Below are 57,671 nucleotides of genomic sequence, written 5' to 3' on the forward strand. Positions count from 1 at the left end.
ATTTGCAAACCATTGGCTCCATCAATTTTAGCTGCATCGTAAAGCTCTGTTGGGATTGTTTGAAGACCTGCAATGTACAAAATAAAGTGATATCCTGTCCACCTCCACATGATGATCAGAACGATCAATGGCTTTATCCAAAATTGAGAACGTATCCAATCATAATTAAAAGTTCCTTCTATAAATAAACTGATTACAGCGTTAACTAATCCAGAATTTGTTGAGAAAACAACACTAATCATAATAGCTGTTAGTGCTGGAGCTACCAACAAAGGGAATAGGAAAACTACTCGAAAGAATCCTTTTGCCCTATGGACGTAGTGGTTAACCATATAAGCCAATACGAAAGCAAGTCCCATTGTGAATATAGTTGAAAAAAACCAAATATGAACGGTATTATAGATAGACTTAATGAAGACCGGATCTTTGAATAGTTTGATATAGTTATTAACACCTACAAATTCCGGCATCCCCACTCCATTCCATTTCGTAAACCCTAGAAAAAATGAAGCAATAATTGGAAATGCACTAAACATCAAAAACAAAATCAAGAATGGAGCAATACTAATATAAAACATCTTATTTTTCTTCATTCTCTTTAATAAAGAATTTCTTTCGATATTTATTAGTCTATCACTATCTAATGAAGCTTCTTTTTTTGTTTCCATTTGCATAGATTTACCTCCCTAAAAGGGTAGCGAGTCGGAAAGTTAGTTCCGACTCTACATTAAGCTATTACTCAATTCGCGCATTAATTTCTTGTTTTGCTTGTTCTAACGCTTCCTCAATACTCATGCCACCCTCGGTAATGTTAGTTAATAGAGCACTTACACCATCACTAGCAATCGGGTCGTCTTTCGTTACATAAGGAGCGGACATATCTTCCGCAACATTTTTAAATACGTCGTTTGTTACCTGACCACCAAAGAATGGATTCTCATTGTTCATCCAATCTTTAGTTAACGCTTCTAAATATGTTGGATAAAGTTCATCTTTTTCGTACATACCTTTCAGATTATCCATATCCTGTGTGACAAATTTTACAAATTCCCAAGCTGCTTCTTTCTTCTTACTGTCCTTTACAATACCTATAAAGTCTCCACCTTGGTCATAAGCAGATTTCCCTTGATAGGCAGGCGCATAAGTAACCCCCCATTCACCATCTGCTCCATCTGTATTGTTTTTTAAATACTTACCGAACCAGTTTCCAAATAAGAATGTAGCAATATTACCTTGTTGTATTGCAGCATTCCATTCTGGTGAGTACTGTTCATATGGAGCAAACGCTTCCATTTCACCTAGATTTTGAACCGTATCATACACATACATAAAGTGCTCATCTTCTATTTGCAATTCACCACTTTCATTAAAATAAGATGTTCCCGCCTGTTGAACTACAGCATTTAAAACCTCACTAGGTACCCCCAACATCCATTGCTCACCAGGCACGGATAATTGCTCGGCTACCTTCATGTAATCATCCCACGTTTTTAATAACTCATGAACTTCTTCTGGCTCCGTTGGCAAACCAGCCTCTTCAAATATTGGCTTATTGTAGAACATTGCAGCAGGTCCTGAGTTTTTCGGAAGTGCAAAAATATAACCTTCATCACCTTTTACATAGTCCCAAAAATAATCGAGGTATTGATCAGCAAATTCATTGGCGTTATATGGTTCTTGACTTAAATCCTCAAATAATCCCATTTCCTTAAAATTGATCACATCATTAATTTCAACCATCGCAACATCTGGTCCTTCACCAGCAATTAAAGATGAGGATAACTTATCGGCATATTGACCAGTACCGAAGCCCTGAACCTTAACTTTGATATTAGGGTGTTCCTCTTCAAACAAAGGAATCGTTATGTCTTCAAATGTTTGGTCATTGTTCGGCCAAGTCCATACAGTAATTTCCTGAGTTTCTCCGTCACCACTTGATTTTTCTCCCTCACCTGAACAAGCTGATAAGACAAGGATGTTAAGAACTAGAATAAAAAAAATAAAAAAATGCCTTCTCATAAAATACCTCCTCTTTTTCTGCAATCCATTTTTATAACTCGAACCCACTATACTAATCCCACCTTCATAAAGTTACCGTTTTAATTATACCTCCTTTTATTTGTAATCGCTTTCTTTAACTATTAAGTATTATACTAAGTTTACTTTAATAAAGTCAACAAATTAATTATTATTTTCTGAATTTTTAAAATTTATCCCCATTAAACATTAACCCCTAAAAAACTTCCACTCTTTTGCTTCATAGTGTCGATAAAGTGCAGTTTTTTCTAATCTTAATAGACATTTGTTACTTGAAAGCATTCACATTATATATTAAACTAACTTTATTAAATGAATGAAGTGAAACTTAGAATATGATTACTGAATACCTAAGGAGTGAGCATCTGTGTACAAAGCTACTAAAAAGATTAGTAAAGATATAATGAAGCAATACAATCAAAAATTAGTATTAAGAATTCTTAAAGAGAATGGTGCAACTTCAAAGTCTGAACTCTCTAAATATACCGGTCTAACACTACCAGCAATTGCCGATATTATGGATGCTCTAGAAAAACTTAATCTTATTAAAAATTTAGGAGAATCTCGAACTCAAAGAGGAAGGTTCCCAACTCTATATGAGTTAGAAAGAAGTTCATTTAAAGTAATTGGTATCATCATAAGCTCTAGATCTATCAGAGTTGGCCTTTACAATATGTTAGGGGAAGTTCTCAGTTATGTAGAAAAAGAATTACCTTCTGATACATGTCCGGAAAACATTTTGGATCAAGTATCTAATTTAATTGACAACTTACTGCATGATTCCAAAACTAGTAAAAGCGATATTAACGGAATTGGTCTTGGTATGCATGGAATTGTGGATTATATTAATGGCATTTCCGTTTACCCACCACACCTTAATTGGGATAATGTTCCTGTCAAAGAATTACTTGAAAAGAAAATTGGACTTCCGGTGTTGATTGACAACGACTGTAATACATTAGCATTAGCAGAATATTGGTTTGGAACAGGAAGAAATTTAGATTCTTTTATAACCGTAAACGTAGACTATGGAATTGGCGCAGGCATCATGATTGATGGAAAATTATTTCACGGGAGAGACTTTGGCGCTGGACAAATCGGGCATACAATCGTTCATGATAATGGCCCTCAGTGTTCTTGCGGAAATTATGGTTGTTTAGAAGTAATGTCTAGTGAAGTTGCCATTGTTGAAAATGTAGTCCGTAAAATAAAGAAGGGTTTTCCAAGCTCTATCACTAATACAGTAACCAATCCTGATGAAATTTCTACTAAACATATTTACAACGGAGCAAAAGATAAGGATGATTTAGCGTTAGAAACATTAGAATCTGCCGCTAGATATTTAGGCATAGGTATTTCCACACTAGTAAATGTGATTAACCCTGATAAAGTTATTATTACTGGCGGCTTCATCACCGCTAAAAATGATGTGATGAATCCACTGCATGATTCTTTTAAAAGACATGCGCTTAAGACCAATGTAAACAACTTTGAAATTGTTCCGTCTGAATTAGGGGATAAAGCTGGTGTACTCGGGGCAGCTACACTTTGGATTAACGAGCTATTCATGGGAGAACTGTCTCTAGATAATTTACGTAACAAAGATAATAAGGCTACAGTATAACTTTTTTGAAGTTTTTGAGAATAGAACCGTATCATAATGGTACTGTATAATCAAAGAAGCTTTATCTTACTATCTCAACGGTTTAAAAAAGTGACAGTGTCCGTTATTACCATCACTTCCAAAACTTATATCTACATGTTATAATAAACATGAGTAATGCATATAATAAATAACCCACAGTGATAACTGTGGGTTATGGATAAGCGGTTCCCCCAGAGGGTTCGGCTATCAGTTTGCCAATAGACCTCACCTACTCACTTTGGACGGTTAATAGGGAGGTCTATTTTCGTTTGATCATCTAGACTTTTCAATAGAATGATATGGATCTCCCCATACCATCACTTCTTTTGATACATTTACCTCTTCACCGTTTAAGACAACGCTTACACTATAAGCCGAATGAATTATCTCTTTCCACCTACAATATTTTACTTAGAAATGATTGTGTTCTTGGATTTTGAGGATTATCGAATAGCTGTATTGGGTTGCCTTCTTCCATAATGACGCCTTCATCCATGAAAATGACTCTGTCACCCACTTCCTTTGCAAAACCCATTTCGTGTGTGACAACCACCATCGTCATGCCCTCTTTTGCCAAGCTTTTCATAACTTCCAGAACATCTCCGACCAGTTCCGGGTCAAGTGCTGAAGTCGGCTCATCAAACAGCATGACTGCCGGATTCATCGCAAGTGCTCTAGCTATGGCTACACGCTGCTTTTGTCCACCAGATAAACTTTCAGGGTATACATCTGCTTTATCAGATAGGCCAACCTTGTCTAATAACGGTAGTGCTTCTTTTTCTGCTTCTTCTTTTGTTAGTTCTTTTACTTTAATTGGACCTAATGTAATATTGTCCAACACCGTCATATGCGGAAACAGATTAAAATGCTGAAACACCATTCCTACTTTTGTTCGAAGCTTGTTTATATCTGTGGACGGGTCTGTAAGCTGCTCCCCGTCAATTTCAACGCTTCCTGAAGTAATCTCCTCTAACAAATTCAAACAGCGTAAAAAGGTACTTTTCCCTGATCCCGAAGGACCAATGACACACACCACTTCACTTTCTTTAACTTCTGCGTCAATTCCTTTCAACACCTCTAAACTGCCAAATGATTTACGCAAATCGTGTACGGTTATCATATTAGACATCAAGCTTCCTTTCTATTCTTCGTAAAATTAATGAAGTCGGAATCGTAATAGCAAGATAGAGCAAACAGACCATTAATAGAGTCTCAAAATAGGCAAAGGTCACATTATAGTATTGACGGCCCATATAGAGTAGCTCTCCGACTGCAATAACCGAAAATAGTGACGTATCTTTCAAACTGATAATAAACTGGTTACCGAGTGGTGGAATCATTCGTTTGATCGCTTGCGGCCAAATAATATATCGCATCGTTTGGTTTTGAGTCAGACCAATTGTCCGGCCCGCCTCATGTTGCCCCTTATCAATTGAATGAACCGCTCCCCTAACAATCTCAGCAATGTAAGCACCAGCATTAATTGTAATCGCAAGTATAGCCGCGATCACCTTATCAATATTAAAACCTAAGTATTGCTCCGATACGACCATATAGATAAATAATACTTGTGCAAGTATTGGTGTTCCACGTACAACCTCGACATAAACGGAACAAATACCATTAATCCATTTGTTTTTAGACAAACGTCCAAGACCGGCAAATGCCCCTAATACAAAACCTAAAATCAGCCCAATGATTGTAATAAAAAGTGTCATACCTAACCCCACCATTAGAGAAGGCAAACTTTGAATATAATGTGACTGCAAAATCGCATCCAGCATCTATTAAATCTCTCCTTTGTTCTATAAAAAAGCGCAACAAGCTATCACTTGTTACGCTTGGAATTTTTATTAATTCTTGGTTGCATGTTTTTATTCAGGTGCTTCACCAAACCACTTTTTATAAATTTCATCATACGTGCCATTATCTTTTATCGTTTGCAATGCTTCGTTCACATCATCGACGAGATCAGAATCTTTTGGGAAAGCAATACCATATGGTTGTCCTTCAAGTAATTTACCAACGGTTTTCAGTTTCCCTTCACCTTCTTGTTGGATAAAGTACTTCACATTCGGCAAATCATAGAGAACGGCATCTAATCGACCAGACTTTAACGCCATATATGCATCTACAATAGCCGGGAATGCCTCGATTTCAGCATCCGTATTATTTTGTAAGTATTCCTGACTCGTAGAACCTTGACGTGTACCAACTTTTTTACCAGCTAAATCATCAACCGATTGAATATCTGATTCTGTTGGTACCATAACGATCAAACCAGAGTTATAGTACTTGTCCGAGAAGTTAATCGTTTTTTTACGTTCTTCGGTAATAGAAATACCGGCAACAGCCATTGGATAACGAGCAGATTTAATACCAGCAAGTAATCCATCAAATTGCATCGTTTCAAATTCCACATTAAATCCTGCTTCTTCCGCAATCGCTTTAATGAGTTCGATGTCGAATCCTTCCATTTTCCCTGTCTCAGGATTCTTATATTCAAACGGCTGGAAGTTGGCGTCTGTTGCTACAGTATATGTTTCTCCGCCTGCACCACAGGCTGCCAATAAAAATACTGTTAGCATTACTGCTACAATATTATAGAATTTCTTTTTCATAATTTCCCTCCCTCAATATCATGTTATTCAATCCAATCCACAATATGCTGTTATAATTTGTAAAAACAAACAAGCTTTCTTGATGCGCCCCATCATTGAAAAATATTTGAAAATGGAGAGAGAAACATCTGTTGCCAAAATTGAATTGCCAAGCATTGAAGCAATCAAAAAATGTGTATGATCGGATTATGTAAATCAATGCTTCCTCATTCTTTAATAAAAGATGAAATTGATAAAGAAGAACTTAGGGAAATGAAAACTGATTTGGAGGAAAAGCCTATTGCTTTACACAGCTTTTCATAGGGACAAATGGGTTTCCGTTAACTTAGAAGCATTTTTAAATGTACTAAATAACCATAAAGGAGATTAACTAATATGTCGCAGCGTGCAGTGGGAATATTGGAATTCGATGAAGTATCTCCCAGTTGTTGGTTTTCCACCGATAATTCAAAGTAAGATTGGTTGGATATAATTGTTAAAGTGAGCTGCTACACAATTATCTGATTACCTGCATTACCACTACTTCCAAAACTAATATCTACATGTTATAATAAATATGAGTAATGCATATAATAATAAGCCACAGTGGTAGCTGTGGTTTATGGATAAGCGGTTCCCCCAGAGGGTTCGGCTAACCATTCAGGATAGACCTCACCTACTCACTTTGTCGGTTAATAGGGAGGTCTATTTTCTATTGATCAACGAAACGATCAAAGCGAGTAATGCAATCAAGAAGGTACTAAGAGAACGCAGGTTAAATTGGCAACGTCCTGTGGAAACGCCTGCATAACCTTAATCCTGAAATCCTCCATAAAACTTTCATTTTCCCCCTTTTAAAAAAGTATAAAGCTCCCTAGGAAAAGGTGTTTACTGTTACAAAAATTCCATAGTTACGGATGTTATTGAACTTTTCAGAGAGATTACTAATAAAAGATCGGTAAGAAGAATAATAGCTATAAATTAATTAAAATTCACCTCTCTAATAGAGAGGTGAATAAAAACTTTCACAACCAAAGTCTATCCATAAAGGTTATGGAACCAATATTGTTTTAATAGAATCATCCCCCTTTTCAGCTAATCTAAATGCCTCCATAAAATCTTCTAAACGGAATTCATGCGTTATGATTTCATCTACTTTTACCAAACCCTTTTCCAGCATTTTAATTGCTACTGGATATCCATCTTGACCGCTAATATGAGAACCAACAACGTTTAATTCTTTTCTATCTCCAATTATACTCCAATCTACACTCGTTTCATCTGAGAACACACTAAATTCAACAAACGTACCCCGTTTTCGAATCATTTTCAACCCTTGAATAACACCTGACGGATGTCCAGAATTATGAATATATACATCACATCCATATCCATCTGTTAATTTTTTAACTTCTGCTTCAACATCTTGTTCAGCTGGATTTAGTACAATATCAGCACCTAATTTCTTAGCTAGGTCTAATCTTTTTGGTTTAAGATCAATTCCAATTAATAATTTCGGACTTTTTAATTTTGCTAACTGCAGTTTCATCAACCCAATAGGGCCTAAACCTGCAACAACGACAACATCATCAAATTCAATATTTGCTCTTTCTATAGTGTGAACCGAACAGGACAAGGGTTCTATAGTAGCAGCGTGTTTTTCAGGAATTGTTTTAGGAACTTTATGGACAATTGAATTTGAATGATATTTCATATATTCTGCCATTCCACCATCGGCAACAATTCTTTGGTGACCGTAAATATTTTGATTTTCACACATCCAATACGTACCATCAATACAATATCGACATTCCCTACAAGGAACAATTTGCTCAGCTATTGCTAAATCACCAATTTCCAAATTGTGTCTTATCTTAGCCTTATCACCAATGGCTACTACTTCACCGATAAATTCATGTCCAGCATTTACTGGGGCATCATTCCAAGGAGGCAGTACTCCTCCTCCCCAAAACATCGCTGCTCCTTGATAGGATTTTATATCACTCGCACAGATACCACATGCCTTAATCCTCACAAGAACTTCATCCTCGTTAATCTCGGGTACATCAACTTGCTCATACCTATAATCCTCAGGTCCATGACAAACTACTGCATGCATTGTTTTAGGTAAATCTTTCAACTTTTCCATTTATAACTTTTCTCCTCTCATCACGATAATTTTTTTCTATATTTATCTATTCCAACTGCAATTAAAACAACTATCCCCATTAATAATTGCTGCCAAAACGACGAAACATTTAAAATAACTAAACCATTTTGCAGTGTAGCAATAAATACTGCACCAATTAATGTCCCAACAATACTTCCAACTCCACCTTTTGTCAGACTAGTTCCACCAATTACCGCTGCAGCAATAGCTGTTAATTCAAATGTCATTCCTGCTACAGGTTGTGCTGAATTTAAACGTGCCATCAATATCAAAGCACTAACAGCTGTCAAACATCCAGATATTGAAAATACTATCATTTTAACCGCTCTAACATTAATGCCTGATAGTCTAGCTGATTCACTATTATCACCTGTGGCATAAATCTTTCTTCCCATCCGAAGTTTTGTTAGAACAAAATAACACAATCCGTAAATAATGAGCATAATCCATACAATGTAAGGAATATAAAGAAATTTCCCATTGGCTAATACTCTAAAACCATCCGGCAATCCTACAACCGCTTGTCCTCCTGAATAAACATATGCACTTCCTCGATACAACCACATCGTTGCGAGGGTAACAATAAACGCAGGAAAACCTAAATAAGCAACAAAAACTCCGTTAAAAACTCCCATCAATATCCCCATTAATAACGCAACACCTACGCCTAACCAAACACTGCCAGTTGTAATCATAATTTCTCCACTGACTATAGAGGTTAATGCTAAAATGGAACCTACAGACAAGTCTATTTCACCTGAAATAATTACAAACGTCATTCCTGCAGCAATAATTGCGTTTGTTGCCGACTGTATAAGTATATTTTCTAAATTTCCAAGACTAAGAAATACAGGTGATAGGATTGAAAAAACTGTCATTAAAGCGAATAATCCCAAAAATATACCTAACTTTCCGAATAACAAATTCATTACTCGCTTATAATTTATCGATTTGTCTGCTGATACCACGTATTCTGTACTCATGTTTTAATCACTCCCTTTCGTTGTAATACAATTAAAGATCGTATCTTGATTCACATCCGAACCTTTTAATTCATGTGTAATCTCACCTTTGGCCATAATTAATACTCGATCGCTTACTGTAGCCAGTTCTTCTATTTCAGACGAAATGACTATTGCTGTATTTCCCTTTCTTGCAAAATCTCTGACTAATTGGTAAATTTCTGCTTTTGCACCTACATCAACACCTCTTGTAGGTTCATCAAATATCAAAAGTTTTGCGCCAACATGGAGCCATTTAGCGATTGCCACTTTTTGTTGGTTTCCACCACTTAAATTTTTTACTGCTGTTGATCCCGCTCCTTTTATGTTCATTTTCTGCTTGTAACTTTTAAAAGTTTCAATTATTTTCTTATCGCTAACAACAAGACCTTTACTTACCTTGGGCAAATCAGTTTGAATAATATTCTCTTGAACGGATAACCCTAAATTAAGTGCTTCCTCTTTCCTATTTTCACTTAAATAACCAATCCCATTACGAATCGCATCTTCTGGTGTTTTATTTTGGATAATTTCTCCATTCAAAGAGATTTCGCCTTTTTCCAATTTATCTGCCCCAAAAATTAATCTTGCAAGCTCTGTTCTTTGTGCTCCTACTAGCCCGCCTATGCCTAATATTTCGTTTTTTCTCACTGAAAAAGATATATCCTTAAGAAATTTTCTATCACTAATTCCTCTTACACCAAACATTATTTCATTAGAATTACTTATTTCATCTTCTGTTTTTACTCTATTTAACTTTCTCCCCGTCATAGATGTAATAATCTCGTCTTTTGAAGTTTTATCTATATCTAATTTATTCACTAGTTCGCCATCCCGCATAATGACAGCATTATCTGCAATCTCAAAGATTTCATCTAGTCGATGTGAAATATATATAATTGAGATATTTTGCTTTTTTAAATGCTTTATTACATCGAAGAGTCTTTTTGTTTCATCCGTTGCTAGAGATGTAGTCGGTTCATCCATGATGATCACTTTACAATCTTGAGCTAATGCTTTTGCAATTTCTACCATTTGTTGATTGGGAAGTGATAAATTAGAGACTTTTTCATCTACATCTACATCATAAACTTGTAGTTTTTCTAATTGATGTTTTGCTTCCTTTTTCATCTTTTTATAATCAATGATTTTAGGAAATTGTGTAATTAGAGGTTCATTCGTTAAGTAAATATTCTCTGCAACTGTAAGTTCTGAAAGCAAACTAAGCTCTTGATAAATAATACCTATTCCCAATGACTTCGCTTCTAAAGTACTGTAATTTTTCGGCAAATAATTGTCTTGAATGATGATGTCTCCGCTATCTCTAGTTTCCGCTCCACTTAATATCTTCATTAGCGTCGATTTCCCTGCACCGTTTGCTCCGAGCAGAGCAGTGACTGCCCCTTTAGAAATACTAAATGAAACACCATTTACAGCCTTTACTCCTGGATATTCTTTATATATGGAGTTGAATTCCAATAAAGTACCTGACAAGTTCACTCACTCCTTTCCACAATATAGAATTTATACACTATTGATAGATTAAAAGAAGAGAAGTAGAGATATTGGCTTTTAAAAGCCAACATCTCGTCATATAGCCACATTTAGTATCCTTTATCAGTTATACCGAATAACGGAAATCTCTCAGCTATATATTCATAGATTGTCTGATCTGTAAGTCCTTCAATATTCTCTTTTGTTACTAATGAAGTTGGATAAATAACTTCTCGATTAAATTCAAAATCAGGATTTGCCACTAAAGCTGCAGCCAATCTTACGCCCATTACCCCTTCATCAATGTTTGGTAATGCTACAAATGCGTCTAAATCATCTTCTAATACTAAATCCACAGCATCAATAATTCCGTCGTAACCAACTAAGATCAAATCTTCTGCCCTTTGCTCAGCTTCTGCAGCACTTGCCATTCCAACCGCCATTTGATCATTACTAGCAAATATAGCATCAATATCAGAATGCGCGGTTAACATGTTAGTAGTTGCATCAGCGGCTAAGTCTGATCTCCAATCACCACTTGCTTCTGCCACAACTTCAATACCTGGATATTCCTCCATGGCTTTCATGAAACCCTCTTTGCGATCTATTCCAGTTGATTGTGCTAATAAACCAGTGATTAAACCTACTTTCCCTTCACCATTCAACTGTTCTGCAATATATTTACCTGCTTTATATGCACCTTCTACGTCATCAGCTCCAACAAAAGCATCATACATGCTTGGATCACTAATTCTTGTGTCAAAGTTAACAATTTTAATTCCTTCATTTCTTGCCTTTTCTATCGCAGGAATAATACCATCTGAGCTTGTTGCAGATATAACAATGGCATCTGTTTGTTTTTCGATAGCTGATTCAACCATTGCTACTTGCTTGCCAAGGTCAACTTCCTCTTCTGGAAGAGATATTGTTAAGTTAACTCCAAGATTTTCTGCTTCTTGTTCTGCAAAGTCAGCAACTGAAACCCACCAAGGATTATTAAGTGTTTTTCCTATCCAAGCAATATCCATTGTTTCACCATCAATTTCTGTCATGTCAACGTTTTTATCTACATTTTCATTATTATTACAACCAACAAGTGTAATTAAAATAACCACCAAAAATAAATTGATGAAACTTTTTATTTTTAACATATAACTCTCCCTTTCTATTATTATTTAATATCTAAAAATTAGACCTCAGCTGTAGTTAACACTTTTTTTACATATTTCTCCCATTTTTGATAAAGTGTATCTCTCGTTTCTATATTCATCTTTGGAGCATATACTTGTTCATTATTATGAATTGATTTGATTTCATCTAGAGAATGCCAAAAACCAAAAGCTAATCCTGCTAAGTAAAAGGACCCCATTGCTGATAATTCCTTTATTTGCGGTACAACCACCTTACAGTTTAGGATATCTGCTTGAAACTGCATTAAAAACTTATTTTGAATGGCACCACCATCAACTTTTAGTTCCGAAAGAGCAACAGATGATTTATCCTCTATCACTTTAGATGCACTCTTCACTTGATAAGCAATACTTTCAAGTCCTGCGCGTATTATATGTGCTTTTTTTGTCGACCTAGTGACACCAAATATGGCTGCACGTGCGTTCGGATCCCAGTAAGGAATTCCTAGACCCACAAATGCAGGCACTAAATAAACCCCCTCATTGTCTGAAATTTCATTCAGTATTGCGTCACATTCACTGAAATTATGAAAAAGCTGAAGGTTATTCCTAATCCAATTCAACGTATCACCAGTGCTATGAATAATGCCTTCTACCCCGTAACAAACACTTTGGCCTCTCAACTTCCAAGCTATTGTATTGACTAAACCGCTTACATTTTCAGGTTTTTTTTCACCCGCATGCATCATAAGTGATGTCCCTGTACCAAATGTCGCTTTTACCTCTCCTTTTTCAAAACATTTTTGTCCAAATAATGCGCCTTGTGAATCACCGATTACTCCAGAAAGAGGTAACCTTTCTAGTTCTTGTATATCTGAGATATTCCCAAAAAATTCATCAGAAGCTCTCACATTGGGCAGCATATTGCGATCTAATCCGAAGATTTCCAATAACTCACTATCCCAATCTAAATTATTGATATTAAAAAGCAACGTCCTAGAGGCATTGGTATAATCAGTTGCATGAATGTGACCATTCGTTAACTTCCACATTAGCCAACTGTCCATTGTACCTATTAATATTCTATCTTCTTTCATTTTTTCGTTTATTCCTTGTGTTTCATTTTCCAATATCCACTTTATTTTAGTAGCTGAAAAATATGGATCAATTGTTAATCCTGTCTTCTCTCTTATAACGCCTTCAAAGCCTTTCTTTTTTAGTTGCTCACACATAGATGCAGTTCTCCTACACTGCCAGACAATCGCGTTATACAAAGGCTCACCAGTATATTTATCCCACACAACTACTGTTTCTCTTTGATTTGTTATAGAAATGCCTGCCAGTTCCTGTTTACCATTTTCTAATTCTGCTACTATCTTTTTTAATAAACTCTTAACATTTTCATAAATTTCATTCGGATCATGTTCTACCCATCCTGAATGAGGATATATTTGTCTATGTTCTTGACTTAATGTTTTTAGAATCTTACCATTTTTGTGAACTAGTAATACTTTTGTACCGGAAGTGCTTTGATCAATTGCTATAATTTTTTCAGCATTCAAAATTAACACCTCAATCTGTCGCTAACATTTGTAATGCTTCCTTAACAGCACTATCAGCATTTAATCCATAGTAATCAAATATTTCTTGTTTATTTCCAGTTATACATGGTTCATCTGGAAAACCTAAGATTTTAAGTTTAGTTGGGTAATGCTGTGATAGTAGCTCTGATACAGCCGACCCTAAACCTCCAAAAACACTATGCTCTTCCATTGTAATAATATTTTTTGTTTCTTCCGCTGCCATTAACACTTTTTCTTCATCTAAAGGCTTAATCGTATGGATATTAAGAACTCGACATTCAATACCTTGTTCCTTTAATTTATCAGAAGCTTCTATGGCATGGCTGACAGTTTCACCTGTTGCAATGATTGTAATATCATCTCCCTCTCTTAATGGAACAGCTTTGCCAAGTTCAAAGTTATAATTTGTATCTGTATATACATCAGGGACAGCATTCCTTCCAATTCTCATATATACAGGACGATCATAATCTACAAGTGCTTCTATCATTTTTTCAGATTCAATTCTGTCTGCTGGGATCATCACATCAAGGTTTGGAATTGCTCTTGTTACCGCAATATCTTGTAAAGAGTGATGAGACATGCCTAATGTGCTGTAGCTTACCCCACCACTGACACCTATAATTTTTACATTAGAATTTGAGTAGGCTACATCCACCTTAATTTGTTCGATACTCCTCATTGTAATAAAACACGCATAAGATGATACAAAAGGTTTCTTACCACTTTTCGCTAATCCAGATGCAATCCCAATTAAGTTTTGTTCGGCAATTCCTACTTCAATTAGTTGGTCAGGCAAGACTTTCCCAAATTCAGCCATAGCTGTAGAACCTCTGGAATCACTGGTTAAGACATAAATATCTTTATTTTCCTTTGCAATTTGAATTAATTTAGCGCCCACCGCTTTTCTATTAGGAATTGTGTTTGTGTTAATACTATGCATTGGACAACACCTCCAATTGTTCAGAAAGTTCTTTCATTGCCACTTCATATTCCTCGTCTGACGGAACTTTATGATGCCAGCCTGCTTGGTTTTCAGCTAAAGAGATTCCTTTTCCTTTGATAGTATTTGCAATGACAACAGTCGGCTTGTCTTTAATAGTTGGAATGATATCGAATACATTTTTTAACTCTTTAAAATCATGACCATCAACTTCCATCACTTCCCATCCAAAGGAATTCCATTTTTCTACTAGTGGTTCAACCGACATGACATCTTCCGTTTTTCCTGTAATCTGTAACCTATTTCTATCGATGATTGCGATTAAGTTATCTAATTTATAGTGTGATGCTGCCATAGCTGCTTCCCATACAGAGCCTTCAGCTAATTCTCCATCACCTAACAAAGTAAATACCCTGTAAGTATCTTTATCCTTTTTTGCTGCCAATGCCATTCCAACACTGCAGGATAACCCATGTCCTAAAGCACCTGTATTCATTTCAACACCTGGAATTTTATTATTTGGATGTCCAATAAGATTTGATTTAAAAGCACTAAAATTTTTTAATTGATTTTTTGAAAAAAAACCTTTATCCGCTAGTATTGCGTAATACGATTCTACAGCGTGTCCTTTACTTTGAATGTATCTGTCTCTTTTAGACCAATTAGGATTTTGCGGATCTACATTCATTTGATCGTAATATAACAAAGTTAAAATATCTACATTAGAAAGTGATGAACCTGTATGACCAGATCCTGCATTATAAATCATTTCTAATAAACTTTTACGTATTTCCAGCGATTTCGTCTTCAAATAAAGTTCTGAACCCATTAAGATCCTCCTTTTTATTAAAAATTTTAATTATTTTAACGCTTATAAGCAATATAACAACTAATTAAAGCGCTGTCAATAAAAATTTTATTAAAATTTTTTAAAAAGAAAATCTAAATATTTCATTTTCACGATCAGTATATTGTACTGCAACACCATATTTCCAATCATTCAATACTATTAATTTAAAAACTAAAAATTTTAATAAAAATATTTGATTAACTAATTTTGTTAATATACAATTAGTGATAAAGTATCGATATCACAATACGAATTCATATGAACCACTCATATTTGACTTAAAATCTTTTATTTAAAAGAAAGGTATGATTCTGGCATGAAATTAACTATTACAGATATAGCAAGGCTCGCTAATGTTTCCATTTCATCAGTTTCTTTAGCTTTAAACAACAAACCAGGTCTAGCTCAAGAAACTAGAGAAAAAATCCTAAAAATTGCAGAAGCAAATGGGTATGTCGTCAAAAATAATTTTGCTCAAAATAAAAACGTTGTAAACCGTTCAGATAATATTATTAAATTTGTTGCATGTACCAATCCAGGTATCGTAATAGAAGAATACGAGTCATTGCCATTTTTCACTGAATTAATTAATAATATTGGGAAGTATCTTTTCTCAAAGGATTATTCTTTAATGCTATCTAATATAAATATGGATAATTTACATGAGGATATTAAACTTATTAGTAAAGAAGGAGGTTGTGATGGGATTATTTTGCTTGGTACAGATTTAAATGAGGAACAAATAGAATTTATTGCAAAACACCAGCCGAATATTGTTGTTCTTGATAATTGTTTTGACACTCTTAATGTTAGCTTTGTAAATATGAACAGCATGCAAGGGGCATATCAAGCAACAAAATATTTAATCGAAGCCGGACATAAAAGAATAGGATATGTAAAGTCGAAAGTTAGAATTAGAAACTTCGAATTACGTAAAGAAGGCTTTATGAAGGCGTTAAATCAGAATAACTTAAAACTTTTAGATAAAGATATTTTAACTATGATCCCTACAGTGTTATCATCTCAAGAAGTATTCAAAAAAAAAATCGATCAAAGGCGTGATGATTTACCTACTGCGGTGTTTTGTGAATCAGATTATATGGCAATTAGTTTTATCAAAAGTTTAAGTGAAGTCGGTTTAAAAATTCCTAATGATGTATCAGTTGTTGGGTTTGATGATATTCAAGAAGCTAAAATTCTTACCCCTGAATTAAGCAGTATATCCGTAGATAAAGAAAAGATGGCTACTTTAGCAGTGGACAAAATAATAGAATTAATGAATAACCCACAACAAACAAGAGTAAAATATATTGTTGATACCGAATTAATAGTACGAAACTCAACTCAAACCATAGAGCAACATACTTCATCTACTGAATAAATTAGCTGCATTGAATTCTATAAAGGGTTAAAACAGCTACATTTCAAAGCAGTATAGTATTTTTCATTTTAAAAGTATGCCATTTGAGCACACATCGTTCAGGTATATAAGCAATAGAAGTAACATGCCATTAAATACTATAATATCACTAAGCAATGCATATACTCATATTCCATACGGGAACTATGGGTTATGGCTTTCACTTTTTTGATAGACCCTCATCTAATCACTCGTAAAGGGAAATAGGGGTGTCTATTTTCGTTCAAAGTAATTTTGGGGATAAAACAACTATATAACGACAAAAAAGGGTCATTTGCTCGCGAATATGATAAGGGTATCTTCTAGAGTGCCACCTGGTTCCGTACGAATGCCAACCATCTACAATTAGAAGAGTTAGGGTGCCAGCATCCGAGCAAATGACCAATCCCTAAGTACGATAACGGTCACATTATAATTGGAATAATTTAGACATTTAACAAAATGCAGTCATTTTTAACAAATTATTAATCTCGCAAGGCTCTCATTTTACAAACACAATCCTGGGCAGTTAAAAAGCAAAGTAAGGTCAAAAACGATGGCGAATTTTGCTTACGAAGAACCTTATACTTGACGTTCGTTCAATCGAAGATCGTTATAAAAGTTGTTTCAAAGAAACCCCTTTCTCTATATTAATATCTTATTACTATAAATTATATCCTTATAAACAGGTATAAGCTCCATCCACTACTACATCGCTACCTGAGGTATAACCTGCAGCATTACTAGCTAAATAAAGTACAGGTGGCAATAGCTCTTCGGGTTTTGCAAAACGGCGCATAGGAATAAGTGGTAACCAAGCATCTTTAAGTTCCTGTGGTGTGTCGATAGACATTGGGGTAGTAACATATCCGGGACTAAGGCTGTTAACTCGAATTTGATGCTTTGCCCACTCAACAGCCAATGATTTTGTCATGTGGACAACAGCTGATTTAGATGCGTTGTAAGAAGCTTGCATTTGGGGCACATTAACAATAGACCCAGACATTGAAGCCATATTAATAATACTTCCTTTGATACCTTGTTCAATCATAATCTTACCTATAGCACGAGCTACAATGAATTGCCCGGTGAGATTTACATCTATTACTTCTCTAAATTCGGCAACAGTTGCATCCAATGTAGATTGATGCATACAAATTCCTGCATTGTTAAATAAAATATCGATAGAACTTGAACGATTAAGGATTTCTGAAAGTGCGTTATCAACGCTTTCTTCTGTCGTTACATCTGTTGCAATCCAGTATGCTTTTCCACCTTGATCTTCTATCAGCTTCACTGTTTCATCAGCTCCACTTCGGCAAAGTATGGCTATCTCTGCCCCTGCCTTCGCAAGACCAATAGCAACTTTTTGACCAATGCCACGTCCTCCACCAGTTACAACAGCAACTTTGCCTTTTAGTCCAAACATATCTTCTAAAAACATGTCAAATTCCCCCTGAGAATAAAAAAGATATCAATCCTTGTTAATTTTTTGATAGCAATTACTTAGAATTTCGGAAAAAGAGGCTAGCTAGCACCTCGTGTCTGAATTATAAACATCAATAAATCTTCATTTTTATTCTTTGACTATAAAAGAGATGCTGCTTCCTCATCTATGATTATGGTTACATTATTATGTAACTGAAGTAATGAGGATGGATGTTGTAAGGTAATTTTTCCATTAAAGGTTGCTCTTATTGATTCTGCTTTTTCCTTGCCACTAGCAATCAATATGATTTCTTTGGATTGCAAAATATCTCCGACACCCATAGCAACTGCCTGCTTTGGAACTTCATTGATATCTTGAAAAAAGCGAGCGTTTGCTTGGATTGTTTCTTCCGTTAAAGAAGCGATATGTGTCCCTGCTTTTAACTCTTCATTCGGTTCATTAAAACCAATATGACCATTTCCCCCAATTCCAAGTATCATGACATCAATACTACCAGCTTCCGCTAGTTTTTGATCATATTCTCGCAAGACTTGATTCTCATCTTCAAAAATCCCTGATGGAATATGGATATTGTTTTTATCTATATTTACTTCAGAAAACAAATTGTTCCACATATAGTATGTATAGCTTTGAGGGTGGTCTTCAGAGAGGCCAACATATTCGTCTAAATTAAAGGTTGTGACACGGCTAAAATCCAAATCACTTTCTTTATGCAATTCAATGAATGTTTGATATGTTCCTACAGGTGTTCCTCCAGTAGATAATCCTAATACAAGATTTGGTTGTTCTTTTATTTTATGAGACACTTCTTTCGCTGCCTTTTGGCTCATTTCATGGTAATCTTTCGTAACAATCCACTTTCTCAACTATCTCACCCCTATAAATTGAATCATTGTTTCAAACAAGTTGTTAAAATGATGAGATGCGTGTTTTCTACACACCCATCTCATCACACATTACGGTGTTTTAGGACATGTCTGTTCTGGTTTCTTTAATAACTTCTACAAATTGCTTGGCTCTTCTTGTAATTTCCTTATAGTCCCCTTGTTTTGCACTACCTACTAAAGAACCACCTGCTCCGACTGCTGAGGCGCCTGCTTTTATCCATTCGTGAACATTATTAATATCTACACCACCAGTAGGCATTAACTTCGCTTGAGGAACTGGGCCTTTAATCGCCTTTATCATTTGCGGACCATTTACTTCACCTGGGAATAGCTTAATAATATCTACTCCAGCCTCCATAGCCTCCACAACTTCTTTTATTGTCATAGCACCAGGCATGCAAGGGACACGATAGCGATTACTTAAACGTACCGTTTCCTCATCAAAATAAGGAGATACAATATATTGTGCCCCTGAAAGAATTGCGATACGCGCAGTTTCTGAGTCCATGACAGTACCAGCACCTAACACAATTTCTCCCTCATTGTAGGAATCCGATAATTTTTCAATCACGCGATGCGCTCCAGGTACAGTGAAAGTAATTTCTAAGGCATTAATCCCTCCTTCTAAACACGCTTCAGCGATTCTTAATGCTTGGTCTGTATTATCCGCTCTAACAACAGCAACAATTCCCACATCTGTAATATTTTTAATAATCGTTTCTTTATCTAACATTTATTTCATCTCCTATTTCGATAACGCATTGATCAGATTTTGACTAGCCATTATTCCCATATTATCCACAGCTTGAACAGTAGAGGCCGCACAATGGGAACCAATTACTAAGTTGTTTAAAGATAGCAATTCTGTATTAGATGGCGGCTCTTGTTCGAATACATCAATCCCTGCTCCCCAGATTTGTTTTTCATTTAATGCATGGAATAGTGCTTTCTCATCAATAAGTCCACCACGTGCAGTATTGATAATGACTGCGGTTGACTTCATCATTTCAAATTGCTTCGCTCCGACCAAATGCTGTGTATGCTCATTTAATGGTAAATGTAGACTGATAAAATCAGCTTGTGAGAATATTTTATCCACCGTATCTACATACTCCACACCACTTTCCTCAGCATATGCTTTATCATGAAAAAGATCATATGCTAATACCTTCATATCAAATCCTTGAGCACGACGTGCTACTTTCTTACCGATGTTTCCAAGTCCGACTAGACCTAGTGTCTTCTTATGCATATCTACCGTCGTAATTTTGTTCCAATTTAGATGCCGGCACTCTTGATCGATATGAACTACTTTTCTTGCTGAGGAAAGCATCAATGCTAATGCATAGTCTGCAACAGCATCCGCATTTGCATTTTGCGTAACAGTAACAGGTATATTGTTCTGTTTGGCAAAATCCACATCAATATTATCTGTTCCGACACCATATTTTGATATTACTTTTAATTTTTGTGCATGCTTTAACACATCTGCATCTAGAGGGTCCACCCCAACAATGACCCCGTCTATATCTTTGACTTGTTCGATCATTTCATCTTTTGTCATAATACGGCCATAAGGATTATGGATGATGTCCAACCCTTTTTCTTTTAATAAGTCTATAGGCTCTTGACTATGCTTACCAAAAGAACGTGGAGTTACTAGTACTTTATAGCTCACCTTGGTTCACTATCCTTCCTACAAGTTTGATTAGATGAAACTTGTTTATTTTGACATTCTTAGATCATGTGCTATTTTTTCTAATTGATCAAAGTGTTTGTCGATATCCACTTGGAATACCTCTGCAATCACTTGTGTCCAGCCATGTATAAAGTAAATCCAGCCATCTTCCACATGTAAATTTTTATTTTCTTTGTGTGCTAATCCTTGATGCATAAAGTCAAGTTCGCCACGGTAATTTAGTTCCCATACAAGGCTACCTTCAGGAAATTGCCCGTTATCTGTAAGTGGAGAACCTGGACGATCTTTTCCTAAACCTGTTGCATTAACTACCATCGAATTCGTGCTAAGTTTGTTTAAGATTGCATCATTATCTTCAGGCTCTGGACAAACATGATACTCAAATTTTGTTGGCGTATCTATTTTACTTAGTAATTTCTCTGCAGATTTCAGACGGGCTTCGCTTCTGTTGCTTAGAATTATCTTCTTCGGAACGTTATCCCCATGTTTTTTCTCTGTTAAATAGGAGCTTATAGCTAATGCGCTACCTCCAGCCCCCATAATAAAAACTTCCCCATCTTTATGCCAGAAATTTTCTGGAATAAATGCTTCCATTGCTAATCCACTAGTGATTGGATCCTTAGCGTGTCCTTCTAACTTACCGTTTTTCTTTGAAATAGAAGAAATTTCATCTAACATTTCAGCATGAGGATCCATGAAATCAAACATAGATTTTGTAGCATTATATAAATCAATTTTATGCGTCGTAACTAGAGCACCCTTTGATAATGGATCGTTTTTAATAAAATCTACACAATCTTGATAATCCTTTTCGTCTGCATGAATGTCAATATCGATTCCTTCTAGTACTGCATCTTTTAAACCAAGCTCCTTAGCCCACAGCGGAAATAGTTTCATGATGGACGATTGTTTTGTCGTTACCCCAATAAAATACATGGTTGGTTGGGTTGCTTTTCTTGGTAAATCCATTTTTATACACGCCTTTCCTTTTATTTTTTATAGGAAAATGCTGTTGCTGGGTTATGCACCATCATTTTCTCTATTGACTTTTCTTCTATCCCATAGTTCTTTAATAATGGAATAAATGATTCTTTAATATGATCTAAACCAATAACACCGCCATAGCTTTTTAATCGCTGTCTAGTCGTATCAAGGCCGAGTAAAATAGAGTCCTCTAGGCCCCATTCAATCATTTGCACAATCATTTCTGCTTCAGATTCATCACTATGGTATTTAAATCTTCCAATCGTATCATATTCGAGATAAATACCTCGCTCAGCTATTTCCTTATGCACTTCAAGGCCATCTAACGTCCGATCTAAATGACACATAATTAGCTGCTCTGGCGGAACACCATTTTCTGTATAAAAGTCTGCTAAAATAACAGCCTGTTGCTTACTCTCGGTATGACACATAATTGGAGCACCTGTCTCCAATGCTACTTTTGCTGCTGCATGGAACCATTTCTTCTCTGGGTCTTTCACACGTTCTTCATCAATAGCCGTTTTGATAATTCCCGCTCGGTTTTCTATTTTTTGTTGAGGGGGTTGGGTATCTGTTTGAATATACATTCCCTCTGTTAGCTCATTAGTAAAAACCTCTGTCAACTGTCCCTCCGTAAAGCTAAAAATCCAGTGATCGTTCGGATAAAAAGCTAATTTATGGAATCCTGTTGAAGCTACGATATGAATACCAGTATCCTGTGAAGCTTGAACTAATGATGAAGCAATTCTACCAGATCCAAGCGGTTGAGCATCCACAATGGTCGAACCACCAATTCGTTTAAAGGTTTCTAGCTCTTCAACGGTTAGCTTATAATCGTCAATTCTTAATGCAGAATTCACTTTAGCTGGCTGACCATCAGCAAGAAATAAATGTTCATGACTATGACAGAACCCCATTTGATCTTTTTCAATTGAACCGAGAACCGTTTGAATCATTTTAAACCCTTCTTTCGTCATAGATTCACATATTTTGCGACTCTACTAAATATGCAAGGCTTCTTTCTAGTAGTCTCTCTATTCTTTCCACTTAGGATTTTCAATGATTTCTGGCTTTCCATCTTTCTCTACAATTAGATGTCTAAAGCCTTTTGTCTCAATTGTGCCATAATCGTGACCTGCATCTGCACGGAAAACAAAGAAAGTAACCAATGGTTCGTTACCAGTATTAATACTTCTATGTGCATAACGCCCCGGGACATATACAGCATTACCCGGCTTAAATTCTTCTGCTGCCCAATCTCCTTCTGGATTTTCCATTAATAAATAGCCACTGCCACTTAAGCAATAGTATACCTCTGCCGTATCTAATATCGTGTGGAAATGTCCTTTAGTCATATGATATTCATTTCCTACCGTTCCTGGATAGACAATGCTTGTTCCGAACAACAAGTTACTATCTTTTTGCGGTAAATCTAATTGATAAAACTCGTATGCAAGTTCATCTTGTTTTTCTAACATCTTTTCTAAGGATTCGTCATCAGAAAACATCCCTTTCATGTTGGAAAGGTATCGCTTTGACGTTTCTTTGTCTTTTGACATACCGTTTGCTAAATCAAAATACATGGTAAATGGACTTACGTTAAATTCTTCACTCATTGAAAAACACTCCTTGATGTTAATTATTTTTTAATATATTAAAGATGACAGTAAATATTGTCATAATGTTGTCATTACCAGTTCCATCAGAATAATCACTTTTTTAGAGGTACTCGAACACTAAACTTATTTAAGTCTCCTCGATAGCGCCCAATCGAATATTCAAATGGTTTATCATCGCTTAAATAAGCTACAGTTTTTGTTAAATGAATAGCTGAAGCTGGGTGAACACCAATTTTTTCAGCATCTTCTTCGTTCACATTAATCGCTTCAATATCTCTTAAGGCATAGCTTATGTGAAGCTCATAATTTGTTTCTAACGTTTTATACAGTGATTGATTTTCTAAATCTTCTTCTAGTAAATTTGGGGCGAGATCATAAGGAACGTACGTAGTTACTAAGACGTATGGTTCCTCCTTGACATATCGAAGCCGTTCTAAGTGATAAAACCTTGTATACTTCGACCCAAATATCTCTTCTAATATAGAGTTAGTCTCTACTATTTGTTTGCTTAATAAAATTGTTCGATACTCAAGACCTTTTTCATTCATTTCATCGCCAAAGCTCCTTAAGTTCTCTAAAAACCATTGGCTAATTTTCTTTCCAGTTACGAAAGTACCTTTACCATGCTCTCTCCGAAGTAACCCTTCAGAGACAAGTTCGTCTAATGCTTGCCTGACTGGCGTTCTGCTAATATCATACATCTCTATTAACTCACGTTCTGAAAGTATGGGCTCCCCAGGCTTTAAAACTCCATTCTCTATATCTTTTTTTATTATCTCCTTTAATTGGAAATACAAAGGTAATGGATTATTCTTATCAATCCCAGCCTTTACTTTTTTCAATGAATCCCCCCCCTAATGTAAGGTATTTTCAACCTTTATTTATCTTCATACTTAAATGTCATGTTGTAATTACCACTCACATTTTAATTAGATCATAATTTAGAAAATATTGTCAATTAAGGGAGCGTTTAATACATATATTCGGAACCTAAAATTAAAATGTATAATTCAAAAATCTCCTTAAATTCATTAACGGATACTTATTCCATCTCAATCATTGCTTTCATTGCTTTATCTTTTTGCTCATCAATAATTTCATATGCTTTCATATAGTCTTTAAATTTGAGTCTATGTGTAATAAGGGAATCAAACTCTATGAAACCATCATTCACTAATTCAATAGCTTTAATATAATCTTCCTCTATATACATAGCACTTCCTTTTAAAGTCAATTCATGGTCTTGTACATATCCCATGTTAATATTGCCGAAGTCTGCAAACACCCCTACAACAACAATCGTACTACCTTTTCGAGCATAGTCAATCGCTTGTCCTGTTGTTGCATTAATTCCTACACATTCGAAAATATAATCCGCTCTATCTGGACCGAAATTGTCTAATATAGCATCTAGTAAATCCTCATTTTTTGCATCAACAGTTTGAATACCGCAATTTTTTGCCACTTCTAAGCGGTATTCACTTAGTTCAGAAATTAAAACCGCTTCAGCCCCCATTGCATTTGCTGTCTGTGCCACAAGGTTACCAATAGGTCCGCCGCCTAATACTAAAATTTTCTTCCCATTGATGTCTCCTGCTCTTCTAATAGCGTGAACTGCCACGGCAAGTGGTTCAATTAATGCACCATGCTCGTAAGTCATGTCAGTTGGTAGCGCGATTACTTTATTGGCATCCACTACAAAGTATTCACTAGCCATTCCAGTAGTTTGGAAGCCCATTACCTCTAACTCTTCGCAATCATTATACATTCCATGCGCACATGGATAGCACTTCCCGCAAACAACTTGAGGTTGAACCGTAACCTTATCGCCTACTTCAACATTCGATACTTCCGATCCGATTTCTACAACTTCTCCAGATACCTCGTGTCCTTGTACAACTGGGTAGCTTGTATAAGGATGTTTACCGTGATTTACATGAATATCTGAACCACAAACCCCAATACTTTTCATTTTAATTTTGATCTGATCAGATTTCATCTCTGGTACAGGCACATCATTAAATTCAATCTTGCCTGGTTCCACCATTATTGCTTGTAACATCTTCAAACTCCTCTCCTCCATTATAAGCAATTACTCATAGGTAATGATTGCTTTTTTTAGTATTTCATTATTGGAAAATTTCTCGAAAGCTTCGAGAATATTTTCAAAACGGAAATAATCTGAAATATAATCTTTCAATTGAAGATCTCCAGACCTTATCCATTTCAGTATTTGTTCATAAGCTTCGCCTTCTTCTTGTTTGTACGGCATTTGTTGAAAACTCAGCTTCCAATTATACGGTGCTTTGCTCCAATCAAGGAGCATCTGATTACCGTTTGGAACTCCGTAGCAAAGGATTTCTCCCCTATCTCTAATAAGCTCCATCGCCTGGTTGATCACTTTTGTTGAACCAACTGCATCCAGAACACTGTTCACACCTTCTGGATATAAATGAAGAACTTCATCATTTATATTACATTCTCTACTATTAATAGCGTGTGTAGCACCATTCTCTAGCAAAATCTTGCGTTTCTCCTCGCTTCTAGCAATACCAATGATGGAATGTACACCTTTTAAACTCATTAATTTTATAAAAGTAACAGCAACTGGGCCACTACCAAAAACGACAATACTGTCGCTAAGTTTAATATTAAAATATTCAATCGTACTATAAACCTCTCTAAAGGTCACCAACATTGCTGCATCCACAGGATTGATGTCTGTTGGTACAACTTGCTGAGCATAAGCGGGTTCAGGAATATCTTTCTCATCATATGCATTTTTATCATGAATGACTCCATATTCACTAAAAGCTCCCCAAGCAGACCCTAATGATCCATAAAGCTCTTTATTCGGATCATTGAATGGAAGCATAACAATATCTCCAATTTGATAACTAGTCACTTCAGAACCGACTTCCACTACTTTTCCAACTGCTTCGTGTCCTAACATGACTGGGTAACTATCTTTTGGAAAGTTTTTAAAACTTCCTTCTATTAATGTTGCATCTGTACCGCATAAACCACAGCTGATAGTTTTAACTAAAGCTTGTTTTGAGTTAAATGATGGCTTTGGAATTTCCGTTACTTCTAATTGGCCTTCTCGATCAACAGTTAAGGTTTTCATTTATATGCCTCCCTTCTAGATGAAACGCTGAGACTAGCATTTTACTAGTTATTACTAGGACTAAACTGTTTTTTCCTTTTTACTAGTTACAATTTGTAATAGAACTGCTGCAATTATAATGAAACCTTTTATAATATCTTGAGGGTAAGATGGAACAGACATGAGGTTCATTACGTTACCAATTAAACCTAATACTAATGCCCCAATTACTGCTCTAGCCACAAAACCTTTTCCTCCTGCAAGACTTGCACCACCAATAACACAGGCTGCAATAGCATCTAGCTCTTGCATTTGACCGACTGTTGCACTACCTGTTGATGTTCTTGCTGCGACAAAAACCCCAGCTAATGCAGCTAAAGATCCAGACAGTGCATACGTAGACATTACGAATCTTTTAGTTTTAATCCCTGCTAGTTGAACTGCTGTTGCATTACTACCTACTGCAATAACCGTTCTACCCCAACCTGTGTACCTTTGTACTAGTATAAATAACACAATTAAAGCTGCTGTAGCCAAAATTATTGGAAAAAAGTTATCTCTATCCACAATATTATCAAGTGTTCCTTGCTCCATTTTTACAGGAGTACCCATGGTTAAAACAAATGCAAAACCTCGCGCAATCGTCATCGTTGCGAGTGATGCAACGAATCCCTGAATACCTGCATACGCTACCAATATGCCGGTAAACATACCAAATAATAGACCTACAATTACTGCTAAGATCATTGCTGGTATGTAATTAATACCTAAATCTGTAATCAACATAGCAGATACGGTTGCCCCAACAGCCATTACCGAACCTACTGACAAGTCAATACCACCGGTTAAAATAACGAACAACATACCAATTGCTACAAGGATTGGTGCTGCTTGTTGTAAAGCAATGTTCGTTAAGTTCATTGTTGTAAAAAAGTAGTCTGAAAGCATCCCACTAATTATAATCAATAAAACAAAAATAAAATAAGTATTATAATTAATTAAAAAATGTTTTAGATCAAATCCCTTTTGTTCACTAGTCATTGTTCATTAAACCCCCATCGCCAACTTGATTAAATTATCTTCATTTAAGTCTTCTTTTGGAACTTCTCCTACCACTGAGCCATGACGCATAACAATCGCTCTATCACATAGCCCAATTATTTCTGGCATTTCTGACGCTATAACAATCACGCCTACACCTTCTTCTGCTAATCGATTAATAACTTTATAGATTTCCGTTTTTGCACCAACGTCCACACCACGAGTTGGTTCATCGAAAACAATGAAGTCACAATCCGCTGCTAACCATTTTGCTAAAGCTATCTTCTGTTGGTTACCACCACTTAAACTATTTGCGTTATCTTCAAGCGATCCATATTTGGTAGAAACGCTTGCTAGCAATTCCTTAGCGTAGGCTTTTTCCTTTTTGTGATTAATTATATCTAGCTTTTTTACTTTTTTCATGGCTGATAGTGTTGTATTCATTCGAATAGACTGTTCCAATAATAAACCTTGTTTTTTTCTATCTTCGGGTACTAATCCGAACTTATTCCTTATTGCATCTTTTGGACTCTTGAAATTAACTTCTTCACCAAAATAAATGACCTTTCCAGAACTTTTCTTATCTGCTCCAAATATGGCACGCATTGTTTCTGTTCTACCAGCCCCAACTAGACCACTAAATCCAACTACTTCACCTTTTCGAACAGAAAAGTTCACTTCCTTCACCATATCACTTGTACTTAAATTTTCTACTCTGAGTATCTCTTCACCAATTTCCGCATTTCTTTCTGGGAATAGTTGTTCAATATCACGACCAACCATCATTGAAACAAGTTGATCTTTATTGATTTTTGAAGTAGCAACGGTATCAACATAGCCACCATCTTTAAGTACAGTAATACTATCACAAATTTCAAAAAGCTCTTCTAAACGGTGTGAAATATAAATAATACTTACACCCTCAGCTTTTAATTGGCGAATTATCGATAATAACTTTTCTGTTTCTGAGAATGTTAACACTGCCGTTGGCTCATCAAAAACCAATACCTTTGAATTCCTTGCTAAACATTTACATATCTCTACGATTTGCTGATAGGCTACACTTAAGTCTCCTACCGTGTCTTCGGGATTTATATGCCCAAAACCTAAACGTTCTAATTGTGTTTTAGCTTTTCTTTTTAACTCTTTCCAATTTACAAAAACACCAGATTCGGCCATATTATCGATAAATATATTTTCTGCAACGGTTAAATCAGATGCTAACATAAATTCCTGGTAAATAACGGATACACCCATATCTATCATTTTTTTCGGTGAAGTTGACTTTGCTTCATTTCCGTCAATAATGATTTCACCTTCATCTCTTTTATAGGCACCAGCTAGAATCTTCATTAAAGTAGATTTACCAGCACCGTTTTCACCAATTAACGCATGTATTTCTCCCTTTTTCACATTTAGGGAAACATCTGTTAATGCTTTCACCCCACCAAAGCGTTTCGATATGTTATTCATTTGAACGATATTATATTCATCCTGCATTGTTGTGTCTCCCTTCCACAGCAGAATATTAAAATATATATTTATACAAAAACGCAAAGAAAACTTAGGTACATCATTCAATTGATAGTTCACCCAGTTTTCCTTACGTGCTAGAGAATCCTCCCGTTGTTAAAAAAGGAGGATTCCCACTTCACTTACTTCTTAGATTCATATTATAAGAAAAGGTTTACACTTATAATCGAATCTAAATAAATGTTTAATTGAATAATTGCCTTATTATGTTACAAATATGATAAATGTAATTTTAATTAGTATTTGGTGTTAAAATCCAAGGTCATAATATTCATCAACATTTTCTTCAGTGATCGCTGCTGGCTCTGTTAAAGTAACCTCTGGATATCCTTTTGGATCTTCGCCATCTACTAAAATTTCCTTAGCAATTTCTACACCTTTTTCAGCAACTAGAGTCGGACTGTTTAAACCAGTAGCAAAGTATTCGCCTTCTTTAATTAAGTCAAATGCTTCATGTGCACCATCTGCTGCAGCTACCATGTCGACACCTTCAATCCCAGCGTTTTCAAGTGCTGTTATTGCACCAAAAACCATTTGATCATTTTCACCTAACACTGTTGTTAAGTCTTGGTTGGCTGTAATTAAATCTTCTGCTTCAGAAAGACCAAGTTCTTCTGTCCAGTTACCCCAACCTTGTCCAACTACGCTGAAATTCGCTTCTTCATGCTTTGCTTGACCACTTGAAAGTAATTCATCGTCAAATGCAAGTGCTTCTTCCCAAGCCTCTTCTTCAGATATTCCAGTTTTACCTTCAATAATACCAGTAAATAAACCAGTTCTTCTTTCTTTACCAGCAACATTTCCTTTTGCACCACTTAAGATAATCGCTTTTATTTCTTCATCGCTCATTTTCTCAGCATATTCTAAACCTACTAATCTACCATTCTGCTCGTTATCAGAATATACTGTAGTAACATCATTTGCCTCTTCATCAACCCCACTATCAAGGTTGATTACTGGAATCCCTGCTTCTGCAGCTCGATCAATACTTGATACAACTGCGCTTGGCTCAATTGCATCAACAAATATTAAATCTTTACCTTGAGAAATAAAAGTTGAAATATTGTTTGATTCTTTTGTTGTGTCACCGTTTGCATCAAGTACGTCCACATTCCATCCTTCTGCTTCACCAAGTTGTTCTATTTGTTCTACTAAAGATACAAAATATGGGGAGTCTTGTGTTTTAATAGCGAAGCCAATGTCAATTTGTTCATCACTAGTACCTTCTTCGCTTGAACTTTCTTCACTTGAAGTATCCTCTCCTGAGTCTGCTCCCTCACTATCACCTGATGCGCCCTCAGAAGAACCACATGCTGATACTACGAACATTGTTAATCCGAGAACTAGTAGTAATAAATATAAACTCTTTTTCATTTTGCATAACCCCCTGATAAATTTTTAATATTTTTAATACATAGTATTGTTATGACATTACAATATTATGTATTAGTTATATTATTACTATATTACATTTTGTTATCGTTTTCAACCGTTTTTTTTATTGAAAATCTTAATTCTTATAAAATGAATCTACTGATACTATTTACTGAGTATCAACAATTCTATTTACTATATAAATTTCCCACATTATTAATAAAGCAATTTCATCCGGCACATATGGAAAGAGTTTTCTTCCGATTGTCTTACAAGTTCCATTCCTTACAGGCATTTTTTATACAGAAGTAAAGCCACCGTCCATAATTAAATCAGTACCAGTTGTAAAGGATGCTGAATCAGACAGCAAATAGATAACACCACTTGCTAATTCCTCTGGCTTACCCATACGCTTAAATGGTGTCAAATCCTCCCAAAGATTTCTCCAATCCTCACGGACGAAAGAAGTCAATTCTGTAAAAATATAGCCAGGACTTATAGAATTTACTCTTATGCCTTGATCCGCCCACTCTACTGCAAGAGACTTCGTCAATTGAACAACACCAGCCTTAGAAGCATTGTACGATGCCTGGCGTTGTGGGTAATTAACGATTGTACCTGACATAGAAGCTGTATTGACAATAGCTCCTTTTCTGTCATTGGCCATTAAATATCTAGCAAACGCTTGTGCAACAAAGAAAATACCATTTAAATTCACATCAATTACCTTACGCCACTCATCTGGCTCTAAATCTACAACCGGCTTCTGCAAAACAATCCCAGCGTTGTTAAATAATAAATCTACCTTGCCCATTTCTGCATCTGCTTTTTCAATTGCTGAAGTAATCTGCTCTGGTTGTGTAACATCAACTCCGTATGCAATTGCTTTACAAGCAAATTCCTTAGCTAATTCATCGGCTGTTTCTTGTGCTTTTTCTCCTTGTCTATCAAAAATAACTAAATTTGCTCCGACAGCAGCAATATGTTCAGCCACTATCTTCCCAATACCTTGAGCACCGCCAGCGACTAACACTACTTTTCCTTCTAACGAAAATAACTTTTTTAACATATCCATATTTTATTAGCTCCTTTAACGTATTTTCCCCTGTACTATAGACGCTTAACGTTTATTTGATCATACAATTTTTTTCTATCTTCTTCTTTAAAGCTACCAGTTGTCATTGTTAATGCATTTGCTGTTGAGACGGAAATAGCATACTTTAACATGTCTTCAATACTATAATTTCTCTTTAGACCAACTGCAAGAGCAGCTACCATTGAATCTCCAGATCCCACCGTGTTCACAGGTGAAATTCTAGGTGGCTTACCATGAAATAAGCCTTCTTCACTTACAACAAGTGCTCCTTTTTCCCCTAATGAAATGACTACTGTTTCTATACCTAGACCTTGTAATTGTTTCGCTTCATCGACAAATTTCTCCCAATTATCGTCGGAAACGCTAAGTAAATTTTGCACTTCATCCGTATTCGGCTTAATTATGGAAGGTTCTGCTGTAATACTTTCCTTAAGAAGATCTCCACTAGTATCTAGTATGACCTTTTTGTTTTTTTGTTTAACCATTTGAATGAGTTTTGCATATATATCCGTCTCTACACCCCTTGGAGTACTTCCAGATATAGTAATTACTTCGCTTTCATCAATGATTTGCTCAAACTTTTTAAGAAATCCTTCTATATCTTTATCAGATACCGACGCACCCGGTTCTAAAAATTCAGTGGAGTTTCCCTCTTCGTCTAGCACGTTAATACAAGTTCTAGTTTCTGACGCTGTATGCACAAAGTTATTCGGTATTTGCTGTTCATCTAGCATTTCCTTTACATATGCTCCGGCATGTCCACCGATGAAACCTGTAGCAAGGACATCCTCCCCACAAAGCTTTACGATTCTAGCGACATTTAAACCTTTACCACCAGGGGTTACCTTACAATCCTGAACACGCATTACTTCATCTTTTTTTAATTCGCTAATGATATACGATTTATCTATTGCGACATTTAATGTAACTGTAGTAATCATAGTCTATCCTTTCTATTCTATAAAAACATGATTATTTACTACTATCTATTAAAATTTTTCCTTTCACTTCGCCAGGTGTCTTAAATAATTCAAATGCATCCGCTATTTGACTAAGAGGAATCTTTTTGTCTATGAAGGCGTCTTCTATTTTGAATTCACCTGTATTAATATAATGAGATGTTAACGTCCATTCTTCACCCGGAAAACCTGAACTATAAGACATCCAAGAGCCAGTCAACATAAATTCCTTGCGATTTAATAACTCCCATTCATCTACTGAAAAGGTCAATTCTTTCTTTGGAGTACCAATTAAGCATACCCCACCTTTATTCGCGACTAAATCATATGCCATTTTCATAGTGGCTGTACTGCCTGCTGTCTCATATACGTAATCAAACCCTCGGTCATCTGTATATGACTTTGCAAGTTTGATAAAACCTTCCTCCAAAGTGTTGACACACTCATCAGCACCTAATTTTTTGGCAAGGTCAAGCCTTTCATCGTTAATATCAAAAACAACTATCTTTTTAGCTCCAAAGATCTTTGCCCATTGCAAAGTAAACAGACCAATCGTTCCTCCACCTAAGATAGCAACAGTTTTGCCACCCTTATAATCAAGGCGATTCAAGCCATGTAATGCTACAGTAATTGGTTCAAAGAAAGCGCCTTTTTCGAAGTCTATTGAGTCATCAAATTTCACCGCATTTTCCTCTGGAACTACTACATACTCCGCAAAACTTCCATATTGTCTAGAACCAATAAAGCTGTAGTATTTACAAAGGGAGTAATTTCCTTTCTGGCAATCTTCACATTTCATACACGGAACTAATGGTGCACCTGCTACTTTATCACCTACCTCTATACGTGTAACACCCTCACCAACTTCTTCTACAACTCCCGAAAATTCATGACCTAACACATTAGGATAGTAGCGAGAAGCGTCTCCATTAACCCTTGGCAGATCGGAGCCACAAATTCCTGTGTACTTTACTCGAACGAGAACTTGCCCCTTATTGGGAGATGGTGTTGGAATGTCTTCATATCTCAAGTCCTCTCTTGCGTGTAATACTCCTGCTTTCATATTCCATCCTCCTTTTTCTATCTATCAAATGTATCCGCTAATTTATCTGATAGTTCTAAATATAACGCAAAAGATTTTTCGTAACTTTTGTGTTTTTCCATATCTGGTTCCTGCACTCGATTAATGTTTACTGTTTTTTCAACAGCTTCGGGAAAGTCTTTATATATACCTACCCCTACACCTGCTAAAATTGCCGCACCAAGTGTAGTAGCTGTATCAGATGTTGGAATGCTGATTTTACAACCTGTTACATCAGCATACATTTGAATCCATAATTCACTATTGGCTACTCCGCCCATTGCTCTTAAATCTAATTCATCCACATCAACGCCAGCTTCTTCCGCTACCTTCAAATTGTGCTGAACAGAGAAAACCACACCTTCTAAAGCTGCACGAATTAAATGTGCTTTTGTTTTATCAAAGCTTAGACCATAAAATACACCTTTGGCATTTGGATCCCAAATTGGACAGCGTTCACCAGCCATATACGGAAGAAAAGTGACACCATCTGCCCCAGGCGCAATGTCCTCTGCTAGAGCCGTTAGCTCATCAAACGATTTTCCTGCACCTAATTCTTGTTTGAACCAGCGTAAGACACCTCCACCACCAACGGTTCCACCTTGCAATAGCCACTGATCAGGAACCACATGCGGACTAAAGATTAACTTTGGGTGTGCAATCGGTTCATCTTCACAAATACTCATTCCACCCGCTTGTCCACCTTGAATTTGGGTTTGCTTAGGCAAATGTACTCCTGCGCCCAGTGTCCCACAAGCTGCATCTAGTCCACCTGCAACAACAGGCGTACCTTCTATTAGAGAGGTTAAGTCTGCTGCATCTCTTGTGACTTTGCCAATGACGTCATGACACTGATAAATATCTGGCATTTTATCTAAAGATAAGCCCATCTCTTTAGCAAGCTCTTCTTCATAGGTACACGTCTTTGTGTTGTAGAAATGCACCCCATAGTTTTGACATTTATCAACAGACATTACACCAGTCAATTTCATGCCAATAAAACTATTGCTTTGCAAAAATTTATATGCTTGTTCATATATATCCGGTTTGTTTTCTTTAAACCATAATAGTTTAGGCGTTGTATACGCAGGTAAAAAAGAATTACCTGCAACTTCAAAGATTTTTTCATCTCCAATTTGCTCCGTCACACGTTCCGCAATATCTTTTGCCCTTGTGTCCATCCAAATTGGTGTGTTATCTAGACAATTTCCACCTTTATCCACAGGTATTGCAGACCAGCCCTGTCCTGCAATTCCAACCCCTTTAATTTGAGTCGGATCAATCTCCTCCTTTCCCATACATTCCTTAACACCTATACAAACAGCTTCCCACCATTCATTTGGGTCTTGTTCTACCCATCCAGCATCAGGATAGAAGATATTATAAGACTGATTGGACTGTGCTATTACTTGACCTTCCACATTAAATATAGCAATCTTGCATGCTGAAGTACCAATATCAATGCCTAACAGTAAATTTTCCATACGATAACTGATCTCACCTCCTATATATTATGCTTTACCTACACTGCCACATACTTTCATTTTGTCGATAGCCATTTGTTTCACATATTCACGGCCAACAATCGTATATTTTTTGGGATCAATTACATCTGGCGTTTCGGCAAGTACTTTTTTGACACCCTGTGAAAATGCAGTTCGAAGCTCTGTTGCATAATTCACTTTGGAAATACCATTTTTTATACAATCTTGAATAGCTGCTTCAGAAAGACCTGATCCCCCGTGTAAAACTAATGGTACATCTATCGTTCTACTAATCTCATATAATCGCTCCACATCAAGCTTTGGAATTCCTTTATACACCCCATGTAAAGTACCTATAGCCACAGCTAATGATGATACGTTAGTCTTTTCTACAAATTCTTTTGCTTCTTGAGGGTCGGTATAGCCATCTTCACTAGTTTCCTCATCCCCTTCTTTTCCACCGACTTTCCCCAATTCAGCCTCTACAGGAATTCCAGACGGCGCACAAGCTTCCACAACTTTCGCTGAGATGGCAATATTATCATCAAATTCTTTTTTAGAACCATCAATCATAATGGATGTATATCCAGCTCTTAATGCTTGCATAGCTAAATCAAAGCTATCCCCATGATCCAAGTGAAGCGCAACCGGAACACTTGCACGTTCAGCAGCCGCTTGCACCATTGCAAAATAATACGAAAAATGCGCATATTTAGAAGTGTTTGCAGATGTTTGTAAAATAACTGGTGATTTTAATTCTTCTGCACCTTCTACAACTGCTTGCACCATCTCCATGTTTTCGACATTAAAAGCAGCTAGTGCATACCCCCTTTTTCTCGCATCATGTAACATCTGTTGAGTCGTAACTAATGACATATTCGTTTCCTTCCCTTCTTTCTTCTGTTCAAATAATCATTTACATTTTGGACATTTTTGCAAAAACTTCTTTTAATGCAAAATAAGAATCATCAAATATTTCTTTCATAGGTTGATAGTCTTTTACTGCTAGCGGATCTGGCGTATGCTCTGAGTTAATTTCAATAAATTCATTAATCACATCAAAATCTTTAAATAACCCAACACCAACACCACCAGTTACAGCAGCACCCATTGAACTTGCTTCTTCTAGTACAGTTGGAACTTTTACCTTAGCATTATAAATATCGGCCATCATTTGGCGCCATATCGCACCTTTTGCCCCTCCACCAACAACAAGCAATTCCTCTATATCTACTTGCTTACGGAGAATGTCTAGGACAATGGAAAGATTCATCGTGATTCCTTCTAGTACACTTCGCATTATATCTCCACGTTGATTTTCAGACCTTAAGCCAATAAAAGCACCTTTTGCATTGGGGTCCCATCTTGGGGCTCTCTCTCCTAATAAATAAGGAAGGAAAATAACACCATTAGAACCAACTGGTGTTTGTTCAATTTGTTCATTAATATAATCATAAGGTGATGTATCTTTTAGTTCTGCTTGGTGTGTTTCATATTTACATATTGTATTTTTAAACCAATTGTAAGCTCCACCAGCTGTTTGCATTGTTCCATTTGGTGCATATAAGCCCGGTACAACATGCGCCCATGTTACCGTTCTCATATCCTCGTCAAATATAGGCTCATCAGAAGCTGTTGTTACCCAAGCCGAAGTTCCAATAGAGCAATATGTCTTTCCTGGTGAAATGGATCCTGCTCCTACACTTGCGGTAACACCATCACCTCCACCAAGCACTACTGGTGTACCTTCTGCTAGACCTGTTGCCTCTGAAGCCTCTTTTGTGACACCACCAGCGACAAATGTGGATGGTTTTAACTCAGGAAGCTTATCTTTATCTATCCCAGCGTATTCGATGATTTTGTCAGACCATGTTAAATTTTTCAGATCAAAACATCCGTTACTGTTACCATCAGAATAATCCGTATAAAAATTTCCTGTTAGTCGAGTAACAATAAAATCCTTTGCGTTCAATACTTTATAAGTTTTATTATAGATCTCTGGCTCATTGTCACGAACCCACATAAGTTTTTGCACACCATACGACGCCGTGTTTTGGTGTCCTACAATATGGTAGAATTCCCTTTGTGAAATGTAACGTTCAATTTGAGCCACCTGATCTTGCGCTCGTTGATCTGCCCAGATAATAGACTTGCGTAACGGATTCCCACTTTCATCTACACACAGACAACCCATCATCTGACCACTAAAGCTCACTGCAGCAATATCTGTCGGATTAATGTTTAACGTGCTAATTAGTTTATTGCTTGTAATACTTACCGCATTCCACCAGTCCTCTGGATCCTGTTCAACCCATGTACCTTTAAAATAATCTGTATCATAGGAAGCAATATGGCTACCTATTAACTTTCCACCTTCGGAAAAAAGAGTAGCTTTATTTCCTGATGTTCCTATATCATGCGCTAATATATATTTCGTCACTCACAAACACCTCCACTCCAGTCCTAACGAGAACTGTGTATTCGTTTTCCAAACAATGTAATAAAAGTTATTATTGATTGTTAGCCGAAATAATAACTTCGAATCTATTTCTGTCTCCACGATATCTCGCTAATGAGTATTCAACTGGTTCATCGTATGCGTTGTAACCAATCGATAAAAATTGTTGAATCGCTTTGTCGCTATTAATATTCAAATTTTGAATATCGTAATCTTCCGCACTAACCGCTTCAATATAACGACGAATCTTATATATCTGTGTATCATCATGTGTCGCTAACACCGGATACAAGGATTCTTCAGCTAAATCATGATTTAAGACAAAGCTACACTTATTATAAGGAAGATATGTTTTCACCATCACAATTGGTTCATCATCAGCAAACCGTCTACGATGAATGTATATTACTTTCTCATTCGGATCCAATTTGAGTTCATTAGCTACATACTCAGGTGGATCGACCAATTCAAAATCAAGAAGTTCTGTGTGTGGAGTGCGTCCTAATTGGGCAATTTGATCATTAAAGGAGCCTAACGCTTGGACAAAGCTTTGATTAATTTTAGGCTTGGACACATACGTCCCTTTACTTTTCACACGGTATAACCAACCCTCTTGAACAAGTTCAGTTATTGCTTGTCTAACTGTTGTTCGACTGATTTTAAACATTTCACTTAATTCACTCTCGGTTGGAATCATACTACCGATTTTATATGTTCCATTTTTAATTTCAGAAAGGATGAGTTCCTTCAGTTGAAAATAAAGCGGAATGGGTACCGATTTATCTAAGACTACTTGTTTCACTATTATCTTCCTCTCTTCTAATTACTACATGTTCTGAATACATACCATCACAACCTTTAAAAAATTTACTGCAAAAACACTATAATGATAACCTTTTTCTCGATTTTCACTCTAGTCTGTTGATTTTTCGCTTGACAGAAATGTTCAAGTCTCTTTATCATTTAAGCATGCAGTATCAATATCGTATTGTTACTATATAATAACATAGTTAATTTTATCGTTCAATACGCTGATTAATTTTGTAAAAACGCATTCACCCTTGATATGATCATCATAAAGTTAGTACTAATATGGAGCAACAATACTTGAAACGATATGATGAATGCTGACATCCTATAAAAATTTTATTTGTTTCTGCCACTCATTACTTTACCAACTTTTTTGAAAACCCTATCAATAGGGTTAACATAAATTTGAAACATTATGGAGGTTTTATTTATGAAATTTGGTACTTATTTTGCTTATTGGGAACAAGATTGGGATACAGATTACCTTAAATATGTTAGTAAAGTAGCCAATCTTGGGTTTGATGTTTTAGAAGTAGGTGCGGCTGGCATCGTCAATATGTCAGATGAAGAACTGTACAAGTTAAAAGCAGAAGCAGAAAAACACAATATTCGACTAACCGCTGGGATAGGGCTCCCTAAAGGTTATGACGTTTCTTCTAATGATGAAAACATACGCCAAAATGGAATAGCATTTATGAAAAAAATTTTAGATGCCTTAGATAAAGCGAATATTCGTGTTATCGGAGGTACCATTTACTCTTATTGGCCAGCAGATTATACACAGCCAATAAATAAGGAAGATGCTCGTGAGCAAGGTATTAAAAGCATGCGGGAACTAGCTGACTATGCAGCTCAATATAATATTACATTATTAGTAGAGTCACTAAACCGTTTTGAACAATTCCTGATTAATGATGCAAAGGAAGCCGTTGACTTTGTCAAGGACATTAATAAAGATAACGTTAAAGTAATGCTAGATAGCTTCCATATGAACATTGAAGAAGATCATATTGGTGATACCATCCGTTATACAGGTCAATATTTAGGTCACCTACATATCGGTGAAGCAAACCGAAAAGTGCCAGGGAAGGGACATCTGCCTTGGACTGAAATAGGGCAAGCTCTTCGCGATATAGGATATGACAGAGACGTTGTCATGGAACCATTTGTTCGTCCAGGCGGTATTGTCGGATCAGATATTAGAGTTTGGAGAGACCTTTCCAACAATGCAGATGAAGCTCAATTAGATGCAGACATTAAAGAATCCCTACAATTTATAAAAAAAGTATTTTTAAAATAAGTAATAATAAGGGGCAAAGAGGTTTTTGCCCCTTTGTTTGTCCCCTCCAAAGTCCTTACCCCACCTGTGATGGTAGTACGACCAAGGACATTCTTCACATTCTATTCTGATTTGGAAATGCTACTCACAAAACCCTCGCCGTTCTATATTCCTCTGCCAACGCCCGTACACTCGTTCTCAACGTAATCATACCCGATCGCCGAACATACACGAGTTCTTCTTTAGGATCCAGCATCTTGATTCGCTTCACCGTATATCCATTCCTTTGCAATAATTCCCTTGCCTGCTCCTCGTTTTCTGCCAAAAGGGTAACAGGTTCTTCTCCTGTCTCCGCCCAATACCCCAATAAAGGGGTTTCGATCCCGATTGTTTTCTGGTAATTCAGTAACAATTGCTTCATCCGTTCATGATGCTTTGGCTTAAAATAAAGATCCAATTCACTCTGATCATCCTCCAGCGTTAACACTTGCTTTTCAAAAACGACAAACATGATCAAACTCTGCAACCCGTAATATTGCTCCTCCATCGACACCTCCAGCAACTCTTTTAGTGTCATTCGCGCACCTCCAAATCAGCGATAATCCCTGTCGCTTTGTTATAGAATAACTCCACATTGCCAATGGCCCCATCCCGATTTTTCGCGACATTCACATCTAATAGATGAGGCGTTTCTGATTCGTCATGGTAATAATCATCACGATATAAAAAGACAATCACACTTTCTCGAAGTATTTGAATACTAATGACAATTCTTTCAGGTGAAGAGATATCATCCTTAATTGTTGAGTTCTTAAAAGATTGCTAAAAAAAGAATGAAATCAAAAAAATGTAACAAGATACCTAATATAGATAGTTGTCTCTGCTATAACCTTTATACTTGAGACGTGCACTGTAGTAACGTTACGCACGTATTTATCATTGAAAAGTACCTACCCATAGAGTAACTATCCCGGATGAAGGAAAGAGCATTCCAATAGGGAATGATCCTTGACGTTATACATAGGAGGACTTAATTTAATCATGGATAAACAAGAGATCCTTAATAAAATTGAAGAAGCTAAGGTTGAATTTATTCGCATGGAATTTACTGATATGTTAGGAGATACCAAAAACGTTGAGGTTCCTGCTAGCGAAATTAGCGCAATATTAGATAACGAAATCATGTTTGATAGTTCTTCCATCGTTGGATTTACCTCGATTGAGGCAAGTGATATGAACCTGCATCCAGATTTAGACTCGTTCATCATTGTGCCACCTGAGCTAGAAGATGGAGAAAATGTCGCTCGTTTTATTTGTGACATCTATACGCCTGAAGGAGAACCCTTTGCCGGAGACCCACGATCTATTTTGAAAAAAGCTCTCCAAGAGGCAAAACAAATGGGGTATGATGTCAATCTTGGCCCTGAGCCTGAGTTTTTCTTATTTAATCATGATGAAAAAGGTTACCATACCACCGAGTTAAATGACCGAGCTGGTTATTTTGATGTATCCCCTTTTGATCGAGGCGAAAAATGCCGTCGCAGTATCGCAAAAACATTACAAAAAATTGGTTTTGAGATGGAAGCATCCCATAAAGAAGTAGCAAATGGACAACATGAAATCAATTGGCGTTTTGATAGTGGACTCAGGACAGCTGATAAAATTCAAACTTTTAAATATGTCGTGCGTAATATTGCAGCTAATTATGATATGCACGCCACCTTTATGCCTAAACCTTTATTTGGTCAAAATGGATCTGGCATGCACATTCATATTTCTCTATTCCAAGATGAAGAAAACGTATTTTATAATGAAGCAGCTGCAGACCATTTATCCGATACAGCTCGCCAATTTATGGCAGGTGTACTAACCCATGCACAAGGCCTTTCCGCTCTTACAAATCCAACAGTGAACTCATATAAGCGTCTTGTTCCTGGTTACGAAGCACCTGTCAATGTGGCTTGGTCACATTCTAACCGAAGTTGTCTGATCCGTGTGCCAGCAACCAGAGGCGAAGGTACCCGGTTCGAAGTGAGAAACCCTGATCCAACTGCAAATCCTTATTTAGCAATAGCTGCGATTATTTATGCAGGACTTGACGGTATCAAAAACCAATCCAAGCTTGGCCCAGCAGAAACAAGAAATTTATATGAGGTTGAAGCAAAAGATGTCCCAACTTTACCTACTAACTTGAAAGAAGCTCTAGATAGTATGAAGAAAGATGAGGTCATTTCAAAAGCTCTTGGAGACTATGCCTTTCAAAAGTTTATTGAAGAGAAAGAAAGTGAATGGCTGGAATACAGTTCACAAGTAACCAAGTGGGAACAAAAAAGGTATATGAAAAAATAAGAAGCGGGATTCTCCTGCTTCTTCTACCTTTTTGCAGGAACACCCTTTACATTAAGTGAAATTCACCCAAATAAATACCCAGGATATACTAATTGCTTTTTTGCAAAACAACAAACATGATCAAACTCTGCAACCCGTTGCTCCTCAATCGACGCCTCAATCAACTCTTTTAATGTCATTCTCGCACCTCCAAATCAGCGATAATCCCTGTCGCTTTGTTATAGAATAACTCCACATTGCCAATGGCCCCATCCCGATTTTTCGCAACATTCACATCTAATATATTTGGCGTTTCTGATTCATCATGGTAATAATCATCACGATATAAAAAGACAATCACATCCGCATCTTGTTCAATGCTCCCCGACTCTCTTAAATCCGACAGCATCGGCCGCTTATTTCTTCGCTTTTCCACTTCCCTCGATAATTGTGCAAGGGTGACTACCGGCAAATCATAATCCTTTGCCATCGCTTTGAGCTGATGAGACAAATATGTAACACGAAGGTGCTCACTTTGATACGTTTCCTTTGTTTGGATTTTCGTCAAATAATCAATAAAAACAATAAACTCCCGATTCGGATATTTCTTCATCACACGCCGTATGTCTGAACGCATATCTTGGATCGTTTTCATCGAATCATCGAAAATCTCCACATCATAACCACCTAACACCCCAATAGCTTCGGACCATGCTCGCTTTTGGGCATCTGTCAGCATATGCGATTGTTTTGACAGCATCCCATTAATTTTCGCTTCTGTACTAATCATCCTTCTTAGCAATGCTTTTTTGTACATTTCCAGTGAAAAAATGATCGGCACAACCCCTTGTTCACAAGCCCCTTTCGCCATCCGCAGCATCAGCGCTGTTTTCCCCATCGATGGCCTTGCACCAACGATAATGCTTGTCTTTTTCTCAAAACCAATCAGCAGCTTGTCTAACGATTTCAGCCCAGTTGTGATCATCGATTCGTTCCCTTTTTCTTGGAACGGCTCCTTGTGTAACTCAAGCAGCACATCCTGGACTTCCTGTTCCTCGCTGACCCCCTTATCCGCAATATTTTCTAAGTGTACCATCAGCTGATCCGTGTTTGGCTCACCGCTTGCTAGATAATGCTCTAACTGTTTACGTACCTCTTTTTCTTTGAACACTTCTAAAAAAGTTTGCTGATAACTCTCAAAACTGCTTGTCACGCCATCTGTTTTCAAGGTGTTCAAAAAATCGATCCCGCCCATACGTTTGAGCTCTTCATAACATGCAGAAAGAAGGGTAACCTGATCGATCCCTTTCCCATCTTGGTGCAGCTTCACCATCGCACGAAAAAGAACTTGATGAACAGACTTCTCCATCATGCCAGGGGTTATTTTCGCTTCCTCGATCAACGTATTATCTTTTAGAAAACAGCCGAGCAGCTGACGCTCAAGAAGTTCGATTTGCATCATGAAGCCTCCCCTCTTGCTCTCGTTTTCGCTCCTGTTCCTCCATTACCTGCTCCCATGCCAGTTGCTCGGCGCACTTTTTTTGTTCTTTCACCCAATATTTTTTCAAACCAGCAACGGTTGGATGATAGGTCTCATGATCGATATACCGCTGTACCATGAGGCGAAATTCACGGTCGGTGCATGCTTCAAATTGCTCGAACCATTTCTTCGCAACGGCCGATTGGTTGAGTGCAATATTCCAATTCGGAAAAAAGGTTACCAGGTGATTCATCTGTTCCTGGAAAAATGGCTTTTGCATTAGAAATCAGCCACCTTTATGGGCGCTTTGGTATGAGTTGAGTGACTGTTTTTGGATAGATAAAATTCCGCTAGCAAGCGATCAACATCCTGAATGCTTTTAATCCCTTTGTTTTGCCAATCTTGCAAAGTACGCTCTACATACTTCCAGCTGCGTTTTTCTTGTTCCACCGCTTCTTGCATGGCTCTCATAATCACATCTTGAGTAAAATCACTTTCCCAGTCTGTGATTTTTTCAGAAATGTTCGGCGATATACGCGCTATGTGTTGATCAAAGTACTGGATGGGATTGAACTTGCGCATGCGCGTATTATTCTTATTATGTATTATTTCTTTACTCTCTTTTGCTTTCGTTTGGTTTCCTTTACTTTCCTTTCCTTTACTTTGTGAGTTTTTGTTGTCATCGTGTTGACATGATGTTGGCAAGGTATCGTCATTTATTTTTTCGGCAGTTGTGCCCTCTGTTGGCTTGTCATCTTTTTGGGGTTTTGGCTCTTCCGGTACCATTTCATCGATCAACAAGTAATCCTTTATGACTTCGACCTCTTTTCTCCTTTTCACAATTTCTTTATAGCGTTTCTGAATCCCCCTGGATGTCAGGATACTGAATTTTTCATACATAACGCGATCCAAAATACCATGCTCCATGCATTCCTCGACCACTTTTTCCACAAAATCGGTATTCGTTCTCGCTTCATCCGCAAACAATAGCTGCTCTTTCATTGTCCACCTGCACCAGTAACCGTGTGAATAAATTTTCTGCATTAATTTAATCGCTACAGCAAATCCTCCAAATCCAAATTGGATCTCCACTAACTTGAAGTTATCATCTAAATGCACATTCAACGGGAAATAATCGACACCTTGCTTTGTAGGTCTAGCCATGTGAGACAACCTCCTTTTGATTTTGAAGAGAAATTTTCTTCTCGCAACTATAATCTGAGTTTTTTGGGAGGTGGTGCCTAGCGGATTTTGTCGAATAGGAAAAGCCGTTTCCTTTTTTGGAGGAAACGGCTTTATGTTGGTGAGTTTGATGTGATTTTTTCGTTGATTTGATAGGCGAAAGGTTTTGTATATTCTAATATGAGACACGTTGGTACTGGTGATCAAGAGCGAACCGACATTCCTAGTGAAACACGATTTTGAGTCGTGCGCATCTGCCAATTCCGCCACAACCGTTGATGTACCAATATCATTAAAAATAATATCAATGCCTATTTTGTTAATGTCCATACGATTAATATATACCTTTAGTTTAGTATACTTGTGTTTATCAGAAACTTCAATACATTAAAATGAAGATACTTAATCAGTGTATCTAAAGCCAAAAAACCTATCTTGATCATTATTACCTCTTTTGAGTTTTGCAACAATTGAGCCATCTTTATCAAATTGCTTGATTGTCTCCTTTTCCAACTCATCAACGTTTATTGTTATAAAATATTGGCCTTTCCTAATAAACTCCAACTCTGATTGGACATATTCGAGCAATCTTTTTTTAGCGTGTCTATCAGGCTTAGAGTAAGAACCATCATGAATAAGAAATGGAATGTTACCTTCACCATTTTTTAGACCAAATAAAAACCAAGTTAGATCGAACATATTAATCTTCATGTACAACCTACCATGTGATTTTTCATCATCTATCTTACAGCTAATTTCGATTCTTCCTGTTACGTTATTTATATTTGTTTTATTATTCAGTTCAAAGTCAAGCAAACCTGTTTCGTTGTAAGCTACACTAACTAAATGATTAAAGAAGTTTTCAATATGCTCTATCTTCTCAAGGTAATTGTTGTATATATCTTGTTTTAGATCGATAAGTCTTAGTATATCTCTTTTCTTTTTGTTAATATCAGAACTTACCTCTGTTTTTTCTTGATATAGATTAATCTTCACTCTAATATCGGCAAGTTCTTCAAATTTCTCGTTCTTTTCTTCATTTATTCTAGAAATATCTGAAACTATATCAGTATTGATAAATGCAAGAGACTTTCTAGATAGAGAACTACCAATTTTATTTAGTTTTTTTGTTTCTTCATTAATCTGGTAATTAATATCGTCAATCTTACGTTTAAAATATTCTCCTCTATTTTCAATCATATAATCGTAAAAAGTTTGAATTTGCGAATGGTTCTTTTTTATTTTATCAGGGAAATATCCAATTAGTTGTTCATAAAAGGGTTCTATATCATTTAAACTTTTTATTTCTTCAACTTTTTCTTCAAGGTCTATTATGTTCCTCTGATACTGCTTTTTAATATGTTCAAGTTTAAAAATTGTGTTTTGTAAATTATTATACTCTTCTTTTGATTTACTATAATCACTTGCATCATCTTTCAGTTTTTCTTTTAAGCTTGCATTTAAAAGTACTTCATCTAACTTCTGAATCTCTTGTTTAATTTTATCCTCTTTTAATTTTAAATCTCCGATTTCTTGCTTTAAGGAATTAATAATGCCTAATTTTTTATTAAGTTCCTTCTGCTCTTTTTTTATTTTCGCAATATCAAATTCAAAATTATGGGGTAAACCAAATAAATAAGCAAAGTAAGATGCTTCATTAGCAGCATTTCTATTAGGTAAATTAATATCTACAAACCCTTTTTTTTCATCCCTTATTATGTATTCTCTCAATGCAGAAAAAGCTGGTGTATCTTCTGTATTCTGTTCGCCAAATAGATTATTGATATATTCCTTATATTCCTGTTGGGTTTCTTTTACTACCCATTCACCTAAATTAAAACTTATTTTGTCAGAATATAGAACGAAACCTTTTTCGGGTGAATTTATCAATCTACCTAAAAAAATGTTCTTATCATTGTTTTTAACTTCAAGTATTAATAATATGTCTTTCTCTGATAAACTTTTTTTACCTTTAAAGTCCTTCGGGCAAGAACCACCTAATAAGTATGTTATAGATTCAATCATAGTTGTTTTACCTACGCCATTTGTCTCTTGCCCTTTTTCCTTTCTTTCGCCCATAAGTATATTTAAGCCATACTCATTGAACTCATATTCTTTTAATATACTCTTCTCGCTAAAGCTATAAATTAGCAAATTCCTAAGTATCATTATCTATCCTCTTCACTAGATTATTTTTTAAAGAAATTAAATCAAATGAGAAAAGAAATGTTAGCGATAGATATAATATCCTTTCTACATTTAGATTTAATGTTATTCCTTGATCTTTCGAAAAGCGCTCAAATAATTCATCAATATGCATTTCATTCTTCAATAGTTCAAATAACTTTTTCGAAGTAAAAATTACATTTTCTTCCACAGGCTGATTTTTATTTATTAAGAAAAAATCCATTTATTTAGAGACTCCCTCTGCTCTTTTATCCTCGTTATAGATATTACACTCATAGATACTCCAAAATATAAGTACACTAATATACATGTCTAATCTATCAGTACTATAATGAATTTTATCTTCATATTTTTCTACTAACTTTCTTTTCATATGCTTAAAAATCAAATCACCATTCTCATGTTCATCTAAAATATCCATATACTCCGATATTATTCGATGTGGCACAAATAATCTTTTCTCTAAAGGTACATATGCTGAAGATTTCAAGATCATGTTTACTACATTAAATAAACCTGAGTACATATCGTACTGAATCTTTAAAGTAGGTGAGCAAACCATGTTACGAAACTTTACCTCTACGTCTTTAGGTATTAAGTTCTCTTTTATTTCTTCATCTTTTTGTATTACTTCATAAAAATCGATAAGAAATTCCTTAAATTCATCTTCATCAACATTATTAGAATCTTCCCTAATATCACCTTGTTCTAACTTTGGTGATTCATCTTTTTTTTTAAAACGTTCAATTACACAAGAATATGTGCCATTTACAGTCTCTCTACCAATAGTATTATTTACATGCCAAAACTCATCGTCCTTATTCCAAGAATGATAAGTAACTTCTCCAGTTCCATCTTCTTTGTTTACTTTTCCAGTTAAAAATGTAGCTTTAGCGTATCCATCAACTACATTACCACCAGCAGTAAACATATAAGTATTGTTATAATTGTTTATTTCTTGGTGATAAGACGGTTTGTGCACATGACCATTCAGATAGAAATCAATATTATTATCAGAGAATCTATTCAATAAGCTTCTTTTCTCACCTTCATGAATACAATTTATAGTGTGATGGCCTATAGCAAAGTTAATAACACTTTTATTGTCTGATAATTCCCTCAGTGCTTCTTGAAGTTTCCTTAATCCAACTAAGATACTTCCTTCGACGTTATTTCCACCAGAAATCAAACATGTGTTAATATGAATAATATTATAGCCTTCTCTCTCCACCACAAAATGCAAATTCTCCTCAGGGTGCTTTCTTCCTAGAAATTTCTCATAAAACTCGAAGTATTTTTTTTGACCCTTAAATAATACCTCATAAGACTCTTCATCTAATGAATTTAGCTCATCTTTTGGATTAGGAGAAGAAAGTATATCATTCACTAACCGCTCCATCATCTTTAATCTCTTTACGTCGTGATTTCCAGGAACAATAAACACATTTTCTTTCGATACCTTTAGAGCTTGTATAATTTCTTCTAAGAAGTCATAAATTTTCGTACCATAGTTGGATCCTTTATGAGTTATATCACCTGTAATAAATACAACATCAAATTCACCTTGAATATCTTCAGTTAAGTATTTAATCATTGCTCCTCTCATAATCTCTGTATCATAATTATCATATATAAGATGTAGATCTGATAAATGTATCCAATTTAAGCTCATGTTTTACCCTCATTTATGTATTGTTATACTATCATTATATAGTAGGAATAATTACCAGTAAACACTAGTAAACTGTATCCATATTACTATAGAAATAACCTTCACCTCACCAATTTTAAGTAACTTTTAATATCGCAGGACATATATCGCCCCATACACAGTAGTATACAGGACATATACTGCACTATAAAAAACTCTTAAAACCATTGATATATCAACGTTTCTAGTGGATATAGAGTCGTTTACTTTCTTAATCTTTGTCTAATATCTCGATTCTACAAAGTAACAAACATATAGGGTCGCTCTGAAAATAGTCTAATCATTTATTGCTCTAATTCTACATATTCAAGAAATATTATGGAGAATAAATGATTAAATCACTCTTCTTCATTAGCGTAAACGCTCTTAAGTATTAAGAACTTTGATAATGAAGAAAAGTGATTGCTTTAATCTATGTAAATTGCATCAGCAAAGAATAATATTACTATGTTAATCAGCAAGCTTTTGTTGTCTTTTAAGCTCCTTCATTTAATGGTGCCTGTGGTCAATACCCCATTTTTTACATTCATAGCAACATTAGATGGCGAACCACCAAAAAACTTTCTATATGAACTACATTCATGATTATCACTATAGTCGTCCGATATCATATCGACAAGAAGTTCTCCTACAGTTAAGATATCCGTGAGTTTGTTTTGAAACTCTATTTTATCATCAAGTTTAAACATTTTATTTCCTCCAAAACATAATTCGCATCCTTTATCTATGCGGATATGATGCTAGAATGCTTTTTATACAGAAAAAGACAAGAGTTAGTCCCCTTGCCTTTTCTGTACCTTAACATTTTTACATAATAGGATTTTTCTTTTTACAATACTATCCTTTCGTAGCACCAGATGTTAGTCCTGATATTAGGTATCGTTGCAAAAATAAAAAGACAGCTGCAATTGGTATAGCAATTAGCACTGCTCCAGCTGCAAAACGAGTAAAGTTATTACCAAATTGTTCATTGATAAAATTAAACAGTCCCAAGGCTAACGTGTAGTTTTCTGGACTTCGTAAAATAATACTCGGAAGGATAAAATCCATAAATGGAGTCATAAAGTTGAACAGTGCAACTACTGCCAAGATCGGTTTTGCTAACGGCAGCATAATTGTAAAGAAAATCCTTAAGTGTCCAGCACCATCAATTTTGGCCGATTCATCTAATTCTTTAGGGATTGTGTCGAAATAGCCTTTTACCAAGAAAACATTCATCGGAATTGCCCCCCCTATATAAATTAGAATCAAACCAGTTAACGTATCTAGCAAATTTACCATGTTTAAAAGAATGTATAAAGCAACCATCGCCATTAAAACTGGAAATGTTTGTAATAGCAAGAAGGTGTATATACCATTTTTTTTACCTATAAAATGATACCTTGAAAAGGCATATGCAATAAGGGAGACAAAAACTACAGCACTAAAAGATGTGATCGTTGCAACAATAAGTGTATTTTTGTACCAGAGTAAATAATCACTAGCAGGGTCAAAGAAGAGCCACTTATAATGAACGAATGAAAAGTTATCTGGTATCATAGATGAACCATATAAACTTGTTCCTGGATTTAAGGATAAACCGATTGTCCATAGTAATGGATATAAGATCGCTACAATAACGGCTCCGATAAATGCATACATTCCTATTACTTGAAGATTGCTCTTGGTTTTTCTAGTCATTTACATTTCCCCCTTAAAGGAACTTGTGCGTCGGAATTGAAAGAATGCAAAGGTAGCAATAATTAAACCGATGATGATTGAAATCGCAGCAGCCATATTGTAGTTTTGGGTTTCAAATGTTAAGTTGTAAACCCATGAAATTAAAATATCTGTACCACCAGCGTTTTGTCCTCTAACAGCTGGTCCACCTTGATTAAAGAGGTAAATTATATTAAAGTTATTAAAATTACCAGCATACTGCATGATTAATATTGGAGCTGTTGCAAACATCACATGAGGAAAAGTGATTTTTTTAAACTTTTGCCAACTAGTGGCTCCATCCATATCCGCTGCTTCATACATATCGCTAGAAATACTTTGTAATATCCCAGTAAAGATAGCAAATACGAAAGGAAAACCTAACCAAACTTGAATACCTATAATGGCGACTTTAGCCCAAAATGGATCAGTCATCCAAGGGAGTGCTTGGTCGAAAAGCGGTATTAAAATATCGCGATTTATTGCACCGAAATCATTATTAAACAGTGCTGCAAAGATTAAAATAGTTACGAATCCCGGAACAGCCCATGGTAAAATCAATAGAGTTCTTAGAAGTTTTTTAAACTTAATTCTTGAATCATTAACAAAAATAGCTAGAATCAAAGCTAATGCTATCTGTAATGTTGTAGCTACTAGAGTCCAAATAATTGTCCACGAGAATACACTCGCAAATGTACTACGCCATATTGGAACTGTTGCTAATGAAGTAAAGTTATCAAATCCTACCCAATTCAATAAATTCCTCGGTGGAGAATTATATAAGTTGTAGTCCGTAAAAGCTAAAAACACCATAAATAGTAATGGAAATACGACAACAAATATTAATAAGAATAGTCCAGGGCCTACGAGTATATAAGGAAAACCCTTATCCCAACCATCTTTAAAACTTCCTTTTAAGCTATTCAGAATAATACCTTTTTGAAGTTTTTGAGCATCTTTAAATGCATCTTTCAAGTTCAATATATAGAAAGTTAATGCAATAGTCGTGATTATAAGCGAAATGATTCCTTGAGCAAGCAAAACTCGAGAATCATCTAATTTAGGAATTTCACCAAGTGTAAAGAGACCCCAATACCCTATATTTAAAAATTGATAAAATAACGTTATAAACGAAATGAACAATAAAAAAAAGATTGTTCCTTTCAAAAAGCGACGGTTATACATCTGTCCAAATCCAGGAATAACTGACAATAAAGCTGCCACCTTTGGATTTTTTCGTTGGTGTATCATATAGTTGCACCTGCCTTTACAATCTATGTGGAAGAATGTGCTAACACATTCTTCCGGTTTTGATTCTGAATATTAGTTGTTACCACTTATTAAATTAATTTGATCTTTAATGTTTTGTACTGCTTCTTCTAATACTGCCTTTGGATCTTCACCTTCAGAAATGAATACTAATGCGTCAGCCATCGGATCCCACACTTGGGCCATTTCAGGTATATTAGGCATTGGGGCAGCGTATTGTATTTGTTCTTGAATTCCTTGATATAGCTCATCGTCTATTGTTACATCCGTCCGTGCAGGAATTCGTTGTAGTTCATCGAATAGAAACTTAGAGTTCTCAGGATTTGACATAAATAATGCAAAGTCTGTCGCCCAATGTTTGTTTTCACTATATTCTGAGATAGCCATTCCTTTTACTCCTAAAAACGATTCTAATTGATTGCCGTTAAATGTCGGGAGTGGAGCAATTGCTAAGTTATCACCTAAACCTGAGCTAAAATCAGGAATTCCCCAAGGCCCCGAGATAATTGCACCAACTTTTCCATCACGGAATAATCCATTCATAACATCGTAAGTAACGCTTTCTGGAATATAACCATTTTGATGCCATGAAGCAATTAATTCTGCTCCCTCTACTACTTCATCAGTTGCTAAACCAATATCACTCGTGTCATATCCACCTTGCTCATTGTTTCCAAACACATATCCACCTGCTGCAGTTAGGAATGGGTACGTAGGATAAAAGTCTGATGTGATATTTAGAAATCCATACTCATCTTTCTCAGCATTAGTTAAATTTGCTGCTATATTTGTAATATCTTCTATTGTCTTAGGAGCCTCAGGTACAAGTTCTTTATTGTAGAATAATCCAATTGTTTCAACTGATGATGGAATTCCTAATAATTTACCGTCGTACGTGAACGCTTCTAATGCAGACTCTTCATATCCGCTTAGTTGCTCTTCTGTTAATGTCAATTCCGCAGCTAAACCTTGTAAATATGAATCACCTATACGGTCATGTGTTTCGTAATATAAATCAGGGCCTTTCCCTGCAGGTGCATCTAAGGACAGATCCGCATTTTGAGCATCTACCACGTTTACCTTAATGCCTGTTTCTTCTGTATATTTATCTCCGATAGCTTGAAATGCAGGTAAAACATCTTCCCATGCCCAAAAAGTCAACTCTTCTGGTTTCTCTGGAATTTCGTCACCGTTTGATTCCTGTTCGGCCTCTGTTGTATCCCGTTGCGGTCCACATGCGATCAATAGTGTAGTTAGCACGAACATGATAAGCCCAAATGATAATTTTCTTTTAATCATATTAATTCCTCCTAAATGTGTCCTATTTTAATGAATATACAGACGCTTGATATGGTTTAAATGTTAATTCCTTTGATAAACTATCATTTGTCTGCTTGTAATTGTTGAGAATAAGCGAAGACTCCTTATATTCTATTTTTTCTGGTAGCTCAACTGTAATTTCTTCTTCAGTCATATTACAGATAACTAATGCCTTTTTATCGTCTAAAACGCGTAAATAAGCGAAGATTGCAGGGTGATCAGGCAGTAGGAGCTGATAAGTTCCATAAACAAATACTTCATAGTCTTTCCTCAGTTTTATTAGACCTTTGTAAAAATTTAAAATTGAATCCTCATCTGCTATTTGATCAGCGACATTAATAGAATCATAGTTTTGATTTAATTTTAACCAAGGTTTATCTGAGCTCGAAAAACCAGCATTATTATCCGAATTCCATTGCATTGGAGTCCGAGCATTGTCTCGACACTGAGCCCAGAGAATTTTCATTAAATCTTCGTGAGATTCACCTTGTTCACGTTTTTTATGATAAAAATTTAGCATTCCAACATCATTGTAATCTTCAATATTTTCATACTGAACATTTGTCATCCCAATTTCTTGTCCTTGATAAATGAACGGAGTACCTTGCATTAAGAAATATGTTGTAGCAAGCATCTTTGCACTTTCTTTCCAATAACGATCATCATCGCCCCATGATGAAACACTTCTAGGTAGATCGTGATTTTCTAAAAATAAAGCGTTCCATCCTTTTCCATCTAGGCCAACTTGCCATTTAGATAATGCCTTTTTAAAACCTACGATATCTTTCGAATTTCCTTTTCCTTTATCCCATAAAGCTACATGGTCAAATTGAAAAATCATATTAAAATAACCATTATCTTTTCCTACCCAATATTCTGCATCTTCGACAGTCACACCGCCAGCTTCTCCAACAGTCATCACATCATAGTTTTTAATTGTCTTTTCAGCGAATTCACTTAAAAACTTATCAATCCCCTTTACATTCGTTGTATATTTTGCAGCAGGCACAACGTCTAATTTTTTTGGATTCGGTAAATCAGGGAAGCCAGGTTCTCTTTTGATATGGGAAATAGCATCAATCCGAAAACCATCAATCCCCTTATCAAGCCACCAATTGACCGTATCGTATAACGCTTCACGTACTTCAGCATTCTCCCAGTTTAAGTCAGGTTGTCGTTTTGAAAATAAGTGCATAAAATATTCATCTGTTTTTGCATCATATTCCCAAATCGAACCACTAAAAATTGATTCCCAATTGTTAGGCGGCTGATCGTTTTCTTTTCCTTTACGCCAGATATACCAATCTCGCTTTGGATTTTCTTTAGATGACCTTGATTCTATGAACCACTCATGTTCATCACTGGTATGGTTTATTACTAAATCAATAATTAATTTCATATCGCGGTTATGAACTTCTTCTAATAACTGATCAAAGTCTTCCATAGTGCCGAATTCGTCCATAATATCTTGATAATCAGATATGTCATAACCGTTATCATCATTTGGCGACTTATACATTGGGCAAATCCAAATAACATCTATACCTAACTCTTTAATATAGTCTAATTTTTGAATCATTCCTTGAAGATCACCAATTCCGTCTCCATTACTATCTTTAAAACTTCTTGGATAGACCTGATAAGCTACACTTTCTTTCCACCATTTTTTCTGCATAATTAATACACTCCTGATTTTCTATAGTTGCGTTTTCAATATATAGGGAGTAATTAGATTTCTTTTCATTATACGTAACCGGTTACGTAAATTAACAAAAAAACACCAACTGTGCTCCCTACCAATATTCCCTTTGGTAAATTAAATCCTGTTTCACGTAACCGGTTACGTATTTTTGAAAGAGAGACTATTGCGAGCATACACTCTGTCTCTCAATAATTTGATAATCAAGGATACAATTACTTACTTCTGTGTCCGAATTTATCATTTTAAACATCAGATTTGCAGCTTTTTCTGCCATTTCATTATGAGATAGCGAAACAGATGTCAGCGGTGGAGACATAAAATTACATAAATTTATATCGTCCATGCCAATAACGGATAATTTTTCAGGAACTTTAATACCTGAATTATAAGCTGCAGACAAGACACCCATACCAATTTCATCATTCTCTGTAAAAATAGCTGTGAGATCGGGTACTCGATTTAACAAATGTTTGAGGCCTGTTACTCCATCATCGATAGAAAACTTCCCATACTCAATACAACTTTCATTAAAAGATATGTTGTTATCAGAGAGAGCGTCTTTAAAACCCTCTACTCTAGGAATAAGGTTACCGGCAATCCATTCTTCTTTATTTCCACTAATCATTCCAATCTTCTTATGACCTTTTTGTATTAAATACTTGGTCCCTGTGTACGCAGCTTCGTAGTCATTTGCTGTAACGTAAGGGACGGGAAATTCTGAATAAGCAGACAACAGTACAACTGGAACGCCCATTTTTTCGACATAATCATAATACTCTTTTTTCAGTACTGTACTAGCTAAAATAAGACCATCGATTCGTTTTTCATGTAATAGTTGCAGGTATTTCATAGTTTTGATACCATGCGATTCTGTGTGACATACGATAACACTCGATCCTATATTGTGTGCGACTGACTCAATTCCATCCAAAAATTCAGTAACTAAAGAACTTGTTAAATTAGGGACTAATACACCAATGGTATTTGTTCTTTTATTAGTCAAACCTCTTGCTATCCCACTAGGATAGTAATCTAATTCTTGAATGACATTAAGTACTTTTCTTTTTGTCTTTTCTGAATAACCACCTTGGTCGTTCAATATCCTAGAAACTGTTGCTGTTGATACATTTGCTGTTTGGGCTACATCTTTTATTGTATAGGCCATAACGATATCCTTCTCCCTACTAACTAACGTAACCGGTTACGTAAATATTAACATAGAACGAAAAGCCTTTCAATGTTCTTTTTAATAAATCTGATAGAAGGTATATCAGTTATTTTATAATAAAACCTCTTTTCTGAAGCACGAATATCACGAATACGTTCAAATCATCATCGATTACTTTATCTAAAGCTTTCTTGGATACTTTACTACCAGCTATACCTCCAATCGCACCTCCAATAAATGTACCCACAACAGGGACTACTGAACCTATTGATCACCTAAATCTGCTTTTTACTTCTTCACGAAATCTAGGAAATGCTAACGCTTCAATAGGATGTTTATGTAATTTATCGTAGTCATACGCTATACTAGCTAGCTCTAATTTTGTCTCTAAATCAAGTGATAAACAGGAAGATGCTCCATCATAAATCCCCTTATCAAGTTTATTTGTTATAAAAGTACATTCATTAGCTAGAAAAGATATCATTCTCTTGTATATTTTATATTAACTTTTTCATTAGCTCCTTGCTCACCTTTTCCGCTCTTTTTTGGAAGAATACTTCATAATTATCCTGCCATATGCCATAGGTATCAATATCATCAATTAAATGTGTTTTCATTGATTTTGCAAGCTTCTCGTTTTGTTCTTTAAAAGCCTTCATGTAAATCGAAGGAGCTTTTGCTTTGATTTTTCGCTTATTGAGAAAATCATCAACTATTGTGATGTTTAAAATATGATTTATATAAGATTCCTCTTTTCCTTGTTTCTTTAAAAAGGCACGAGGGAAAAAGTGATGGTAGTTTTTACTATTTGCTTGTTTTAACCAACCATTATTCATTCGCACTATTGAATGGTCATTAAACGACTTTGGCTCTTGATATGCATATAAACAAAGAATAGACTTAATATAACTTCGATTGGCACTAAACCAACCATTCTCTATTATTGCTTCTGGACTAATATCCACATGAAAATCATACTTAGGTTGCTTATCCGATAATATTTTATCAATTCGTTTCACATCTTGTCCTAATTTCGTCTCCACTGCTGATGAATATCTTTCTGATAATGACACCCTCCAGAAAAAGTCTTCTAACCGACGTTTCATATTAGCTTCTGGTTTATCGGGATGATGATAAAAAAAGTATGCGAATGGTACTATTAATGAGTTATACGGTAATATTCGTGAAACAGGGATACGAAAATAATTCCTAAAATAATCTACAGACCGTTCTACTGCATTTACCACTCCATCCCATTCATCTATGAACTTTTGTCTGTCTAGTTTTAAAATATGCTTCTTTGCACATTCACCCTTTTGTAACAAGGCCATTGTTTGTAAAAAAACAATCGCCGGTACGGTATCAAAACCAACTTCCTCTAGCCTTTCCTTTATTTGGTCATATTGTTCAGATAAATCAAAATCTCGTTCAGCATCATATGTTTTTGCCACCATAATTTCAAATACGGATAGGTCTTTACCTCCAACATTAAGCCGAGTGAATACTTCTGTTGCTACATCTATAGTTGCATCTCGTAATAGAATGGTAGAGAATCTATATGTATTTAAACGTTTTTGATAATCTTCTAAAACAGAATAACTGCTTGGCGGATAGTTTGATAATACGGAAATACCACCAAATAACAAATCTTTCAACTTAATAATTTCTTTTTCGTCTCTATCCTTGACTTCCGTAATAATAATTGGTTCGTCTTGTTCCGCCACTAGATCTACATAGATGTCTTCAAAATGATCGCTTTTATTCTTATCTCGGGCAATAGTTAATCCTTTTAAACTAGCAAAGAGACTTGTCATTCTCTGTTGACCATCTAATACATATTGTACTTTAGCTCCATCTGGAGTTTCCGGTAGTACTGCTCCTCCAATATTACGGATTGCGCGTAACCTCTCATCT

The 57,671-nt window shown here is 35.8% G+C and carries 52 protein-coding genes (2 of these 52 cut by a window edge); 4 read left to right on the forward strand and 48 right to left on the reverse strand.

Annotated features, from left to right (window positions below; translation table 11 throughout):
- On the reverse strand, positions 1-674 hold the 5' portion of the coding sequence (locus tag GHD00_RS01450) for a carbohydrate ABC transporter permease (RefSeq protein ID WP_163536308.1). The gene continues 277 nt to the left of window position 1, outside the view; the window shows 674 of its 951 coding nt (coding positions 1-674); the start codon lies at positions 672-674; its stop codon lies off the left edge, out of view.
- A 61-nt stretch (positions 675-735) separates the two neighbouring features.
- Complete coding sequence (locus GHD00_RS01455) at positions 736-2,019, reverse strand: ABC transporter substrate-binding protein (protein ID WP_163536309.1); 1,284 nt, start codon at positions 2,017-2,019, stop codon at positions 736-738.
- A 385-nt stretch (positions 2,020-2,404) separates the two neighbouring features.
- Between GHD00_RS01455 and GHD00_RS01460 the strand changes: the two genes are divergently transcribed.
- Positions 2,405-3,661: an ROK family transcriptional regulator gene (locus GHD00_RS01460; protein WP_163536310.1), complete on the forward strand. Its 1,257-nt coding sequence runs from the start codon at positions 2,405-2,407 to the stop codon at positions 3,659-3,661.
- Between the two features lie 418 nt (positions 3,662-4,079).
- Here GHD00_RS01460 and GHD00_RS01465 read toward each other — a convergent pair whose 3' ends face one another.
- The 10 genes from GHD00_RS01465 to GHD00_RS01510 all read right to left on the reverse strand — a co-directional run bounded on the left by GHD00_RS01465 (position 4,080) and on the right by GHD00_RS01510 (position 15,432).
- Entirely contained in the window at positions 4,080-4,802 is a 723-nt protein-coding gene (locus GHD00_RS01465; protein WP_163536462.1) for an amino acid ABC transporter ATP-binding protein, read from the reverse strand.
- Position 4,803: 1 nt separating this feature from the next.
- Positions 4,804-5,466 (reverse strand): amino acid ABC transporter permease, encoded by a 663-nt coding sequence (locus GHD00_RS01470; RefSeq protein WP_163536311.1) that lies wholly within the window; start codon positions 5,464-5,466, stop codon positions 4,804-4,806.
- 90 nt (positions 5,467-5,556) lie between these two features.
- Positions 5,557-6,303 (reverse strand): transporter substrate-binding domain-containing protein, encoded by a 747-nt coding sequence (locus GHD00_RS01475; RefSeq protein ID WP_163536312.1) that lies wholly within the window; start codon positions 6,301-6,303, stop codon positions 5,557-5,559.
- 1,030 nt (positions 6,304-7,333) lie between these two features.
- Positions 7,334-8,431, reverse strand: coding sequence for a zinc-binding dehydrogenase (locus GHD00_RS01480; protein WP_205600691.1), 1,098 nt, complete (start codon positions 8,429-8,431; stop codon positions 7,334-7,336).
- Between the two features lie 20 nt (positions 8,432-8,451).
- The gene (locus tag GHD00_RS01485) at positions 8,452-9,435 is read right to left on the reverse strand and encodes an ABC transporter permease (protein ID WP_240468558.1); all 984 of its coding nucleotides are present in this window, start codon (positions 9,433-9,435) and stop codon (positions 8,452-8,454) included.
- A gap of 3 nt (positions 9,436-9,438) precedes the next feature.
- The gene (locus GHD00_RS01490; RefSeq protein WP_205600692.1) at positions 9,439-10,947 is read right to left on the reverse strand and encodes a sugar ABC transporter ATP-binding protein; all 1,509 of its coding nucleotides are present in this window, start codon (positions 10,945-10,947) and stop codon (positions 9,439-9,441) included.
- A 110-nt stretch (positions 10,948-11,057) separates the two neighbouring features.
- Positions 11,058-12,098 carry a sugar ABC transporter substrate-binding protein gene (locus GHD00_RS01495; protein ID WP_163536314.1) on the reverse strand — a complete coding sequence of 347 codons (1,041 nt, stop codon included), beginning with the start codon at positions 12,096-12,098 and terminating at the stop codon, positions 11,058-11,060.
- 38 nt (positions 12,099-12,136) lie between these two features.
- Positions 12,137-13,639, reverse strand: a complete 1,503-nt coding sequence (glpK, locus tag GHD00_RS01500) for a glycerol kinase GlpK (protein WP_163536315.1) — start codon at positions 13,637-13,639, stop codon at positions 12,137-12,139.
- 10 nt (positions 13,640-13,649) lie between these two features.
- The gene (locus GHD00_RS01505) at positions 13,650-14,603 is read right to left on the reverse strand and encodes a transketolase family protein (RefSeq protein WP_163536316.1); all 954 of its coding nucleotides are present in this window, start codon (positions 14,601-14,603) and stop codon (positions 13,650-13,652) included.
- The gene (locus GHD00_RS01510; RefSeq protein WP_163536317.1) at positions 14,596-15,432 is read right to left on the reverse strand and encodes a transketolase; all 837 of its coding nucleotides are present in this window, start codon (positions 15,430-15,432) and stop codon (positions 14,596-14,598) included. Before GHD00_RS01510 ends, GHD00_RS01505 begins: the two co-directional genes overlap by 8 nt.
- Before the next feature lie 337 nt (positions 15,433-15,769).
- Between GHD00_RS01510 and GHD00_RS01515 the strand changes: the two genes are divergently transcribed.
- Positions 15,770-16,834, forward strand: a complete 1,065-nt coding sequence (locus GHD00_RS01515; RefSeq protein ID WP_163536318.1) for a LacI family DNA-binding transcriptional regulator — start codon at positions 15,770-15,772, stop codon at positions 16,832-16,834.
- A gap of 697 nt (positions 16,835-17,531) precedes the next feature.
- Here the strand turns inward: GHD00_RS01515 and GHD00_RS01520 are convergent.
- The 20 genes from GHD00_RS01520 to GHD00_RS01615 all read right to left on the reverse strand — a co-directional run bounded on the left by GHD00_RS01520 (position 17,532) and on the right by GHD00_RS01615 (position 38,425).
- Entirely contained in the window at positions 17,532-18,281 is a 750-nt protein-coding gene (locus GHD00_RS01520; protein ID WP_240468559.1) for an SDR family oxidoreductase, read from the reverse strand.
- A gap of 158 nt (positions 18,282-18,439) precedes the next feature.
- Complete coding sequence (nagB, locus tag GHD00_RS01525) at positions 18,440-19,168, reverse strand: glucosamine-6-phosphate deaminase (protein WP_163536320.1); 729 nt, start codon at positions 19,166-19,168, stop codon at positions 18,440-18,442.
- Positions 19,169-19,268: 100 nt separating this feature from the next.
- The gene (locus GHD00_RS01530) at positions 19,269-19,922 is read right to left on the reverse strand and encodes a bifunctional 2-keto-4-hydroxyglutarate aldolase/2-keto-3-deoxy-6-phosphogluconate aldolase (RefSeq protein WP_163536321.1); all 654 of its coding nucleotides are present in this window, start codon (positions 19,920-19,922) and stop codon (positions 19,269-19,271) included.
- Between the two features lie 12 nt (positions 19,923-19,934).
- Entirely contained in the window at positions 19,935-20,867 is a 933-nt protein-coding gene (locus GHD00_RS01535; RefSeq protein ID WP_163536322.1) for a phosphoglycerate dehydrogenase, read from the reverse strand.
- Between the two features lie 45 nt (positions 20,868-20,912).
- Entirely contained in the window at positions 20,913-21,857 is a 945-nt protein-coding gene (locus GHD00_RS01540; protein ID WP_163536323.1) for a shikimate dehydrogenase family protein, read from the reverse strand.
- Between the two features lie 20 nt (positions 21,858-21,877).
- A complete protein-coding gene (locus tag GHD00_RS01545) occupies positions 21,878-22,828 on the reverse strand; it encodes a phosphotriesterase family protein (RefSeq protein ID WP_240468560.1) in 951 nt (316 codons plus the stop codon).
- Between the two features lie 78 nt (positions 22,829-22,906).
- A complete protein-coding gene (locus tag GHD00_RS01550; protein WP_163536325.1) occupies positions 22,907-23,488 on the reverse strand; it encodes a glucose-6-phosphate isomerase in 582 nt (193 codons plus the stop codon).
- Between the two features lie 95 nt (positions 23,489-23,583).
- Positions 23,584-24,333 (reverse strand): GntR family transcriptional regulator, encoded by a 750-nt coding sequence (locus GHD00_RS01555; RefSeq protein ID WP_163536326.1) that lies wholly within the window; start codon positions 24,331-24,333, stop codon positions 23,584-23,586.
- Between the two features lie 200 nt (positions 24,334-24,533).
- Positions 24,534-25,553, reverse strand: a complete 1,020-nt coding sequence (locus GHD00_RS01560; RefSeq protein WP_163536327.1) for a zinc-dependent alcohol dehydrogenase — start codon at positions 25,551-25,553, stop codon at positions 24,534-24,536.
- A 30-nt stretch (positions 25,554-25,583) separates the two neighbouring features.
- The gene (locus GHD00_RS01565; protein WP_163536328.1) at positions 25,584-26,618 is read right to left on the reverse strand and encodes a zinc-dependent alcohol dehydrogenase; all 1,035 of its coding nucleotides are present in this window, start codon (positions 26,616-26,618) and stop codon (positions 25,584-25,586) included.
- A 60-nt stretch (positions 26,619-26,678) separates the two neighbouring features.
- Positions 26,679-27,638 (reverse strand): ABC transporter permease, encoded by a 960-nt coding sequence (locus GHD00_RS01570; protein WP_163536329.1) that lies wholly within the window; start codon positions 27,636-27,638, stop codon positions 26,679-26,681.
- A gap of 6 nt (positions 27,639-27,644) precedes the next feature.
- Positions 27,645-29,138 carry a sugar ABC transporter ATP-binding protein gene (locus tag GHD00_RS01575; protein ID WP_163536330.1) on the reverse strand — a complete coding sequence of 498 codons (1,494 nt, stop codon included), beginning with the start codon at positions 29,136-29,138 and terminating at the stop codon, positions 27,645-27,647.
- 282 nt (positions 29,139-29,420) lie between these two features.
- Entirely contained in the window at positions 29,421-30,545 is a 1,125-nt protein-coding gene (locus tag GHD00_RS01580; RefSeq protein ID WP_163536331.1) for a substrate-binding domain-containing protein, read from the reverse strand.
- A gap of 298 nt (positions 30,546-30,843) precedes the next feature.
- Positions 30,844-31,620 carry an SDR family oxidoreductase gene (locus GHD00_RS01585; RefSeq protein WP_163536332.1) on the reverse strand — a complete coding sequence of 259 codons (777 nt, stop codon included), beginning with the start codon at positions 31,618-31,620 and terminating at the stop codon, positions 30,844-30,846.
- 35 nt (positions 31,621-31,655) lie between these two features.
- Positions 31,656-32,582, reverse strand: coding sequence for a 1-phosphofructokinase (pfkB, locus tag GHD00_RS01590; protein WP_163536333.1), 927 nt, complete (start codon positions 32,580-32,582; stop codon positions 31,656-31,658).
- A 31-nt stretch (positions 32,583-32,613) separates the two neighbouring features.
- The gene (locus GHD00_RS01595; RefSeq protein ID WP_163536334.1) at positions 32,614-33,663 is read right to left on the reverse strand and encodes a galactitol-1-phosphate 5-dehydrogenase; all 1,050 of its coding nucleotides are present in this window, start codon (positions 33,661-33,663) and stop codon (positions 32,614-32,616) included.
- A 17-nt stretch (positions 33,664-33,680) separates the two neighbouring features.
- Positions 33,681-35,165 (reverse strand): xylulokinase, encoded by a 1,485-nt coding sequence (locus GHD00_RS01600; RefSeq protein ID WP_163536335.1) that lies wholly within the window; start codon positions 35,163-35,165, stop codon positions 33,681-33,683.
- A gap of 27 nt (positions 35,166-35,192) precedes the next feature.
- Complete coding sequence (locus GHD00_RS01605) at positions 35,193-36,041, reverse strand: class II fructose-bisphosphate aldolase (RefSeq protein ID WP_163536336.1); 849 nt, start codon at positions 36,039-36,041, stop codon at positions 35,193-35,195.
- Between the two features lie 40 nt (positions 36,042-36,081).
- Positions 36,082-37,605 (reverse strand): xylulokinase, encoded by a 1,524-nt coding sequence (gene xylB / locus GHD00_RS01610; protein ID WP_163536337.1) that lies wholly within the window; start codon positions 37,603-37,605, stop codon positions 36,082-36,084.
- Positions 37,606-37,675: 70 nt separating this feature from the next.
- Positions 37,676-38,425 carry a GntR family transcriptional regulator gene (locus GHD00_RS01615; RefSeq protein WP_240468561.1) on the reverse strand — a complete coding sequence of 250 codons (750 nt, stop codon included), beginning with the start codon at positions 38,423-38,425 and terminating at the stop codon, positions 37,676-37,678.
- Between the two features lie 438 nt (positions 38,426-38,863).
- Here GHD00_RS01615 and GHD00_RS01620 point away from each other — a divergent pair, with 438 nt between their 5' ends.
- A complete protein-coding gene (locus GHD00_RS01620) occupies positions 38,864-39,733 on the forward strand; it encodes a D-psicose 3-epimerase (protein WP_163536338.1) in 870 nt (289 codons plus the stop codon).
- 124 nt (positions 39,734-39,857) lie between these two features.
- Here GHD00_RS01620 and GHD00_RS01625 read toward each other — a convergent pair whose 3' ends face one another.
- Together GHD00_RS01625 and GHD00_RS01630 are read right to left on the reverse strand one after the other, a co-directional pair.
- Entirely contained in the window at positions 39,858-40,259 is a 402-nt protein-coding gene (locus GHD00_RS01625; protein WP_163536339.1) for a hypothetical protein, read from the reverse strand.
- Between the two features lie 26 nt (positions 40,260-40,285).
- A complete protein-coding gene (locus GHD00_RS01630) occupies positions 40,286-40,450 on the reverse strand; it encodes a DnaB-like helicase C-terminal domain-containing protein (protein ID WP_163536340.1) in 165 nt (54 codons plus the stop codon).
- 303 nt (positions 40,451-40,753) lie between these two features.
- Between GHD00_RS01630 and glnA the strand changes: the two genes are divergently transcribed.
- A complete protein-coding gene (gene glnA / locus GHD00_RS01635; RefSeq protein WP_163536341.1) occupies positions 40,754-42,061 on the forward strand; it encodes a type I glutamate--ammonia ligase in 1,308 nt (435 codons plus the stop codon).
- Between the two features lie 175 nt (positions 42,062-42,236).
- On the opposite strand, the gene GHD00_RS01640 is transcribed toward glnA, so the two are convergent.
- The 14 genes from GHD00_RS01640 to GHD00_RS01705 form a co-directional block, all read right to left on the reverse strand.
- A complete protein-coding gene (locus GHD00_RS01640) occupies positions 42,237-43,499 on the reverse strand; it encodes a replicative DNA helicase (RefSeq protein WP_163536342.1) in 1,263 nt (420 codons plus the stop codon).
- Positions 43,480-43,800, reverse strand: coding sequence for a hypothetical protein (locus GHD00_RS01645; protein WP_163536343.1), 321 nt, complete (start codon positions 43,798-43,800; stop codon positions 43,480-43,482). Before GHD00_RS01645 ends, GHD00_RS01640 begins: the two co-directional genes overlap by 20 nt.
- Positions 43,800-45,032 (reverse strand): Lin1244/Lin1753 domain-containing protein, encoded by a 1,233-nt coding sequence (locus GHD00_RS01650; RefSeq protein WP_163536344.1) that lies wholly within the window; start codon positions 45,030-45,032, stop codon positions 43,800-43,802. The genes GHD00_RS01645 and GHD00_RS01650 overlap by 1 nt, the downstream gene beginning before the upstream one ends.
- Before the next feature lie 72 nt (positions 45,033-45,104).
- Positions 45,105-46,871, reverse strand: a complete 1,767-nt coding sequence (locus GHD00_RS01655; protein WP_163536345.1) for a DUF2326 domain-containing protein — start codon at positions 46,869-46,871, stop codon at positions 45,105-45,107.
- Positions 46,861-47,112, reverse strand: coding sequence for an ABC-three component system middle component 6 (locus GHD00_RS21350; RefSeq protein ID WP_163536346.1), 252 nt, complete (start codon positions 47,110-47,112; stop codon positions 46,861-46,863). The genes GHD00_RS01655 and GHD00_RS21350 overlap by 11 nt, the downstream gene beginning before the upstream one ends.
- Positions 47,113-48,561: a metallophosphoesterase family protein gene (locus GHD00_RS01665; RefSeq protein WP_163536347.1), complete on the reverse strand. Its 1,449-nt coding sequence runs from the start codon at positions 48,559-48,561 to the stop codon at positions 47,113-47,115.
- A gap of 524 nt (positions 48,562-49,085) precedes the next feature.
- Positions 49,086-49,289 (reverse strand): hypothetical protein, encoded by a 204-nt coding sequence (locus GHD00_RS01670; RefSeq protein WP_205600693.1) that lies wholly within the window; start codon positions 49,287-49,289, stop codon positions 49,086-49,088.
- A gap of 148 nt (positions 49,290-49,437) precedes the next feature.
- Positions 49,438-50,280: a sugar ABC transporter permease gene (locus GHD00_RS01675; RefSeq protein ID WP_163536348.1), complete on the reverse strand. Its 843-nt coding sequence runs from the start codon at positions 50,278-50,280 to the stop codon at positions 49,438-49,440.
- On the reverse strand, positions 50,281-51,549 hold the full coding sequence (locus GHD00_RS01680) for a sugar ABC transporter permease (RefSeq protein WP_163536349.1): 1,269 nt from the start codon (positions 51,547-51,549) through the stop codon (positions 50,281-50,283).
- 72 nt (positions 51,550-51,621) lie between these two features.
- Entirely contained in the window at positions 51,622-52,863 is a 1,242-nt protein-coding gene (locus tag GHD00_RS01685) for an extracellular solute-binding protein (RefSeq protein ID WP_163536466.1), read from the reverse strand.
- A 25-nt stretch (positions 52,864-52,888) separates the two neighbouring features.
- Positions 52,889-54,562 (reverse strand): glycoside hydrolase family 13 protein, encoded by a 1,674-nt coding sequence (locus GHD00_RS01690; protein ID WP_163536350.1) that lies wholly within the window; start codon positions 54,560-54,562, stop codon positions 52,889-52,891.
- Between the two features lie 187 nt (positions 54,563-54,749).
- On the reverse strand, positions 54,750-55,754 hold the full coding sequence (locus GHD00_RS01695) for a LacI family DNA-binding transcriptional regulator (protein WP_163536351.1): 1,005 nt from the start codon (positions 55,752-55,754) through the stop codon (positions 54,750-54,752).
- 109 nt (positions 55,755-55,863) lie between these two features.
- Complete coding sequence (locus GHD00_RS01700) at positions 55,864-56,004, reverse strand: hypothetical protein (RefSeq protein ID WP_163536352.1); 141 nt, start codon at positions 56,002-56,004, stop codon at positions 55,864-55,866.
- A 250-nt stretch (positions 56,005-56,254) separates the two neighbouring features.
- Positions 56,255-57,671, reverse strand: the 3' portion of a protein-coding gene (locus GHD00_RS01705) for a GmrSD restriction endonuclease domain-containing protein (protein ID WP_163536353.1). It continues 179 nt past the right edge of the window; only the last 1,417 of its 1,596 coding nucleotides appear in the window; its start codon lies beyond the right edge, outside the window — the gene reads right to left on this strand; its stop codon occupies positions 56,255-56,257.

Source organism: Gracilibacillus sp. YIM 98692 (genome assembly GCF_010993965.1).
In the GTDB taxonomy this organism is placed as follows: Bacteria; Bacillota; Bacilli; order Bacillales; family Amphibacillaceae; genus Gracilibacillus.

Coding starts and splice junctions, on each gene's coding strand:
- GHD00_RS01455 (WP_163536309.1), bottom strand. CDS start 2,019: ATGAGAAGGCATTTTTTTATTTTTTTTATTCTAGTTCTTAACATCCTT.
- GHD00_RS01465 (WP_163536462.1), bottom strand. CDS start 4,802: ATGATAACCGTACACGATTTGCGTAAATCATTTGGCAGTTTAGAGGTG.
- GHD00_RS01470 (WP_163536311.1), bottom strand. CDS start 5,466: ATGCTGGATGCGATTTTGCAGTCACATTATATTCAAAGTTTGCCTTCT.
- GHD00_RS01475 (WP_163536312.1), bottom strand. CDS start 6,303: ATGAAAAAGAAATTCTATAATATTGTAGCAGTAATGCTAACAGTATTT.
- GHD00_RS01480 (WP_205600691.1), bottom strand. CDS start 8,431: ATGGAAAAGTTGAAAGATTTACCTAAAACAATGCATGCAGTAGTTTGT.
- GHD00_RS01485 (WP_240468558.1), bottom strand. CDS start 9,435: ATGAGTACAGAATACGTGGTATCAGCAGACAAATCGATAAATTATAAG.
- GHD00_RS01495 (WP_163536314.1), bottom strand. CDS start 12,098: ATGTTAAAAATAAAAAGTTTCATCAATTTATTTTTGGTGGTTATTTTA.
- GHD00_RS01505 (WP_163536316.1), bottom strand. CDS start 14,603: ATGCATAGTATTAACACAAACACAATTCCTAATAGAAAAGCGGTGGGC.
- GHD00_RS01510 (WP_163536317.1), bottom strand. CDS start 15,432: ATGGGTTCAGAACTTTATTTGAAGACGAAATCGCTGGAAATACGTAAA.
- GHD00_RS01515 (WP_163536318.1), top strand. CDS start 15,770: ATGAAATTAACTATTACAGATATAGCAAGGCTCGCTAATGTTTCCATT.
- GHD00_RS01520 (WP_240468559.1), bottom strand. CDS start 18,281: ATGTTTGGACTAAAAGGCAAAGTTGCTGTTGTAACTGGTGGAGGACGT.
- GHD00_RS01530 (WP_163536321.1), bottom strand. CDS start 19,922: ATGTTAGATAAAGAAACGATTATTAAAAATATTACAGATGTGGGAATT.
- GHD00_RS01540 (WP_163536323.1), bottom strand. CDS start 21,857: ATGGATTTACCAAGAAAAGCAACCCAACCAACCATGTATTTTATTGGG.
- GHD00_RS01545 (WP_240468560.1), bottom strand. CDS start 22,828: ATGATTCAAACGGTTCTCGGTTCAATTGAAAAAGATCAAATGGGGTTC.
- GHD00_RS01550 (WP_163536325.1), bottom strand. CDS start 23,488: ATGAGTGAAGAATTTAACGTAAGTCCATTTACCATGTATTTTGATTTA.
- GHD00_RS01560 (WP_163536327.1), bottom strand. CDS start 25,553: ATGTTACAAGCAATAATGGTGGAACCAGGCAAGATTGAATTTAATGAT.
- GHD00_RS01565 (WP_163536328.1), bottom strand. CDS start 26,618: ATGAAAACCTTAACTGTTGATCGAGAAGGCCAATTAGAAGTAACGGAA.
- GHD00_RS01570 (WP_163536329.1), bottom strand. CDS start 27,638: ATGACTAGTGAACAAAAGGGATTTGATCTAAAACATTTTTTAATTAAT.
- GHD00_RS01575 (WP_163536330.1), bottom strand. CDS start 29,138: ATGCAGGATGAATATAATATCGTTCAAATGAATAACATATCGAAACGC.
- GHD00_RS01580 (WP_163536331.1), bottom strand. CDS start 30,545: ATGAAAAAGAGTTTATATTTATTACTACTAGTTCTCGGATTAACAATG.
- GHD00_RS01585 (WP_163536332.1), bottom strand. CDS start 31,620: ATGGATATGTTAAAAAAGTTATTTTCGTTAGAAGGAAAAGTAGTGTTA.
- pfkB (WP_163536333.1), bottom strand. CDS start 32,582: ATGATTACTACAGTTACATTAAATGTCGCAATAGATAAATCGTATATC.
- GHD00_RS01595 (WP_163536334.1), bottom strand. CDS start 33,663: ATGAAAGCAGGAGTATTACACGCAAGAGAGGACTTGAGATATGAAGAC.
- GHD00_RS01600 (WP_163536335.1), bottom strand. CDS start 35,165: ATGGAAAATTTACTGTTAGGCATTGATATTGGTACTTCAGCATGCAAG.
- GHD00_RS01605 (WP_163536336.1), bottom strand. CDS start 36,041: ATGTCATTAGTTACGACTCAACAGATGTTACATGATGCGAGAAAAAGG.
- GHD00_RS01620 (WP_163536338.1), top strand. CDS start 38,864: ATGAAATTTGGTACTTATTTTGCTTATTGGGAACAAGATTGGGATACA.
- GHD00_RS01625 (WP_163536339.1), bottom strand. CDS start 40,259: ATGGAGGAGCAATATTACGGGTTGCAGAGTTTGATCATGTTTGTCGTT.
- glnA (WP_163536341.1), top strand. CDS start 40,754: ATGGATAAACAAGAGATCCTTAATAAAATTGAAGAAGCTAAGGTTGAA.
- GHD00_RS01640 (WP_163536342.1), bottom strand. CDS start 43,499: ATGCAAATCGAACTTCTTGAGCGTCAGCTGCTCGGCTGTTTTCTAAAA.
- GHD00_RS01645 (WP_163536343.1), bottom strand. CDS start 43,800: ATGCAAAAGCCATTTTTCCAGGAACAGATGAATCACCTGGTAACCTTT.
- GHD00_RS01650 (WP_163536344.1), bottom strand. CDS start 45,032: ATGGACATTAACAAAATAGGCATTGATATTATTTTTAATGATATTGGT.
- GHD00_RS01655 (WP_163536345.1), bottom strand. CDS start 46,871: ATGATACTTAGGAATTTGCTAATTTATAGCTTTAGCGAGAAGAGTATA.
- GHD00_RS21350 (WP_163536346.1), bottom strand. CDS start 47,112: ATGGATTTTTTCTTAATAAATAAAAATCAGCCTGTGGAAGAAAATGTA.
- GHD00_RS01665 (WP_163536347.1), bottom strand. CDS start 48,561: ATGAGCTTAAATTGGATACATTTATCAGATCTACATCTTATATATGAT.
- GHD00_RS01670 (WP_205600693.1), bottom strand. CDS start 49,289: ATGTTTAAACTTGATGATAAAATAGAGTTTCAAAACAAACTCACGGAT.
- GHD00_RS01675 (WP_163536348.1), bottom strand. CDS start 50,280: ATGACTAGAAAAACCAAGAGCAATCTTCAAGTAATAGGAATGTATGCA.
- GHD00_RS01680 (WP_163536349.1), bottom strand. CDS start 51,549: ATGATACACCAACGAAAAAATCCAAAGGTGGCAGCTTTATTGTCAGTT.
- GHD00_RS01690 (WP_163536350.1), bottom strand. CDS start 54,562: ATGCAGAAAAAATGGTGGAAAGAAAGTGTAGCTTATCAGGTCTATCCA.
- GHD00_RS01695 (WP_163536351.1), bottom strand. CDS start 55,754: ATGGCCTATACAATAAAAGATGTAGCCCAAACAGCAAATGTATCAACA.